We start from the raw sequence: 57,671 nt of genomic DNA, 5'->3' as shown, positions 1-57,671 counted from the left end.
TGAAGGCCACGCGCAAGTATTTCTTTGCCGTGATTGGCCTGATGCTGCTGCAGATCGCCATGGGCGTGATCACGGCGCACTACGCCGTCGAAGGCCAATCCTTCTTTGGCCTGCCGCTGGCCCAGGTGTTGCCTTACGTGGTGAGCCGCACGGTACACACCCAGGTGGGCATCTTCTGGATTGCCACCGCCTGGCTGGCTACCGGCCTCTACATCGCCCCCCTGCTGTCAGGGCGGGAACCCAAGCTGCAAAAACTCGGCGTGGACGTTCTGTTCTGGGCGCTGATTGCCATCGTGGTCGGCTCCACCGTGACCGGCTGGCTGGGCACGCTGCAGCACCGCGGCGTGGACTTCAGTTTCTGGGTCGGCAACCAGGGGCTGGAATTCACCAGCATGGGCCGTGTCTGGCAGATCCTGCTGTTCGTGGGTCTGCTGTTCTGGGTGTTTCTGCTCGGCCGCGCCCTCTGGCCGGCGCTGAAGAAACCGTCGGAAACCCGCGGCCTGATCGCCATGGTCTTCCTGTCGGCCACCTGCATCGGCGGCTTCTACGCGACATCGCTGACCTGGGGCCAGAACACCCACTACTCGATGGTCGAGTACTGGCGCTGGTGGCTGGTTCACCTGTGGGTGGAAGGATTCTTCGAGGTGTTCGCCACCGCCGTGGTTGCGCTGATCTTCACCAAGCTGGGACTGGTTCGCACCGAAAGCGCCAACCGCGCCATCATCGCGGAGACCATCGTGTTCCTTTTCGGCGGCATCCTGGGCACGCTGCATCACCTGTATTTCACCGGCACACCCACCTCGGTGATTGCGGTCGGTGCGGTGTTCTCCGCGCTGGAAGTCGTGCCCCTGACGCTGATCGGCCTGGAAGCCCTGCAGACCTACCGGCGCTCCAAAGCCCTGCCCTGGCTGGCCGCCTACAAGTGGCCGGTCATGTGTTTTGTCGCGGTCGGCTTCTGGAACACCGTCGGCGCCGGCCTGCTCGGCTTCGCCATCAACCCGCCGGCCTCGCTCTACTACGTGCAGGGCCTGAACATGACGGCCGCCCACGGCCACGCCGCCCTGTTCGGTGTCTACGGCATGCTCGGCATCGGCCTGATGCTGTTCTGCCTGCGCGGCCTGTATGCGCGCCATCTGCATGCCGACAACATCCTCAAGCCCGCCTTCTGGAGCCTGAACATCGGCCTGGCGATGATGGTCTTCCTGTCGCTGCTGCCAGCCGGCATTTACCAGGCCTGGGCCAGCGTGACCAAAGGCTTGTGGTACGCCCGCTCGCCGGAAATCATCCACTCACCCGTGATGGAAACCCTGGTCTGGATGCGGGTACCCGGCGACATCCTGTTCGGCATCGGTGCCGTCCTGCTGGCCTGGTATGCCGTGCGACTGTTGCGGCGCCCAGCGGTTCAACCCGCGAACGCCATCACAGCCAAGGCGGCGGCCGGTCTCTGACATCCCTCGAAAGGCCGGCCGCGCCGGCATTTCGTCCCCTTCCCCCTTCTATTGGAGCTTTCACCGTGAGCGAGATCCAGACCCCCCACAACGTGCACCCCTTCGACGCCCGCGGTGTCGCCAAACGTTTCCGCCACGCGGCCATCTTCGGCGCTCTGGAAAGCCTGCACCCCGGAGAAACCATGCGTTTCGTCAATGACCACGACCCCCTGCCCCTGCTGGGCCAACTGCAGCAGGCCTTCGGCGAAAAGCTGGGCATCGCCTACGTCCGGCGCGAGCCGGGGGAAATCGTGATCGACTTCCAGGTCCGCGGCTGAGGCCTTACATTCACCCTATGAAACTCACCGCCTTTACCGACTACAGCTTGCGTGTGCTCATTTACCTGGCCGCGCAACCCCAGAAGCGCGCCACGATTGCCGAAATCGCGACCTCCTTCGCCGTGTCGGAAAATCATCTGACCAAGGTGGTGCACCTGCTCGGTAAAAACGGCTGGCTGGCCAATGTGCGTGGCAAGGGAGGCGGGCTCGAACTGGCCATGCCGCCCGAACTGGTCGGCGTCGGCGCGGTGGTGCGCCAGACCGAGGGCGCGGCCGTGGTGGCCGAATGTTTTTCTGATGAGGCCAACCATTGCGCGATCACACGCATCTGCCGGCTGCGCGGTGTACTCGGTGAAGCGGTCGAGGCCTTCTACACCGTGCTGGACCGCTACACCCTGGCCGACCTGGTGCAGAACCGCCAGGCGCTGGCCAAGGTGCTGTTTATCGACAGGACCGCGCCCACGACGGCAGCAAAGCGCGCCGCATGAGCGCTGATGCCGGACCTGCCATGACCGAGCCCAATGCGCCCTTTCCCTACGAAGGCCCTGAGGCACTGCGCCAGCCCCTGGTGGCGGCACTGACGCGGGTGGTCGACCCGGAGGTCGCCATGAGCATCGTTGATGTCGGGCTGATCTATGGCGTCACCGTGACCGCCGAGAAACTGCATGTCCGGCTGACCATGACATCCGCCGCATGCCCGGTCGCCGATCTCATCATCGACGAGGTCGAGACCGAGCTGGACCGCGTGGCACCGCCGGAATTGCTGATTGAAGTTGAACTGGTGTGGGAACCGCCCTGGTCCGCCGACCGGATGAGCGAGCGCGCCAGGCGCTTCATGCAGTGGTGAAAACGTCGCATCGCCCCAGACAGGCACAACACCAGACGGCGCCACGGTGGGTCACCCTGGCGGTGCGGCCGCTGCTGTTGTCAATGGTCGCGTTGTCGCTGTTGGCAGGCATCGCAGGTGGGCTGCTGCGCGCGGGCGTGGCACTGCCATTGCTGCCTGATTCCGCCTGGCCTGGCCAGGCCGTGCTGACCCACGCTGCACTGATGATCTGCGGTTTTCTCGGTACCGTCATCGGTATCGAACGGGCGGTAGCAGTCAAGTTGCGTTCCGCTTTCCTCGCTCCGCTGGCTTCAGGTGCAGGTGGCGCGCTCCTGCTGCTGGGTCAACCCGGGCCGGGCGCGTGGCTGGGCGTGGCCGCTGCTGCCATCTTCACCGCGGTCAACATCGTGATCGTGCGGCGCCAGCGCGCCGCTCACACCTGGCTGCTGCTCGTCGCCGCGGGAGCGTGGCTGGCCGGCAACCTGCTGTTCGCCACGGGCCAGGACAGCGCTGCGACGCTGCCCTGGTGGTTTGCCTTTCTCGTGATGACCATCGCCGCCGAGCGCCTGGAAATGACACGGTTGATGCGCCGGCGACCCGCCGCGGAGTTGTCGCTGCAAGCCGTGCTGGCGGCGCTGCTCGCGGGCGCGGTCTGGTCGGCCCTGGCGCCGGTCGCAGGCGGGCTGCTGTATGGCTTAGCGCTGGCCCTGCTGGCGCTGTGGCTGGCAGTCTTCGACATTGCCCGCCACACCGTCCGGGCGCACGGACTCAGCCGTTACATGGCGGTTTGCCTGCTCGGCGGCTACGCGTGGCTGGCCGTGGCGGGCCTTGCGTGGGCCGCCACCGCCCTGGGCCTGCCCCTGCGCGACGCCGCACTGCACGCCCTCGGCCTGGGCTTCATCGTCAGCATGATGATGGGCCATGCACCGGTGATCCTGCCGGCCATCGCGCGCGTCAAGCTGCAATTCGGCGCCTTTTTCTACGTGCCGCTGGCCGTGTTGCATCTGTCCCTGTTGCTGCGCCTGGTCGCTGGAATGGCAGGTGACCCGCTGCGCAGCACCGGTGCCCTCCTCAATGCTGCCGCGATAGCGCTGTTTGTGGCCACCATCGCCGGCGCCGCGATCGCCTGGCGCATCCATCATGGCGGGCCCGATGCCCTGCCCACCCGAAAGACATCCTCATGACACCGTTCATCAAGATCGCGGAGCCTCCCCGCCCTTCGCCAGCCCCTGCTGGCTGGGCCCTCTGGGACCTCGGCTTTCGTCCGTTTTACCTGCTGGCCAGCACCTTCGCCGCCCTGTCCATTGGCCTGTGGGCGCTGCAATTTTCCGGCTGGCTGGGCCTGCCCTACCTGCAGGGGCCGATGTGGCACGCCCACGAGATGCTGTTCGGCTTCGCAATGGCCGTGGTCGTCGGTTTCCTGTTCACGGCCGGGCGCAACTGGTCGAACCGGCCGACACCCACCGGCTGGCCCCTGGCCGCGCTGGCGGCACTGTGGGTGGCGGGCCGGGTACTGGTGCTCACGCCTTTCGGCTGGGCGGCGCTACTGGCCAATGTCGCGTTCCCGCTTGCGGCAGCCATCGCACTGGCGATTCCCTTCATCGCCGCGCGCAATCGCCGCAACTACTTTTTTGTCGGCCTGCTGCTGCTGATGTCGGCAGCCGTGCTCGGCATTCACCTGGCACAACTCGGCGTGATGCAGCTTCCGAGCTGGGTCGGCATCCAGCTCGCCCTGGATGTCATGCTGTTCATCATGGCCGTGATGGGCGGCCGTGTGATCCCCATGTTCACCAACAACGGTGTCCCGGGCGCGAATGCCACGCGTCAGCCCCTGCTGGAGAAAGCCGCGTTGGGCAGCGTGCTGGTGCTGCTGCTGGCCGACGCCGTGCAACTGCAGGGTGCGTGGCTGGCCGCCGTGGCCGGCGCCGGCGCGCTTGCCCACCTGGCCCGCTGGAGCCTGTGGCGCCCCTGGAAAACAGGGCGTGCGCCACTGGTCTGGGTGCTGCAGGTCGCCTACTTCTGGATACCGGTGCATCTCGTGCTGCGCGCCCTGGCAGCGGCGGGATGGGTGGCCCCTTCGCTGGCCACACATGCGCTGACGGTGGGCGCCATCGGCGGCCTCATCATCGGCATGATGACGCGAACCGCACGCGGGCACACCGGCCGGCCACTCAGAGCCGACCGCAGCGATGTGGCCTGTTATGTCCTTGTTCTGCTCGCGGCGCTGGTCCGCGTGTTCGTGCCGCTCGCCGTCCCGGCGTGGATCATCGAAGCCACGCTGGGATCGGCAGCACTGTGGTCTGCCGGCTTTGCGCTCTATGTCGTGCGCTACTGGCCCGTGCTGACACGGCCGCGCATCGACGGGCAGGCAGGCTGACTGCGGGCGCTTTAGCCGCGAGGCGCAAAATAGGGCCATGAAACCACCCAAGCGACTGCAGTCATTGATCGAAGAAGGCCTGATCGACACCGTGGTGCGGCAGTTGATGAGCGGCAAGGAAGCCATGGTTTATGTCGTGCGCTGTGGAGACGAAACGCGCTGCGCGAAGATTTACAAGGAAGCCGACCAGCGCAGCTTCCGGCAGGCGGTGGACTACACCGAAAACCGCAAGGTCAAGAACACGCGCCAGGCGCGTGCCATGGCCAAGGGCACCCGTTTTGGCAGGCAGGCGGCCGAGGCGGCCTGGCAAAGCGCCGAAGTCGATGCGCTGTACCGCCTGGCCGCCGCCGGGGTTCGCGTGCCCACCCCGCACAACTTCTGCGACGGCGTGCTGCTGATGGAACTGGTGACCGACGAACAGGGTGACGCAGCTCCGCGGCTGAACGATGTGGAGTTCACGCCGGAACAGGCGCGCCTGCACCACGCCACGCTGCTCACGGAAGTGGTGCGCATGTTGTGCGCCGGCGTCGTGCACGGCGACCTCTCCGAGTTCAACGTGCTGCTGGCCGCGGACGGCCCGGTCATCATCGACCTGCCGCAGGCAGTGGATGCCGCCGGCAACAACCACGCCAGCCGCATGCTGCTGCGCGATGTCGCCAACCTGCGCGGCTTCTTCGGCCGGTTCGCGCCTGACTTGCTGACCACCGACTACGGCCACGAGATCTGGGACCTGTACCAACGCGGCGTGTTGCGGCCTGAGACAGTGCTTACCGGTCGTTTCGCGCACAAGCTCGGGCCGGTGGACATGGGCGCCGTGATGGGCGAGATCGACGATGCGCGGGCCGAAGAGGCGGCGCGCCGCCTGCGCATGCAGACCCTGTAGCGCCCAGGCCCAAGCGAGCTGGTGTCGGACAGACAGGCCCCCGCCTTTGGTGTACGGTGGTCCGCAAGGCTGCACCTCCCGTGCATGCGAAGGCTCCCATGACCCCTCCCCACTACACACCGCGAACCTTTGGCGACCGCTTTGCCTACGCCTTTGTCCGCTTCCTGCGCTTTTTTGCCGACCTGTTTTTTGCCAAGCGTTACGGCCACCGCGCGATCGTTCTGGAAACCGTTGCCTCGGTTCCGGGCATGGTGGGCGCCACGCTGACGCATCTGCGCTGCCTGCGCCGCATCGAGGATGACAAGGGCTGGATACGCACGCTGATGGACGAGGCCGAGAACGAGCGCATGCATCTGATGACCTTCATCAAAATCGCGCAGCCCAATGCATTCGAGCGCGCACTGGTCATTCTTGTGCAGGGTTTTTTCTACAACGCCTATTTCCTGCTCTACCTGATCGCCCCGGGTGTGGCGCACCGGGTGGTCGGTTACTTCGAGGAAGAGGCCTATACCAGCTACACCAACTACCTCGCGCTCATCGACTCGGGTGTTCACGCCAACGTGGCCGCCCCGCAGATCGCCAAGGACTACTGGAAGCTGCCCGCCGATGCCACCTTGCGCGATGTGGTGCTGGCCGTGCGGGAAGACGAGGCGGGCCACCGCGACGTGAACCACGGTTTTGCCAATGAACTGCATGGCGGCGGCGCGCAACACCACCCCGCCGGTTGAGAACGGCGCTCCGGGCGCCTGTCAGACCACCGGGTTTTCCAGGCTGCCGATGCCGTCGATCTCGACCCGCACCACGTCACCGGCCTGCAGGTACTTCGGCGGCTTGAAGCCAATGCCGACACCGACCGGTGTGCCGGTGGCGATCACGTCACCGGGATAGAGCGTGATGCCGGCCGAGAGCGTTTCAATCAGTTTGGGAATGTCAAAAATCAGGTCCACCGTCGAGGCGTTCTGGCGCTCCTCGCCATTGACATAGCAGCGCACCGTGGTTTTGGTGCCGTCCAGTTCGTCGGCACTCACCAGCCACGGCCCCATGGGACAGAAGGTGTCGAATGACTTGCCCATGTGCCATTGCTGGTGACGGCTTTGCCAGTCGCGCGCCGTGATGTCGTTGACGATGGTGTAGCCCCAGACATGGGCCATGGCGTCTTTCGCGGCAATGCCCTTGCCGCCGCGTCCGATGATGACGGCCAGTTCGGCTTCGTAATCGATCGCCGTGGAGACCGCCGGCATCTCGATGGCGGCGCCGGGACCCACCACAGACTCGGGCACCTTGGTGAAGATGATGGGGTCCGCAGGAATGTCGCCGCCCGATTTGGCGCTGCTGTCAAAGCCGCTGCCGGCAAACTCTTTCGCGTGCGCAAAGTAGTTTTTCCCGACGCAGAAAATGTTGCGGCGCGGCCTGGGCAACGGGGCGATGATCTGCACTTCACTGAGGGCCAGGGCCGGCAGCAGGGCCGGCAATGCGTCGCCGCGCACCTGCATCTCGATCAGCGGCAACGCCCCCAGGTCGCGTAACGCTTCGGGCAGATCGAAGGGCTGGACCTGCTGGAGATCGGCAGACACCAGGCCCACACCGGAGCGGCCATGGAGGCGGTAGGCAACAATTTTCATGGCGCTGTCTCTCTTTGTTTTTGCCCGGCAGGAAAGCGCCGGGGCGGTGGTGGAAGCAGGAGCCTGGAGACAGACTCCTAGGGATTGCGATAACCCCAAAATTTCAGGCGGATGTTAGCATGCAAACCATAAAAATGTGCGGGTTTTTCGGCCCGCCGCCGACCAACCTCAGGAGACAAACATGAAACGCAGATCCGTATTGCTGGGTGCCTTGCTCATTTCGGCCGCCACCTGGGTGGCCGCGCAAAACGCGTGGCCTGTGCGCCCCATCACGATGATCGTGCCCTTCCCTCCCGGCGGCCTCGCCGACCTCGTCGCACGCCCTGTGGCCGAAGCCATGTCGCGCGATCTGGGTCAACCGGTGGTGATTGAAAACAAGGCCGGCGCCGGCGGCGGCATCGGCATGGGCATGGCCGCCAAAGCCAAGCCCGATGGTTACACCGTGCTCCTGGCCCTGTCCTCGCTGACCGTCATTCCCGAGGCAGACACCCTGCGCGGACGCCCGCCGATGTTTGCGCTGAACGACCTGCGCCCGATCGCCCGCTTCACTGCAGATCCGACCGTGCTCGCGGTGCGCGCCGAATCACCCTGGAAAACCGTGAAGGATTTTGTCGAGGATGCCAGGAAGCGTCCGGGCGCGATCAACTACGGTTCATCGGGCAACTACGGCACCATGCATGTGCCCATGGAAATCCTCTCGCAGAACGCGGGCGTGAAAATGACGCACATCCCCTTCACCGGCGCAGGCCCCGCGGTGGTGGCCCTGCTCGGCGGGCAAATTGACGCGGTGTCCTCCGGGCCCGCCACCGTGCTGCAGCACGTCAAGGCCGGCAAGCTGCGGGTGCTCGCGCATTGGGGCAATGGCAAGCTCGCTGCCCTGCCGGAGGCGCCCAGCCTGAAAGACGCGGGTTACAACGCCGAATACGCGCAGTGGTCCGGCCTGTTCATTCCCAAAGACACCCCTGAACCGATAGCCCAGCGCCTGCGCGCCGCCGCCAACGCGGCCGCGCAGGACGGCAAGGTCAAGGAAGTCATCCTCAACGCCGGCAGCCCCGTTCTTTTCCAGGACGCTGCCGACTTCGAGAACTACGTGCAGGCCGACGCCAAACGCATGGCCGAGGTCGTCAAGCGCATCGGCAAGCTGGATTAGGGCCTGCTTCCAACGTCAGGTCTTCACCGGAGAACCTCATGGGCTTCAGAAAAACACTTCTTCTTGCGCTGGGCCTCGTCGCGACAGCCCTGACCACCAGCGCTGCCGCTCAGGCTTACCCCGGCAAGCCGGTGAAAATCATCGTGCCCTTCGCCGCGGGCGGCCCGGCCGACAACTACGCCCGCTTCATCGCGCAGCGCCTGCAGGATTCGCTGGGCCAGTCCTTTGTGGTCGACAACCGGCCCGGCGCCGGCTCCATCATTGGCACCGACATCGTGGCCAAGGCGGCGCCCGATGGCTACACGTTGCTGATGATGTCCAACACCCACACGGTCAACGAAACGCTGATTCCGGCCAAGCCCTTCCAGCTCATGCGCGACTTTGTGGCGGTGGCGCCGGTCAACTATTCGGACCTGGTGCTGGTCGCCAACCCGGCGCTGCCGGCCTCGTCCCTGAAGGACCTGGTCCAGCAGGCCAAGGCCAGGCCCGGCAAGTTCAATTACGCGTCCTCCGGTCCCGGCACGCCTTATCACATGGCCGGCGAACTGTTCAAGAGCATGGCCGGCGTCTACCTCGTCCATATTCCCTACCGCGGCAGTTCCGGCGCGCGCACCGACGTGATCGGTGGCCAGGTCGATGTGATGTTTGATGCCGTCACCACCATGGCCGAGCAGATCAAGGCCGGCAAGGTCAAGGCCATCGCCACCACCGGCCGAACCCGTTCCGACGTGCTGCCGGATGTGCCGACCATGAACGAGGCCGGTGTGCCCGGATATGAAGCCACGATCTGGCTGGGCCTGATGGCGCCGCGCGGCACGCCCAAAGCCGTTGTCGACCGGCTCAATGAGGCCGTCTCGAAGATCGCCAGCCAGCCGGAAGTCAGACAGCTCTGGGTCAAGCAGGGGGCCGTTCCGCTGGTGATGACGCCGGAAGTGTTCGACAACTACATACGCGACGACATCACCAAATGGTCGCGCGTGATCAAGACCGCCGGCATCAAGGTCGACTGAGACAGACAGACCGGAACATCCATGACCCCACTTCATCTGCTCAGCGGCGGCGCCGCCAAAGGCCTGGTCTCCGCGTTGCAGGCCCGCTTTCTCGCACAAACCGGCCTGGCCATCGAAGGCAGATTCAATGCCGTGGGCATGATGCGGGATCAGCTGCTCGCCGGGGCACCTTGCGATGTCGTCATCCTGACCGACGCACTGATCACGCAGCTGACCGACAGCGGCCATGTGGTGCCCGGCAGTGCCCGGCCGCTGGGCGTCGTGAAAACCGGCATCGCGATGAAGGACGGCGCCGTCCCACCCCTGCTGGAAAACGAGGCCCAGCTCAGGCAGGCCCTGCTGTCGGCAAGCGCTGTTTATTTTCCTGACCCGGTCAAGGCCACAGCCGGCATCCACTTCATGAACGTGCTCAAACAGCTGGGCATTGACGTCGAACTGGGCGCTCGCCTGCGCCCCTATCCCAATGGCGCAGCGGCCATGCAGGCCCTGTCGCAGGCTGGCGAGCCCGGCGCCATCGGCTGCACCCAGGTGACTGAAATCATCTTCGCCCCGGGCGTGCAACTGGTGGCCCCCCTGCCGAAAGCGTTCGAACTGGCGACGGTCTACACCGCCGCGGTCTGCAGCCAGGCCACGCAGCCGCAAGCGGCCGCCACACTGATCGCCCTGCTTACCAGTGAAGAAGTTGCCGGGCTTCGCAGCGCCGGTGGCTTCGAACCCGCAGCGCGCTGATCCGGCGCCGTCTGGATCTAGGCGGGTGCAGTCGCAGCGCCTTCCATGACCTGACAACACGCTGTTGGCTGACAAGATCCGGCTGCCGCCGGTCCTACCATGGACTGGCCCCATACCGGGCCTACGGAATTTTCACCATGCAAACAAGCTCCCTTCTTGCCCGCCGCCATCTGCTTTGCTGGCTGGCCGCTGGCGCCGCGTTTCCCGCGGCCGCCGTCCCCCAGTCCCAACGCAAAAAGGCCGCCGCCGCTGCAGTCAGCCAGACCGGCACGGCCATGATGGCGCGCGTGAACGCCGCCACAGATATGCCCGTCCTGGGCTCGGGCGCCCGCGGCGAAGCCGTGTTGCGTGCGCAGATCCTGCTTGATCGTGCCTGGTTTTCTCCCGGCGAGATCGACGGCGCCTTCGGCACCAACATGCGCCGCATGGTGGCCGCGTTTCAGACGGCCAACGGGCTCAAATCCACCGGCCGCATCGATGGCGAAACCTGGAAAACCCTGGCGGGTCCGTCACCGGCACCGCTGCTGGCCGAATACACCATCAGCAAGGAAGACGCGGCAGGCCCCTTCACCAAAACACCTGCAGACATGATGGAGCGCGCCCTGCTCAAGTCGCTGGACTATGAAACCGTGCAGGAGGCGCTGGGCGAAAAATTCCATTGCAGCGCGAAGTGGCTGCGTGACGTCAACCGCGGCAGCCGCTTTGAGGCCGGCGACAAGATTGTTGCACCGGCTTCCGGCAACGACAGTCCGACGAGCAAGGCGGCCTCCATACGCATCGACAAGTCGGAGCGCGTGCTCTACCTGCTCGACAAGGCGGATTTGCCGGTGGCGGCCTTCCCGGTCAGCATAGGCGGCACGTCGGACCCACTGCCCCTTGGCCGCATGGAAGTCAAGAATGCCGCCAAGGACCCGGTGTTCACCTACGATCCCGCGCTGCTCAAGAACGCGAAGAAAACCAATGCCAAAACAGACATTGCCGCCGGCCCGAACAACCCGGTGGGCGTGTACTGGCTGGGGCTCAGCAAGCCTCACTGGGGCATCCACGGCACGCCCGACCCTTCACGCGTCGGCACGGCAGAAACCAATGGCTGCATCCACCTGACCAACTGGGACGTGTTGCGCCTCGCCCAGGTGGTGAAGACCGGTTTTGCGGTGGACGTCCATGCCTGATCGGCCCGCCAGGCGCTGGGGCGTCTGGGCAGGCGCGGCAGCCTTTGCTGCGGGTGTGCTCTGGGTGTTGAGCACACCGACGCCGGAACCGGCGGCAACCACGCCACCGGTGGCGGTACCGGCACCACCCTCCTCAACTCTGCCAAGGGCAACGCCGGCACCCACGCCAGCAGCGCCAACGTTACAGGCACAGGCACAGGCGCCTGCGCCTGCGTCAAAGCTGGCTGCGTTGCAGTTGCCGGTGCAGGGCGTGCTGGCGCAGGACCTGCGCGATACCTTTGCCGACGGCCGGGACAACAACCAGCGCGGCCATGAAGCCATCGACATCCACGCGCCGCGCGGCACGCCCGTGTTGGCGGTGGACGACGGGCCGATTGCCAAGCTGTTTGTGAGCAAGCCCGGCGGGATCACGATTTACCAGTTCGATGCCACCGGGCAGCTGGCCTACTACTATGCGCACCTGGACGCCTACGCGGTAGGTTTGAAGGAAGGCCAGGCCATCCGCCGCGGCAGCGTGATCGGTTATGTCGGCTCCAGCGGCAATGCCAATCCCGATGCGCCCCACCTGCACTTCGCCATCTTCCAGCTGGGTCCGGAAAAACAGTGGTGGAAGGGCACCCCCCTCAATCCGTTCGCCGCCCTGGGTGGAAAACCGCCCTGAGGTCTTCAGGCGCCTTCAGCGCATCGGCGAGGTTCAGACACCTTGTGGAGACACTCCAATAAAAATGGCCCCGAGGGGCCATTTTTATTCCTGTCGCCGGGACCGATGACACTCACACCAGCAAGGCGTTCACCCGTTTGACGTAGGCGGAAGGATCATCCGGCATGCCGCCTTCGGCCAGCAAGGCCTGGTCGAACAGGATGTGGGCCAGGTCGTCGAAGTGCTCGCTGCCCTCGAGTTTTTTGACCAGCGGGTGCTGGGCATTGATTTCCAGAATCGGCTTGACCTCGGGCGCGGCCTGGCCGGCCTGCTTGAGCATGCGCGCCAGCTGCGTCGACATGTCGCCCTCCTGCACCACCAGGCAGGCCGGAGAGTCAACCAGGCGCGTGGTGGCGCGCACGTCGGAGGCCTTGTCCTTCAAGGTTTCCTTGAGTTTGTCGAGCATGGGCTTGAACTGGGCCTGCGCTTCCTCGGCGGCTTTTTTCTCGTCCTCGTCCTGCAGTTTGCCGAGATCCACCGCGCCCTTGGCGACCGACTGCAGGGGTGTGCCGTCGAACTCGTGCAGGTAGTTCAGAGCCCACTCGTCGACACGGTCGGTCATGAGCAGCACCTCGATGCCCTTCTTGCGGAAGATCTCGAGCTGCGGGCTGTTCTTGCCGGCGGCCTGGGTGTCGGCCGTGATGTAGTAAATCGCGTCCTGGCCTTCCTTCATGCGCGCCTTGTAGTCGGCAAACCCGACGGTGACGGTGTCGGTGGTCGAACTCGCAAAACGCAGCAGCTTGGCCAGGCGCTCGCGGTTGGCAAAGTCTTCGCCCAAGCCTTCCTTGAGCACCGCACCGAACTCGGCGTAAAAAGTGGCGAACTTTTCCGGCTCGTTGGCGGCCAGGTCCTCGATCATGGACAACACGCGTTTGGTGCAGCCCTCACGAATGGCCTTGACGGCGCGGCTTTCCTGCAGCAGCTCGCGCGAGACGTTGAGCGGCAGGTCAGCCGAATCGACCACACCCTTGACGAAACGCAGGTAGACCGGCAGCAGCGCCTGGGCGTCGTCCATGATGAAGACGCGCTTGACGTAGAGCTTGACGCCGGCGGCCTTGTCGCGGTTGAACAGGTCCATCGGCGCCTTGGCCGGGATGTAGAGCAGCTGCGTGTATTCGGTCGCGCCTTCGACGCGGTTGTGGGTGGTCGCCAGCGGCGCCTGGCTGTCGTAGCTGATCTGTTTGTAGAACTCGTCGTACTGCTCTTGCGTGATGTCCTTCTTGGCGCGCGTCCACAGGGCCGCGGCCTGGTTCACGGTTTCCCACTCGTCGCTGGTCACCATTTCGCCGGGCTGGCCGTTCTCGCCCTCTTTCCACGCCTCTTTCTTCATCAGGATGGGCAGGGAGATGTGGTCGGAGTACTTGCTGATGATGCTTTTGAGTTTCCAGGTGTTGAGGTACTCGCTGGCATCGTCCTTCAGATGCAGGATCACGCTGGTGCCGCGTTCCTTGCGCTCAATCGTCTCGACCTCGAAGTCACCGGTGCCGGCGCTGCTCCAGCGCACGCCTTCTGCGGTCGGCAGGCCGGCGCGACGGCTCTCGACGGTGATCTTGTCGGCAACGATGAAGCCCGAGTAGAAACCCACGCCGAACTGGCCGATCAGCTGCGCGTCGTTTTTCTGGTCGCCCGAGAGTTTGGCCATGAAGTCGCGTGTGCCGCTCTTGGCAATCGTGCCCAGGTGCTCAACCGCTTCGATCTGCGACAGGCCGATACCGTTGTCGGTGATGGTGATGGTTTTGGCCGCCTTGTCGAAGCTCACGCGCACATCGAGGTCGGGGGCGTCTTCGTAGAGTTCCGGATGGTTCAGGCCTTCAAAACGCAGCTTGTCGCAGGCATCCGAGGCGTTGGAAACCAGCTCACGAAGGAAAATGTCGGGGTTGGAATACAGCGAATGCGTGACCAGCTTCAGCAGCTGCGCGACTTCGGCCTGGAAGGAAAGGGTTTGCTTGCTCATGGATGGGTTCTTGAAAATCAGGGGGGATAAAACAAACGCCCCTGGAGTTAGGGGCGTCGTCGCATAATTTCAAGACCTGATTATCGCGGGTCCGGGATGCGCCCCGAGGCCCGCGACCGGAAGCCGGCTCAGCCTTCCAGGCCGGTCAGCTCGCCGCTGCGGATCTTGCCCAGACGCAGGGCCTGGGCGGCTTCACCGCGCACGATGGCGCTGGGGACGGCCGATTGCACGGTGGCCGCCACCCGCGAGCCGGCAGGTTCCTGGCTGTGGGTTTTGACCTTGGTGACAGCTTCGGCCAAAACTTCGGCCCGGCTGCGGCTGCTGTCGCTGTGCAGCGCGAACTGCGAGCTCAGGTCCGGCGTTTCCGCGCGCACACCGGTGGAAGCGATGGCGGCAAAAGTGGCAAGGGCAACAAAGGCGTAAGACTTGTTCATGATGCGTATCTTTCAGTGAAGGGTTGAGAACCGGGTTATCGGTTGTGTCGGCCTTTTCAGGGGCCTGCTGCAACCGTGGTTTCACTGTAGGTCGCGCCAATTAGGCGGTCATGAGCGAAGTCTTAGCTGACAATGAGCCCGCACCTCAGGCGGTTTCGACACGCGCCACCAGCCCGCTGCCGCCCTCGCGGTTGCGCAGGCTGATGCGCAGACCGCAACGCTGCGCCGCCGCCTGCGCGATGGACAGCCCCAGCCCGTTGCCCTGCACCTCGCTGCCCGGCACGCGGTAGAAGCGGTCAAACACGCGGCCCAGCAGATCGGGCGCAATGCCCGGCCCGCTGTCTTCCACCTCAATCACCAGGCGGCCCTGCGCGCTTTCGGCGCGCACATCCACCACGCTGCCCTGCGGGGCGTAACGCAAGGCGTTCTCGATCAGGTTGTCCACCACGCTGCGCAGGTCGCTCATGGGGCAAGGCAGCATGGCATCCTCCAGGCGCGAGGCGTCCAGGCCCAGATCGATGTTGCGCTGGTCGGCCAGCGTGATGAGCTGGTTGATGCTCTCGTGCAGCACCTCCCGCACGTTGACCGGCAGGGGCGCGGCTTCAGCGACCGTGCATTCCTGCCGGGACAGCTTGAGCAACTGGTCCACCAGACGCTGAGCCCGCTGCACGCCCGCCTCGAGTTGCGCAAAACGCTGCGCCGGTGCGCCGGTGCACAGGTCACCGCGCAGGTTTTCGAGTTGCAGGCCGATCGCCGCCAGCGGCGTGCGCAGCTCGTGCGCGGCGTCCTGCACAAAACGCCGCTGCGTGGCAAAGGCGCTGCGCAGACGCGTCAACAGGCTGTTGAAGGACACCACCAGCGGCGCAATTTCACGCGGCACGCGGTCGAGCGGCAGCTCGGCGATGTTGTGCTCGTCCTGCGCCGCGGCCTGGCGCGCAATGTCGCCAACGGCCCGCGACACCATGGCCACCACGCCCCAGAGGATGAGGAAGGACAGCGGCAGCAGGATGATCACCGGCGCGATGGCGGTGCCAGCCTGGCTGACGGCCAGGTGCCGGCGAAACTCGCCGCTTTGCAGCACCTGCACACTGCGCGAACCCTGGGCCGGACCCAGGCGCTTGGTGTAGACACGCCAGCGCTCCCCGCCTTCCCGCACGTCCTGGAAGCCCGGTGTCTCGCGCAGCGCCAGGCGAAGGTCGGGCCAGGAACTGAAGCGCTGGTGGCCCTGGGCATCAAACGCCTGGACCACGTAACTGCCGAGCTTGTGCACACGCTCGCGCGTGAGCGCAGGCAGCGCAACAACCTGCTCCTGCGCCCCCATGGACTCGGCCAGCAACTCCATCTGGTTGTCCATGAAGGCGCTGGCCATGCGCTGGTAGCTCCAGTAGGCGAAACCCGCCGAGGCCGCGCCCACCAGCAGAAAAACCGGCAGCAGCCACACCAGCAGCGCGCGGCGCAGTGAACACAGGCGGCCTGACGGAAACACGTGGAACATCATGCACTGTCTCCTGCGGCGGGTGCGGGTGCGGAAGCGCCGTTGGGCAGGGCGGCCGGGGCGGTGGCGGTGATGCGCCAGCCGAGGCCGCGCACATTGCGGATCACCTCCGCACCGAGCTTCTTGCGCATGCCGTGGATCAGCACGTCCACCGCATTGCTCATGACTTCCTCGCCCCAGCCGTAGATGCGGTTTTCGAGCTGCTCGCGCGAGAGGATGGCGCCCGGCCTTTCCAGCAGCGCATGCAGCAGCGCGTATTCGCGCGCGGACAGCGCCGAGGCTTCGCCGTTGACCAGCACCTCGCGCGTGGTCAGGTCCAGCTGCACCACGGCGTTGCCGATGATCGAATGCGCGCTGCCGTCACGGCGCCGGATGACCGCACGCATGCGCGCCAGCAGCTCGCGAAATTCATAGGGCTTGACGAGGTAGTCGTCAGCCCCCAGGTCCAGACCGGCGATGCGGTCGTCCAGGCCGTCGCGGGCCGTGAGCACCAGCACCGGCGTGGCATCCCCGCGCACACGGGCCTGGCGCAACACCTCGACACCGTCGCGCTTGGGCAGGCCCAGGTCCAGCAGCATGCAGGCGTAAGCACCATCGGCCAGCGCGCTTTGCGCCAGCAGGCCGTCGCGCACCCAGTCCACCGACCAGCCGTTGCTCTCCAGCGCCTGTTGCAGGCTGCGGCCAATCATGTCGTCGTCTTCCACCAACAGGACACGCATCATGCCTCCCCGTGCCGCGGCGACAGGCCTTCCCAGCGTGCCTGCTGCCTGGCAGCCTGTAGCAACAGGACACCGGCGCACAGCAAGGCGGCCATGCCTGCCAGGTTCAAATAGAAAGCCGTGGTCGCGCTGAAGCCGGGTGCGGCCAGCGCAATGCCGACAAAACCGGCCTGGCTGAGCAGGCCCGCCGCCACGACGGCCGGCCGGAGGGCCCGCACCAGCACGGCGCCCAGCAGCGCAGCGGCCAGCAAGCCGATCAGGAACTGGTGGTGCAGCAGCAACGGCAGCGCAGCGCCGTCCGCTGGCGGCAGGGCCAGCAACACACACACGGCGCTCACACCGGCGGCGAGCAGGATGACGCGGGCAGCACGTTCGGCGAAGGTGTCCATGGCGGGCAGGGTGTGGTGGAAACAAACTGTATCTTCGCCGGACTGAATTAGCCTTGAATTAGCGGCGGGTGCCGATGCCAAGTCGAATGGCGAGTTGCATGCTCACTCCAGCCAGCGCCTGAGCTGCTGGTAGACCGGCGGGCTGTGTATCAGGGCGATGTGGCCGGTCCCGGTCGCCACCCACTGCCGGTCCACCGGGAAAGCCAGGCAGCGCGCGACTTCGGCATGTTGGCCCAGCGCGCTGGCCAGGGGCACCAGGCCGTCGCCGAGGGCATCATCGAACTTGCGTCCGGCCGTTGCCGCCGCCGGGGCACCGCCCAGCGTGGCGGCCACCGCAAAACAGGCCACACCGGCCGGCAGCGGCAAAGGCTGCCGCGTGTCCGACCCACCGGCAAAACGGTCGGCGCCCTGCCAGTCGGCCGGCAGCACGTTGCCGTGGCGCAGGTCGGTGATGCCCGCACTGCGGATCTGGCCGATTTTGGCAAACGGCCGGGTCAGCGGGTTGCTGCCAAGCACAGTGTCCACCCAGCTCCCGACTTTTTCCAGCGGCGCGCCATGGTGCGGGGTGCCCAGAAACACCAGGTGCCGCAGCCGCCCTGGCCAGTGCATGCCCTGGGCCGCCGCGCTGTGGCAGGCACTGCGCGCCACCAGGCCGCCCATGCTGTGGGTCAGCAGACTCAAGGTTTCGACCTCCTGCGGCCAGGCCTGCAACAGCTGCTCGAGCAAGGCGGCGAACTGCCCGCCATTGACCGAGGTGTGCAGGCCGGTGTTGTAGTGCAGGTACACCGGGGTGTAGCCGAGCTCGTGCGCGAGCGCCTCCCCGTAGTCCCGGGCGTGGCCCGGCAGCGCATCGGCCGGGCTGTCAGCGCGCCATTGCAGGTCGTTCATGCACAGCCCGTGCACCAGCAGCAGGATCTTGCCTGTCGCGTGCGGCAGTCGCTGCGCCAGGGCGGCTTGTTCCATGGGCAGGGACTGGCCGTCATGGCGCAGGCTCATGCGGATGGCCAGCGGGTTGGCGGTGTCCAGCAGCTGGTCGCCGAGCACGCCATTGAGCGCCGCCAGCAGGGCTTCGCGCTGCGGTGACGAGGCTTGCGGCCCCGCCCGGGGCGCCACGCGCGACAACAGGGCATCGACGCCGCCGCCGGCCAGGCGGGTCACGCCCTTGACGCTGCCGTAAACCAGGCCGGTGATGCCTCTCTGGCGCACACCGGAGGCGCCCGCCGTGCGATCCACAAACTTCTGCCCGGCCGCGCCAAACGGTGCGGCAACCGCCTTGTAGACATTGCCCTGTACCCTCTCGACCAGCTCGGTGATGCCCAGCGTGCCCTGGGTGGCGAGTTGGGCAAGGCCCCGAATGTCAGACAGGTGCAGGTGGCGGCGCCAGTCCGCCAGGGGGGCCCGCGCGGGGCGGCGCGACGATGGGGTGGTCATGCGGCCATTGTCGCGGTCGCCGGTGGCGGCGTCCACCCGCATCGTTTTCGGGTGATTTACTGAATGAAAACGGGCTTTAGCCCAAGAGGGACGGTCACAAGCAGCTCCTGAAACAGGAGCAATCCAGAATTAAAACCGTTCGTGGGGCGCCAGGTAGCGCCACTGGCCGACCGGCAGGTGGCCGAGGTTGACCATGCCGATGCGCACACGCTTGAGGCCGGTGACAAACAGGCCAACCTGCTCGCACATGCGGCGGATCTGGCGCTTCTTGCCTTCTTTCAGCACGAAACGCAGCTGCTCCGGGTTCTGCCATTCGACGCGTGCCGGCTTCAGGGGCTCGCCGTCCAGGCTCAGGCCATGGCACAACAAGGCGAGTTTTTCCGGTGGGAACACGGCCTGCACATTGACGGCTTCGGCGCCGTAGCTGACGCGCACCAGGTACTCTTTTTCGATCTCCGAGTCCTCGCCGATCAGCTGCCGCGCGACGCGGCCGTCCTGCGTGAGCACCAGCAGGCCGATCGAGTCGATGTCGAGCCGACCCGCCGGCGCCAGGCCGCGCAGCTGCTCGTGGCCCCAGCGCATGCGGCTGTTGCACTCGCGCCAGCGGTTTTGCGGCTGCACCAGCACCACCGCCGGTTCGTGCCCGTCTTCGGCCTGGCCGCTGACGTAACCGACCGGCTTGTTGATCAGGATGGTGACCTGCTGGCGCTGGTACTGCTCGGCCTCGCGCGCCACCTCGATGCGCGCATTGGCCGCCACCGGCTGGCCCATGACCGCCGGCTGGCCGTCCACGCGGACCCAGCCGCGCGCAATCCAGTCGTCGGCCTCGCGGCGCGAACACATGCCGAGCTCGGCCATGCGTTTGTTCAGACGGACCGTCGGCGCCGGCGCGCCCGGGGCGACCACCGCCTTGGGAATGCGCACCGCCGCGCCGGGGACAGGGGGTTTGGGGGAAGTGGGTTCAGCCATGAAGCACCCATTTTAGGGCGGTATCGCCCGGGCCGGCGCCGCCGGCCAGTCAGCACGACTTGCAGCGAGGCACTTTTTTGCTATGTATTTGATAGCCAATTGCGCAAGCAGTACAAGGGCCAGAGCCGTATTTACTGGCCAATGCTGTTGCGCAGCGCTTCCAGATCCAGCACACGCAAACCGCCGTATTCAATGCGGATCGTGCCCTGCGCCTGCAGGTTGGACAGCGCCTCGTTCACACGCTGGCGCGACAGGCCCACGAGGTAGGCCATTTCCTGCTGGGTGATGCGCAGGATTTCGCCGACACCCGGGTACAGCACCGGGTTGAACAGCGCCGCCAGGCTGCGGGCCACACGCAGATCGGGGTTGGCCATGCGGTCGATCTCGCGCGCGGCAATGAACTGCCCCAGGCGTTCGTTGAGCTGGTTCATCACGAAGCGGTTGAAACCGATCGAGTGGTCCAGCAGCCAGTGGAAGGTATCGACCGGCAGGCCCGCCACCACGCTTTTGCGCAGCGCCTGGATGTTGTAGCGGTAAGGCTCACGCTTGAGCGCCGTGCCCTCGCCGAACCATCCGCCCGGCGGCACGCCGGTGAAGGTCATGGTCGCGCCTTGCGCGTTGTCACTGCTCATCTTGAGCAGGCCTTCGACCACACCGAACCAGTAAGTCACCGGCCGGCCGACACGGCAGACATAGTCGCCGGCTGCGGCGTCGCCCACCTGCAGCTGCGCCACCGCGCGGGCGCGTTCCTCCGGCAGCAACTGCCACAGCCAGGGAATGCCTTGCTGCTCTTCAGGAGTAGGCGTCCTGCGGCGCTGGTGGAGGGTCAGGTCAGTGGACACGGGTCACAAGGATCGGGTGAAGGAGCCTCCTCGGGAAACTCCGGGGAGGGCACACCCTTGAATTGTCGCTGGATAGACATTTCATTGTCAATCCGCCCCCTAGCATCTGGCCACTTCGATTTCAACCTCCAGCCAGGACCCCATGACCACCACTCACCCCTTCACTCCCCATCGCGGGCATGCGGCAACATGCGCCCCACAGGCCGGCCAGCTGACGCGCCGCAGCGTGCTGGGCGCGCTCGCGGCGCTGCCCGCGGCCTTTCATGCACCCCTGCGCGCCGACAACACCTCCCCCCTGAAAATTGCGCAGTCCACAGCACTCAGCGGCCCGCTGGGCGAACTGGGACAGGCCATGCACCAGGGCGCCAAGGCGTGTTTTGCGGCCATCAATGCCAAAGGCGGGGTGAATGGCCGCCCCATCGAACTCGCCGCGGTTGATGACGGTTACGACGTCAAGCGTGCGCTCGCCAATGTAAAGGGCTTCATTGAAGACCGCAGCAACTTCGCGCTCTTCAATTGCATGGGCACCCCCATGATCGAGGCCATGCTGCCGCAGGTGATGGAATCGGGCATCCCGTTTTTTGCACCCTTTTCCGGCGCCCTGTCCGCGCGGCCCAAAAATGCCCGCAACGTGTTCAACATCCGCGCCAGTTATGCGGACGAGGCAGAGCAGCTGGTGCAGCACCTCGCGACCATCGGCGTCAAGCGCATCGCGATCGTCTATCAGAACAACTCCTTCGGCAAGGAAGTGTTCGACGCCACCCAGCGCTCCATGACCCGGCACAAGCTCGATGCCACGGCCATCGTGACCGTGGAGAACAATTCCTCGGACGCCGGCGCAGCCGCGGCCAAGGTCGCGACCTCGAACCCGGAGGCGGTGCTGGTCGGCCTGGCGGGCAAACCCACCATCGACTTTGTCAAGGCGATGCGCACGCACCGCAAAGGGCTGCCGCTGTATGCCCTCTCCATCATGGGAGCGGCCGCCACCATCAAGGCCATGGGCGACGATGCGACCGGCATCGCGATTTCCCAGGTCGTGCCTCTGCCGAACGCCACCGTGGTGCCCATCGTCCGCGAATTCCAGCAGGCCTGGAAGGCGGCCGGCGTGACACTGGCGCCGTCACATCTGGCGCTGGAGGGTTACATCAACGCCCGGGTCTTCGCCGAGGCGCTCCGGCTTGCGGGACGCAACCCGACTCGCAGCGGCTTCATCGACAGCACCTGGAACCTCAAGCGTTACGACCTGGGCGGTTTCGAAGTGAGCTTCAGCGACTCGGCGACGAACGCGTCGCGCTTCGTTGAACTCACCATGGTTGCGCGCGATGGGCGCTTTATCCGATAGCAGGGCTGCACCCCGGGCACACCCCACTAGGACTTACCCGGAAATTGTCGTCGCAATGACACCGTAACGTCAAAGCCAGTCCTACTATTCATTCCACGCCAAGCGGCTTCTCCTGAGTGGGAAGCCGCACTGAACACTGGAGACAAGGTACCGAATGCAGACCACCTTCCCCCGATTGCTGCTGAAACACGCCGCAGAGCGCCCCACGGCGCCGGCCATGCGCGAGAAGGAATATGGCATCTGGCAGGCGCACAGCTGGGCCGACATGGCCGCGCTGGTCGAACACATCGCCTGCGGCCTGCATCAGGCCGGCCTGCAGCGCGGCGAACACATGGTCGTGGTGGGCGCGAACCGCCCGCGGCTGTACGCCACCATGCTGGCGGCGCAGTCGCTGGGTGCCATTGCCGTGCCTCTTTACCAGGACGCCGTCGGGGCCGAATGTGTGTTCCCCATCAACAATGCGGAAGTCCGCTTTGCGATGGTCGAAGACCAGGAGCAGGTCGACAAGCTCATGGACATTCGCGAACAGTGCCCGCAACTCGCCCACATCATTTACGACGACCCGCGCGGGCTGCGCAACTACAAGGAGCCGGGCTTGGTCGCCCTCGACGCGCTGATCGCATCGGGCCAGGCGCTGGCCGCCAGCCAGCCGGCATTTTTCAGGAGCCAGGTCGAGCAGGCGCATCCCGACGAGGTGGCCGCCATGTTCTTCACCTCGGGCACCACCGGCAACCCCAAGGGCGTGGTGCATACGCACAGCACCCTGCTCGACCGCGCCGAAGCCGGCGCCGAGTTCGACAAGCTGACCAGCCACGAGGAAGTGCTGGCCTACCTGCCACCGGCCTGGATCGGCCAGAACATCTTCAGCTATGCCCAGTGGCTGTGCTGCGGTTATGTGGTGAACTGCCCCGAAAACGCGAGCACCGTCACCATCGACCTCAAGGAAGTCGGCCCGACTTATTACTTTGCGCCGCCGCGGGTGTTTGAAGGCCTGCTGACCAGCGTGATGATCCGCATGGAAGACGCGGGCCTGCTCAAGCGCAAGATGTTTCACTTCTTCATGGATGTGGCCAAACGCGTGGGCCCGGCCCTGATGGATGGCCTGCCGGTGGGCGTTGGCGACCGCCTGCTCTACGCGCTGGGCCAGGTCATGGCCTACGGCCCGCTGCGCAACAACCTGGGCTTCAGCCGGGTCCGGGTCGCCTACACGGCCGGTGAAGCGATTGGTCCCGACCTGTTCACCTTCTACCGATCCATAGGCATCAATCTCAAGCAGCTTTACGGCTCGACCGAAACGGCCGTGTTTGTCTGCCTGCAGCCGGACAACCAGGCGCGCGCCGACACGGTGGGCGTGCCGATCAAGGGTGTGGAAATCAAGGTGGCCGACAACGGCGAAATCCTCGTCAAGTCCGCCGGTCTGCTCAAGGGTTATTACAAAAACCCGGCCGCGACGGCGGAGGTGCTCACGGCCGACGGCTGGTACCACACCAGCGATGCGGGCTTTCTCGACGCCAGCGGCCACCTCAAGATCATCGACCGCGTGAAAGACGTGGGCCGCATCAAGGGCGGCGCCAACGACGGCGCGATGTTTGCGCCCAAGTATGTCGAAAACAAGCTGAAATTCTTTCCGCACATCAAGGAAGTCGTGGCTTATGGCGACGGCCGCGACAAGGTCTGCGTCATGATCAACATCGATTTCGACGCGGTCGGCAACTGGGCCGAGCGGCGCAACCTGCCCTATGCAGGCTACACCGATCTGGCGCAAAAGCCCGAGGTCTACCAGCTGATCAAGGAATGTGTCGAGAAGGTCAATGCCGACCTGAGCGCCGATGCCCTGCTGGCGGGCTCGCAGATCAGCCGCTTCCTGGTGCTGCACAAGGAACTCGACGCCGACGACGGCGAGCTGACCCGGACCAACAAGGTGCGCCGCGGCTTCATCGCCGACAAGTACCAGCCCCTGGTCGATGCGCTGTACAGCGGAAAAACCGAACAGTTCATTGAAACCGTGGTCAAGTTTGAAGACGGTCGCAGCGGCAGCGTCAGCGCCACGCTCAAGATCAGTGATACCCAAACCTTTGCACCAGTGAAGGCTGCAGCATGAAAAAGATAGGCGACGTCATCCTCGACGTCAGCAACATTTCGCTAAGTTTCGGCGGCGTGAAAGCGCTGGCGGACATTTCCTTCAATGTGAAGGAGCACGAGATCCGCGCCATCATCGGCCCCAACGGCGCCGGCAAAAGCTCCATGCTCAACTGCATCAACGGTGTCTACACGCCGCAGCAGGGCTCGATCACCTTCCGCGGCCAGACCTTCAAACACATGAACAGCCACCAGGTGGCTGTCATGGGTGTGGCGCGCACCTTCCAGAACCTGGCGCTGTTCAAGGGCATGAGTGTGCTCGACAACATCATGGCCGGGCGCAACCTGAAGATCAAGAGCAACCTGCTGATGCAGGCGCTGCGCATCGGGCCGGCGGAACGGGAAGAGTTCAGGCACCGGGAAGCGGTGGAAAAAATCATCGACTTCCTGGAAATTCAGGCCTACCGCAAGACACCGGTTGGCCAGTTGCCCTACGGCCTGCAAAAACGCGTGGACCTGGGACGCGCCCTGGCCATGGAGCCGCAGGTGCTGCTGCTCGACGAACCCATGGCCGGCATGAATGTGGAAGAAAAACAGGACATGTGCCGTTTCGTGCTCGACGTCAACGACGAGTTCGGCACCACCGTGGTCCTGATCGAGCACGACATGGGCGTGGTGATGGACATCTCGGACCGCGTCGTGGTGCTCGACTACGGCAAGAAGATCGGCGATGGCACTCCCGACGAAGTCCGCAACAACCCGGACGTGATCAAGGCCTACCTCGGAACCAGCCACTAACTATGTACAACAAGCAACACACAGGCACCTTCTTTTCCAGCAGCCGCGACGGAACCGGCTTTGCCGGGCCGTATGCGGCGTCCCCTGGAAGGGGAGAGGCGGCTACGCGAAGCGAGCCCGCAACAGGGGTAAGGGGCATATTCTGATGGCTTTTTTCTTGGAAACACTTCTTGGCGGCCTGATGGCCGGCATGTTGTATTCACTGGTCGCGCTGGGGTTTGTGCTGATCTTCAAGGCCTCCGGCGTCTTCAATTTCGCACAAGGGGCCATGGTCTTGTTCGCCGCGCTGGCGATGGCCCGCTTCTCGCAATGGATTCCGCAATGGACCGGCATGGAGAGCCTCCTGCTGGCCAACATCGCCGCTTTCGCGATTGCCGCTGTGATCATGTTTATCGTGGCCTGGTTCATCGAACGCCTGGTGCTGCGGCACCTGGTCAACCAGGAGGGCGCCACCTTGCTGATGGCCACCCTGGGCATTGCCTACTTCATGGAAGGCCTGGGGCAGACGATTTTTGGCGGCAACATCTACAAGATCGACATCGGCATGCCGAAAGATCCGGTCTTCGTGCTCGACTCGGTGTTCCCGGGCGGCATCCTGATCAACAAGGAAGACCTGTATGCCGCGCTGATCGCTGCCGTGCTGGTGGCCGCGCTGAGCCTGTTTTTCCAGAAAACCGCCACCGGCCGGGCCCTGCGTGCCGTGGCCGACGACCACCAGGCGGCGCAGTCCATCGGCATCCCGCTGAACCGCATCTGGGTCATCGTCTGGTGCGTGGCCGGCGTGGTGGCGCTGGTGGCCGGCATGATCTGGGGCAGCAAGCTCGGCGTGCAGTTTTCCCTGGCCACCGTGGCCTTGCGCGCCCTGCCCGTGGTGATCCTGGGCGGCCTGACCTCGGTGCCCGGCGCCATCATTGGCGGCCTGATCATCGGCGTCGGAGAAAAACTCTCCGAGGTCTATCTCGGCCCGTTTGTGGGCGGTGGCATCGAGATCTGGTTTGCCTACGTGCTGGCCCTCGGCTTCCTGCTGTTCCGGCCGCAAGGCCTGTTCGGTGAAAAAATAATCGATCGCGTATGAAATACGCGATCAACACGCTTGCGGGTTCTTCGCCGGATACGGCGAAGGATTATTTTTCAGCGAAGACTCACTTTGCGCAGCAAAGTTAAGCGAAGCGCGTCGCAGCTAAAAGATCAACGAGATACCCAAATATGTTCTACAGAGAAAACGGCCAATTCAAAACCAGCTACCGGGCGGACCAGCAGATCTTCCCCATCTTGCAGGACCGGATTGCCATCGCGCTGCTGCTGGCGATTGCTTTCGTCGCCGTCCCCATGCTGGCCAGCGACTACCTGTTTCGCGCCATCCTGATTCCCTTCGTGATCATGTCGTTGGCTGCGCTCGGCGTGAACATCCTGGTCGGCTACTGCGGCCAGATTTCGCTGGGGTCCGGCGCCTTCATGGCGGTCGGCGCCTATGGCGCCTACAACTTCTTCGTGCGTATTCCCGGGATGCCCCTGATCCCGGCGCTGATCCTCGGCGGCCTGTGCGCGACCTTCTTCGGCATCCTGTTCGGCCTGCCCAGCCTGCGCGTCAAGGGCCTGTACCTGGCGGTGGCCACGCTGGCCGCGCAGTTTTTTGCCGACTGGATGTTTTTGCGCATCAAGTGGTTCACGCTGGACACCCCGTCGGGCTCCGTGTCGGTGTCCAACCTGCAGGTGTTCGGCTTTCCCATCGAGAGTTCTGTGAGCCGCTACCTGCTCTGCCTGAGTGTGTTGGCCATCATGGCCCTGCTGGCCAAGAACCTGGTGCGCAGCGCCATCGGCCGCGAATGGATGGCCATCCGCGACATGGATGTGGCGGCCGCAGTCATCGGCATCCGGCCCATGTACGCCAAGCTCAGCGCCTTCGCCGTCAGCTCCTTCATCATCGGCGTGGCCGGCGCGCTGTGGGCCTTTGTCTACCTCGGCGCCTGGGAGCCGGCGGCCTTCTCCGTCGACCAGTCCTTCCGGCTGCTGTTCATGGTCATCATCGGTGGCCTCGGCTCCATCATGGGCAGCTTCTTCGGCGCGGCCTTCATCGTGGTGCTGCCCATCGCGCTGAACCAGTTCCTGCCGGTGTTTGCCGGCCTGTTCGGCATCGAGATTTCCACCGCCGGCGTGTCACATGCGGAGCTGATGATTTTCGGCGGCCTGATCGTCTGGTTCCTGATTGTGGAGCCGCACGGCCTGGCCAAACTCTGGTCGGTCGGCAAGCAGAAGATGCGGCTCTGGCCGTTCCCGCACTGAGCCAGCATCAGGGTTAGGGATTACTGGGAAGCACCGATGTGTTTTGCACGGTTTGGTCGTTTACTGGGGTGTCGGTTTTTTGGGTGTATTTTTAATTTCTAGGAGACAACAATGAAAGTTCGCAACTTGATATTGGCAGCGGCAGTCCTTGCCACTGGCGCATCGTCCGTCGTGACGACCAGCGCATTCGCTCAGGCCAAGGAGCAGTTCATTCCGGTGCTGTCCTACCGCACCGGCCCCTATGGACCGAATGGCGCGCCCTGGGCCAACGGCTATGTGGACTACCTCAAGCTGACCAATGCGCGCGGCGGCATCAACGGCGTGAAAATTTCCTTCGAGGAATGCGAGACCGGCTACGACACCGCGCGCAGCGTGGAATGTTATGAACGGCTCAAGAGCAAGGGTGCCGCTCTGGTGCAGCCGCTGTCCACCGGCGCCACCTTTGCGTTGACCGAGAAGGCCCCGATCGACAAGATCCCCGTGGTCACCATCGGCTACGGCCGCAGCGAAAGCGCGGACGGCACGGTGTTCAAGTGGAATTTCCCCATCGCCGGCACTTACTGGGTGGCCGCTGACGCGATTCTGCAGGCCATTGCCAAGAAGGAAGGCGGCTTCGACAAGCTCAAGGGCAAGCGCATCGCGCTGGTCTACCACGACAGCCCTTACGGCAAGGAACCCATTCCCCTGATGCAGGAACGCGCGGCCATGCACGGCTTCAATTTGCAGCTGCTGCCGGTCACCGCACCGGGCGTGGAGCAAAAAGCCACCTGGCTGCAGATCCGCCAGGCTCGCCCCGACTACGTGGCACTGTGGGGCTGGGGCGTGATGAACTCCACCGCCATCAAGGAAGCCCAGGCCACCGGCTACCCGCGCGAGAAGATGTATGGCGTGTGGTGGGCAGGCGCGGAGCCTGACGTGAAAGACGTGGCCGACGGCGCCAAGGGCTACAACGCGGTGACCATGCAGCACGGCGCCGAACCCAACTCCAAGGTCGTCAAAGACATCCTGTCCATGGTGCATGCCAAGGGCCAGGGCACGGGTCCCAAGGACGAAGTCGGCCAGGTGCTTTACATGCGCGGCGCCATGAGCGCCATGCTGGGCCTCGAAGGCATTCGCTCCGCCCAGGACCGATTCGGCAAAGGCAAGGTCATGACAGGTGAGCAGGTCCGCTGGGGCCTGGAAAACCTGAACCTGACACAGGCCAAGCTCGACGGGCTGGGTTTCGCCGGCGTCATGCGCCCGATCAGCACCTCGTGCACGGACCACATGGGTTCATCATGGGCCCGCATCCACACCTGGGACGGCAAAGGCTGGAAGTTCACGTCGGACTGGCTGCAGGCGGATGAGCAGATCATCAAGCCGCTGGTCAAGGCCACCGCTGCCAAGTACGCCGCCGAGAAAAAACTCACGGCACGCACCCCGGCAGACTGCCAGTCCTGATCTTCAGCTAAACACCCCCTCCCGCCCGTCGGGAGGGGCGCGGCTCCAGCGAGCCGCCAAACGCCAGCGCTTCAAGCCCCTGTTGCAGCGCTGCCGTTTGGACAGCAACAAGCAGAAACATTCTTATGGAAAAACCTGACATCGCCAGCAACATCGTCCTGAACGTCAATGGCATTGAGGTCATTTACAACCACGTCATCCTGGTGCTCAAGGGCGTGTCCCTGCAAGTGCCGCAGGGCCGCATCGTGGCCATCCTGGGCGGCAATGGCGCCGGCAAGACCACGACCCTGCGGGCCATTTCCAACCTCCTGCAGGGCGAACGCGGCGCGGTCACCAAAGGCTCGATCGAGCTGCGCGGTGAACGCATCGAAAACCTGTCGCCGGCTGACCTGGTGCAGCGCGGCGTGGTGCAGGTCATGGAGGGCCGGCATTGCTTTGCCCACCTGACGATCGAGGAAAACCTGCTGACCGGCGCCTACACACTCAAAAGCAAGGCCGAAGTGGCGGCCAACCTCGAGAAGGTCTACAACTACTTCCCGCGCCTGAAAACACGGCGCACCTCGCAGGCGGCCTACACCTCGGGTGGCGAGCAGCAGATGTGCGCCATCGGCCGCGCGCTGATGGCCAGCCCCACCATGGTGCTGCTCGACGAACCCTCGATGGGCCTGGCGCCGCAGATCGTCGAAGAGGTCTTCAACATCGTGAAAGACCTCAACCAGAAGGAAAAAGTGACCTTCCTGCTGGCCGAGCAGAACACCAACATGGCGCTGAAGTACGCCGACTACGGCTACATCATGGAAAGCGGCCGCATCGTCATGGACGGCCAGGCCAGCGATCTGGCGAACAACGAAGACGTCAAGGAGTTTTACCTGGGCGTGGGCGGCGGTGAACGCAAGAGCTTCAAGGACGTCAAGAGCTACAAGCGCCGCAAGCGCTGGCTGGCGTGAAGGGGCCGACATGAACGAATTTTTCGACGCGCTGGAAACACGGGACCCGGCCGTCCGCGAGACCCAGCTGATGGCGGCGCTGCCGGCGCAGGTGGCGCACGCGCAAAAGGCGGCGCCGGCCTTTGGCGCCATTCTGGCGGGGCTGGACCCCGCAGCCGTCACCTCGCGCCAGGCGCTGGCACGGCTGCCGGTCACACGCAAGCATGAACTGCAGGCACGCCAGCAGGCGAGTCGCGCCACCGATGTGTTTGGCGGCTTTTCCACGCTGCTGCGCGGCCCGAAGATGCCGCACATTTTTTCATCCCCCGGCCCGATTTACGAGCCCGAAGGCACCGCCCGCGACTACTGGCGCGCCGCCCGCGCCCTGTTCGCCGCGGGTTTTCGCGCTGGCGACCTGGCCCACAATGCGTTCAGCTACCACATGACGCCGGGGGCCTTCATCATGGAGTCGGGTGCGCACGCCATCGGCTGCAGCGTTTTTCCGGCCGGGGTGGGACAGACGGAGCAGCAGCTCCAGGCGATCGCCGAACTCCGGCCCGAGGCCTACATGGGAACGCCCAGTTTCCTGCGCATCCTGGTCGAAAAAGCGCTGGAGACCGGCAGCGATATTTCCAGCCTGCGCAAGGGCCTGACGGGCGGCGAGGCGCTTCCGCCCAGCCTGCGCGACTGGTTTGCCGGGCACGGCCTGGCGGTTTACCAGAGCTACGCCACCGCCGACCTGGGGCTGATCGCCTACGAAACCTCCGCGCGCGAAGGCCTGGTGCTGGACGAAGGCGTGATTGTGGAAATTGTCCGCCCCGGCACCGGCGACCCGGTGCCGGAGGGCGAGGTGGGTGAACTGGTGGTCACCACCCTGAACCCGGACTACCCGCTGATCCGCTTTGGCACGGGCGACCTGTCGGCGATATTGCCCGGCACCTGTCCGACCGGGCGAACCAACACCCGGATCAAGGGCTGGATGGGCCGGGCCGACCAGACCACAAAAATCCGGGGCATGTTTGTACACCCCGGCCAGGTGGCCGACATCACCCGGCGTTTTCCCGAGGTACTGAAGGCGCGCCTGGTCGTCACCGGCGAGATGGCCAGCGACAGCATGACGCTCAAGGTGGAAGCCGCCTCCATGCCGCAGGGACTGGAAAACCGGATCAGCGAAGCGATCCGCGATGTGACCAAGCTGCGTGGTGATGTCGAACTGATGGCGCCGGGCAGCCTGCCCAACGACGGCAAGGTCATCGAGGACGCCCGAAGCTATAAATAGCCCCCACGCTTGTCGCTGCGCGTACTACGCTGCCCCCCGAGGGGGCTGCGTGCGGCGGCTCCGAGCCTGCAGGTGCAGGCTTGGACGGCACGCAGATGGGATGCGTCTCGCATCCCGGCGGCCTGCAAGGCCTGCGCCTGCGGCCCGGCAAAGCCGGTTCCGCGGCCCCGGCTTGATTTGAGAGCCACCGCACTCGCTCGCGTCCTATCCGTTCGTCCTGAGCCTGTCGAAGGATGCCCCCGCGGGCGCTGCGCCTGCGGTCCGACGGGGCCGGTTCCGCTGCCTCGAGGGGCCTGAGGACTTGCCCTTACGTAGTTCCCGCGATGGCGGTGGTGCCTGTGCCGCCTACACTGGGGCCATTCAAATCAACGGAGATACGTGATGAAACGCCTGCTAGTCCTCGCCGCTGCCGCGACGGCGCTGTTCGCCAACGCCCAGACCTACCCCGGCTCGAAACCGGTTGCCATCGTGGTTCCTTTTGCAGCGGGCGGCCCGACCGACCGCGTTGCACGCGACCTGGCCGAGGCCATGCGCAAAAACATGCCCGGCGCCAACTTTGTCGTGGAAAACGTCAACGGCGCCGGCGGCACGATTGCCGCCACCAAGGTCGCCAAGGCCAACCCGGACGGCTACACCCTGCTGCTGCACCACATCGGCATGGCTTCCGCCCCCGCGCTGTACCGCAAACTGCAATACAAGCCGCTGGAAGACTTCGAGTACCTGGGCATGATCAATGAAGTGCCGATGACGCTGATCGGCAAGCCCCAGCTGCCAGCCAACACCTACCGTGACTTCGAGAACTACATCAAGGCCAATGCCGGCAAGCTCAACATTGCCCACGCCGGCCTGGGTTCAGCCTCGCACCTGTGCGGCCTGATGTGGCAAGCAGCGATCAACGCCAAGGAAGCCATGACCACCATTCCGTTCGGCGGCACCGGCCCGGCGATGAATGCGCTGGTCGGCGGCCAGGTCGACCTGATGTGCGACCAGACCACCAACACCACCGGCCAGATCGAGGCCGGTCGCGTCAAGGCTTTTGCCGTGACCACGGCCAAGCCCCTGTCCTCGCACAAGCTGCTCAAGGACTACCCGTCCCTGCAGGACATGGGCCTGAAGGGGTTCAACCTGACCATCTGGCACGGCCTGTACGCACCCAAGGGCACGCCAGCGGCCATCCAGGCCCAGCTGAACACGGCGCTCAAGCTCGCGCTGAAAGACCCCGACTTCATCAAGAAGCAGGAAGGCCTGGGCGCGATCGTCGTGACTGACAAACGCGTGGAACCCGCGGCGCACAAGGCCTTTGTGGCCTCGGAAATCGCCAAACTCAAGCCGGTGATTGAAGCGGCCGGCAAGTTCGCCGACTGATTTGCGCAGCACCGCCTGAAGAAAAAGCCGCCGGGTGCAAGCCTGGCGGCTTTTTTGTTGCGGGCCGGGATTGCCCCGATTGAAGCGCCCGCCCCGCAGCGCCAAGATGGATTCACCGCTCTGACCAACTCCAACAGGAACCCCGCACCATGCCCACCTTCAAGAAAAATCGCCGTCTGGCCCTTTCCAGCATTGCGCTGGCAGCTACTTTTTTAATAGCAATTCCGGCAGCAGCGCAAACCACCTGGCCGACCAAGCCGGTGCGCATCGTCGTACCGTTTGCGCCGGGCGGCACCACCGACATCCTGGCCCGCGCCGTGGCGCCCGAGCTGACGAAGGCTTTCGGCCAGCCCTTCATCGTGGACAACCGGGCCGGTGCCGGCGGCAATGTCGGCGCCGACCTCGTGGCCAAATCCCCCGGGGATGGCTACACCCTGCTGATGGGCACAGTGGGCACCCACGGCATCAACAAGTCGCTGTACAGCAAGATGCCTTATGACCCGCAGAAGGACTTTGCGCCGATCACGCTGGTGGCCGGTGTGCCCAACGTGATGGTCATGAATGCCGAAAAGGCCGCCAAACTGGGCATCAACAACGTGGCTGATTTTGTCAAGTATGCCAAGGCCCATCCCGGCCAGTTCAGCATGGCGTCCAGCGGCAACGGCACCTCGATTCACCTGGCCGGCGAACTGTTCAAGTCGCAGACCGGAATTTTCATGACGCACATCCCCTACCGCGGCTCCGGCCCAGCCCTGCTGGACCTGATAGGCGGCAACGTGGACGTCATGTTCGACAACCTGCCGTCGGCCATGCCGCAGATCAAGGGTGGCAAGCTCAAGGCCTTTGCGGTCACCAGTGCCCAGCGCTCGACGGCCATGCCCGAGTTGCCCACGGTGGAGGAAGCCGGCAAGCTCAAGGGGTTTGAGGCCAGCAGCTGGTTCGGCCTGCTGGCACCGGCCGGCACGCCGCCCGACGTGGTCAGCCGCATCCAGCAGGAAGTGGCCAAGGCCCTGGCCACACCGGCCATCAAGGAGAAAATGCTGGCCCAGGGCGCCATTCCGAGCGGCAACACTCCGCAGGAATTCGCCAAGCTGATCGACGCCGAAATCACCAAGTGGGCCCTGGTCGTCAAGGCCTCGGGCGCGAAGGTCGATTAACGGGCTTGAGGGCTACCATTCAAGCAGGGGCCGCGGGTCCGGCTTTGCCGGCCCGCAGGCGCAGCGGCCCCCTCGGGGGGCAGGGAGCTACACGCAGTGAACGACCGTGGGGGCTCTACTAGACGCCCCAGACCACCTCGTGGCCGGCCTTGTGGTTGCGCTGCAGCATCTCGATGAAGGGCAAGGCGCGCTGGCGCAGCCCCAGGCCTTCGCCGGGCACCGGAGCCGGCGCTTCCTCGTCGTGGGTTTCCTCCAGGACAATCGCGGCTTCCAGCGCCGCGATGGCTGCCGGCATCTGCTCGGGCAAGATGATGCCTTTGGGGCCAGCCTCCTTGCCGATGATCTCCAGCACGCGTCGGCCATTGGCCTCCAGCATGATCAGGTCGCCGGAAGCTTTGGACTTGAACTTGTACAGCATGGCAGCTCCTTTTTTGCATGAATGAAGTCAATTATGAACGCGCCTTCGGCGCGCGGCTGTAGGCAGCTTGCCCGATCATGCGCGGGGCCGGTAACGCAGAATAGGCGCTTATGTTCAATATCCCCACCGTTCAAAAGCCTGCCGCCCAGGGACTGAGCCAGGACGGCTTGAGCCTGCTGTCGCCCGCCGAGCTGCCCGCCACCCTGTGCCTGCCGCCCGAGTGGGCTGGGCAATGGTCAGCCCTGGCCGCCTCCTGGAACAACCTGCCACCCGATGCGCACCTGAAGGATGGCGGCCACTACCGCCGCCGCCGGCACAGCTGCTTTGTCCAGGAACTGCCCGGCGGTCAGCTGCAGCAAACGCCGCACCGCGCCCACTGGCAGCCCACCGACTACAACGCCCTGCACGGCGGCTTTGAGCGCTGGTTCGAACCGGTCGAGCCGGCCGTCGCCACCGCACCGGCCTGGACGGCACTGCTGGGCACGCTGGGCCAGCTGTTTGCCCAGGTCCGACCGGTGGCACGCTGGTACATCGAGGCGCACCAGTTCCGCATCGACACGGCCGGCGGGGTGGGCCGCCCGACGCCGGAAGGCGCGCACCGCGACGGTGTGGACTTCGTGGTGGTGATGCTGGTGGCGCGCCGCGGCGTCAAGGGCGGCGAGAGCCGGGTGTTCGACGCCAACGGCCCGCACGGTTTGCGTTTTCTCATGCAGGAGCCGCTGACCACGCTGCTGCTGGACGACGCCCGGGTGATCCATGAAACCACGCCCATCCTGCCGCTCGACGATGCAGCGCGGGACGGCTACCGTGACACGCTGGTGCTGACGTATCGGGCGGGTGACTTTCAGTCCCCCTAGAAATAGAGCCCCCACGCTCGTCACTGCGTGTACTTCGCTGCCCCCCGAGGGGGCTGCTTGCCGCGGCTCCGAGCCTGCAGGTGCAGGCTTGGACGGCACGCAGATGGGATGCGTCTCGCATCCCGGCGGCCGGCAAGGCCTGCGCCTGCGGCCCGGCAAAACCGGTTCCACGGCCCCTGCTTGAAAAAGAGCGGCCTCGCCTGCGGCGGTCGCGGCAACTCGCACCCCATCGGGGGCAGCGTTAACCATGAGGCGCCCGGTCTGAAAACCGCTTGACGAAAATAGTTTAAACCTAAACAATTAAGACTCGATCAATCAACTTGAACGGTCTTTCCATGCGCATCCTTTGCCTGGGCGGCGGGCCCGCCGGTTTGTACTTTGCGGTGCTGATGAAGCTGCAGAACCCGGCCAACCAGATCACGGTGGTGGAACGCAACCGCCCGTTTGACACCTTCGGCTGGGGCGTGGTGCTGTCGGACCAGACACTGGGCAACCTGCAGGTGGCCGACCCCGTCAGCGCGCAGCTGATTGGCGACGCCTTCAACCACTGGGACGACATCGAGGTGTTTTTCAAGGGCCGCTCGGTGCGCTCGGGCGGCCACGGCTTTTGCGGCATCGGCCGCAAGCGCCTGCTCAACATCCTGCAGGACCGCTGTATCGAACTGGGCGTCGAGCTGGTGTTTGAAACCGACGTGCAGGACGACCAGGCCATCACCGAAAAGTACCAGGCCGACCTGGTGATCGCCAGCGACGGCCTGAACAGCCGCATCCGCAACCGCTACGCCGACACCTTCAAGCCCGACATCGACCTGCGCGCCTGCCGTTTCGTCTGGCTGGGCACCCACAAGACCTTTGACGCCTTCACCTTTGCCTTCGAGCAGACCGAACACGGCTGGTTCGCGGCCCACGCCTACAAGTTCGACGACAACACCTCCACCTTCATTGTCGAGACGCCCGAGGCGGTCTGGAAGGCCCACGGCCTGGACGCCATGAGCCAGGAAGAAGGCATCGCCTTCTGCGAACAGCTGTTCGCCAAGTACCTGGACGGCAACGCCCTGATGAACAACGCCACGCACGTGCGCGGCTCGGCGATCTGGATCCGCTTCCCGCGCGTGGTCTGCGAACGCTGGGTGCACCACGAAACCATCAACGGCAAACCGGTGCCCATCGTGTTGATGGGTGACGCCGCACACACCGCGCACTTTTCGATAGGCAGCGGCACCAAACTGGCGCTCGAAGACGCGATCGAGCTGAGCCGCTGCTTTGCACAACACCCGGCCGCGGACGACGCGCTGCAGGCGTATGAGGCCGTTCGCTCGGTCGAAGTCCTGAAGATCCAGAATGCGGCGCGCAACTCGACCGAGTGGTTTGAAAATGTGGACCGCTACAGCGGCCTGGACGCCGAACAGTTCTTTTACTCGCTGCTAACGCGTTCGCAGCGCATCAGCCACGAGAACCTGCGCGTGCGCGACGCCTCCTGGCTGCAGGGCTACGAGCAGTGGCTGGCCAGAAGCGGTGACAAGCCAGCGCCACCGCCCATGCTGCTGCCGCTGAAGGTCAGGGGACTGACGCTGAAGAACCGCATCGTGGTTTCACCGATGGCGACCTACAGCGCCGTCGATGGCCTGCCCCAGGACTTTCATCTGGTGCACCTGGGCGCGCGCGCACTCGGCGGCGCGGCCATGGTGTTTGCCGAAATGACCGCCCCCTGCCCCGAAGGCCGCATCACACCGGGCTGCCCGGGCCTGTGGAACGAAGAACAGATGCTGGCCTGGAAACGCATTGTCGATTTCGCGCACCGCTCGGGCGAAGGCGTGGCCATGGGCATGCAGTTGGGCCACAGCGGCCCCAAAGGTTCGACGCAGCTGGGTTGGGAAGCGCCCGACGAGCCGCTGCCCGCGGGTAACTGGCCACTGCTGGCGGCCAGCGCGGTCTCTTACGGACCAACCAACGCCGTGCCGGCCGCCATGACGCGGGACGACATGGACCGCATCAAGGCGCAGTTTGTGCAGTCCACCCGTTATGCGGCGCAGGCCGGTTTCGACTGGCTGGAGCTGCATTGCGCGCACGGCTACCTGCTGTCGAGCTTCATCACACCGCTGACCAATCTGCGTACCGACGAGTACGGCGGCAGTCTGGAAAACCGCTGCCGCTACCCGCTGGAAGTTTTTGCGGCCATGCGTGCGGTCTGGCCCGCGGACCGCCCCATGAGCGTGCGCATCTCGGCGCACGACTGGGCGCCGGGCGGCAACACCGCCGACGATGCGGTGGCGATTGCACGCCTGTTCAAGGCCGCCGGCTGCGACTTCATCGACGTCTCCTCGGGCCAGACCACCCGCGCCGCCAAGCCGGTGTATGGCCGCATGTACCAGACACCGTTTGCCGACCGCATCCGCAACGAGGTCGGCATCCAGACGATTGCCGTCGGCGCGATTTCGGAAGTGGACCACGTCAACAGCATCATTGCCGCCGGGCGCGCCGACCTGTGCGCAATTGCACGTCCGCACCTGGCCGACCCGGCCTGGACGCTGCACGAGGCGGCCAAGCTGCAAAGCCGGGCGGTGAGCTGGCCGAAACCCTACCTCAGCGGCCGGGACCAGATGTACCGCGAACTTTCCAAGCAAAAACAGGCCTGAGCCCTTATCCGACGGACGCCAGCAGCTATCAAATAAATAGTAAACGGGAGAGATGCCATGGACATGGAAGCACGAGGACACCGAGAACATCCGGAGGCGCTGCGCCTGTGGCTGCGCTTGCTCACCTGCACCCAGCTGATTGAAAAGCAGGTGCGCGGGCAATTGCGCGAACAGTTCGACACCACCCTGCCGCGCTTCGACTTGATGGCGCAGCTCGAGCGCAACCCCGACGGGCTGAAGATGAACGAGCTGTCGCGCCGCATGATGGTCACCGGCGGCAACGTCACCGGCATCACCGACCAGCTGGTGGCCGAGGGCCTGGTCGAACGCATGGACGTCGAAGGCGACCGCCGCGCCTACCGCGTGCGCCTGACCCCGCGCGGCCGCAAGACCTTTGACGAGATGGCGCGCCAGCATGAAGGCTGGATTGTCCAGGCCTTCGGCGGCCTGTCGCCGCGCGAAATCGACACCCTGCACAAGCTGCTGGGCAAAGTCAAACAGCACCAGACCGATCTGAACCAGGAAATGGAAAACGCATGAAACACTACATTGGCCCCAGCAACCCCATGCACGCGCAGTTCAACGCGCTGGCCGGTTACCAGGCACGCCACTTTGCCTATGCTTTTGATGCCGGTGTGGCGACGCTGAGCCTGAACCGGCCGGAGCGCAAGAACCCGCTGACCTTCGACTCCTACGCCGAGCTGCGCGACCTGTTCCGCGCACTCAACAGCGCCACCGACGTCAAGGTCATCGTGCTGACCGGCGCCGGCGGCAACTTCTGCTCGGGCGGCGATGTGCATGAAATCATCGGCCCGCTGACCAAAATGGCCATGCCCGAGCTGCTGGAGTTCACGCGCATGACCGGCGACCTGGTCAAGGCCATGCGCCTGTGCCCGCAGCCCATCGTCGCCGCGATCGACGGCATCTGCGCCGGTGCCGGCGCGATGATGGCCCTGGCCGCCGACATGCGCCTGGGCACGGCGCAAGCCAAAACCGCTTTCCTGTTCACCCGCGTGGGCCTGGCCGGCGCCGACATGGGCGCCTGCGCGCTGCTGCCGCGGTTGATCGGCCAGGGCCGTGCGTCCGAGCTGCTGTTTACCGGCCGCGCGATGACGGCGCAAGAAGGCCTGCAGTGGGGCTTTTTCAACGCGCTGCACGAACCGGCCGAGCTGCTGGGCAAGGCGCAGGCCCTCGCGGCCGATCTGGCTGCCGGCCCGACCTTTGCCCACGGCATGACCAAAACCATGCTGCACCAGGAATGGGCCATGACGCTGGACCAGGCGATCGAAGCCGAGGCCCAGGCGCAGGCCATCTGCATGCAGACCAAGGATTTCACGCGCGCCTACGAAGCTTTTGCCAGCAAACAGAAACCGGTGTTTCAGGGAGACTGATGTGAAAGCCGATACCCGACATCTGGCTCTGCCATTTTTTGACGATGCGCACCGCGCACTGGGTGAGCAACTCGCGGCCTGGGCGCCGGCCCAGCAGGTGGACGAAAGCGACGACAGAAGCGCCTGCAGGCAGTGGGTGCGCCTGCTCGGCGACGCCGGCTGGCTGCGTTACTGCGTGCCCGCCAGCGCCGGCGGGGCCATGGACAAGCTCGACTCGCGCGCGCTGGTGATCCTGCGCGAAACTTTGGCCTTCCACTCTCCGCTGGCCGACTTTGCATTTGCCATGCAGGGCCTCGGCAGCGGCGCCATCACGCTGGCCGGCACACCGGCCCAGCAGGCGGCCTACCTGCCCGCCGTCGCCCGTGGCGACAAGATCGCGGCCTTTGCACTGAGTGAACCCGACGCAGGGTCGGACGCGGGCGCCATGACGACCAGCGCCGATACGTCCGACGGTGGCTGGGCTCTCAACGGCAGCAAGACCTGGATCAGCAACGGCGACATCGCCGACTTCTACGTGACCTTCGCCAAGACCGACCGCGAAGCCGGCACACGCGGCATCACCGCCTTCATCGTGGACGCCGGCAACCCCGGCCTGGACAGCAGCGAACACATCGCGGTGATGGCCCCGCACCCGCTGGCGACGCTGAAATTCGCACATTGCAAAGTATCCGGCGAGGCCCAACTGGGCGCGCTCAACGGCGGCTTCAAGCTGGCCATGCAGACGCTGGACATCTTCCGCGCCTCGGTCGCCGCGGCTGCCCTGGGCATGGCGCGCCGCGCATTGTTCGAAGCGGTGCGTTTCTCGCGCGAACGCAAGATGTTCGGCCAGACCCTGGCCGACTTCCAACTCACGCAGGCCAAAATCGGCGAGATGGCGGCGCTGGTCGATGGCGCCGCCCTACTGACCTACCGCGCCGCCTGGCTGCGCGACGACAGCGAAGCCAGCGGTGCCGGCAAACGCATCACCGCTGAGGCCGCCATGGCCAAGATGACGGCGACGGAAAACGCCCAGCGCGTGATCGACATGGCGCTGCAGATGCACGGCGGCCTGGGCGTGAAGGTCGGCACCAAGGTCGAAAGCCTGTACCGCGACATCCGCTCGCTGCGCATCTACGAAGGTGCAACCGAAGTCCAGCAACTGATCATTGGCAAGGCGGTACTGCAATCATGAACACCCCCGCCCACCCCTCCGTCCAGACCGACCGCTTTGTGCACGACCGCCTGCCGCCGCCGGACCAGTGGCCGCAGATGCGTTACGACCTGCCCGAACTGCAGATTCCCGCGCAGGCCAACCTGGTGGAGGTGCTGTTCGAACGTGCGGACCAGCGCGGCCTGTCGGACCGGCCTTTCCTGCGCTCCGACAAGATCATCCTCTGTTATGCCGACGCCCATGAACGCGTCAAGCGCATCGCCCAGGTGCTGACCGAGGACTTGCAGCTGGTGCCTGGCAACCGCGTGCTGCTGCGCGGCGGCAATACCATCGGCATGGCGCTGGCCTGGCTGGGCGTCGTCAAGGCCGGCATGGTGGCCGTGGCCACCATGCCGCTGCTGCGCGCCAAGGAACTCGGGGAAATCATCGCCAAGTCCCAGGCCACGGTGGCGCTGTGTGATGCCAGCCTGCTGGCCGAGCTGCAGGCCGCCCGCGACCTGAACCCGACACTCGCGACCATCGTGCCGTTCAACCTGAACGAAGCCGGTGCGATGGCCGTGCGTGCCGCGGGCAAGGACGGCAACTTCGCGCCCTGCCGAACCTCGGCCGACGACATCGCGATGATGGCCTTCACCTCCGGCACCACCGGCACCCCGAAAGCAGCCGTGCACACCCACCGCGACGTGCTCGCCGCCTGCGAGGCCTGGCCGCGCCATGTGCTTCAGGCCACGCCGGACGACATCGTGATGGGCTCGCCGCCGCTGGCCTTCACTTTCGGCCTGGGCGGCATGCTGGTGTTCCCGATGTGGGCGGGCGCCTCGGTGTATTACCCCGGCATCCCCTACACCCCGGAGGCCATGGTCAAGCTGATCAACGAGGTGGGCGCCACCATCTGCTACACCGCACCCACCTTCTACCGCCAGATGGCGCCCTTTGCGAAGCAGCATGGTGTGCCGACGCTGCGCATCTGCGTCAGCGCGGGCGAGGGCCTGCCCGACGCCACGCGCCAGCTCTGGAAGGACGCGACCGGCATCGAGATGACCGATGGCATAGGTGCCACCGAAATGTTTCACATCTTCATCTCCGCCGCGCCGGCAGACGTGCGGCGCGGCGCCATCGGCAAGGTGGTGCCCGGTTACACCGCGAAGGTGGTCGATGAAGAGGGCCGGGAAGTCCCGCGCGGCACCATCGGCAAGCTGGCGGTCATCGGGCCCACCGGCTGCCGCTACCTGGACGATGCGCGCCAGACGAACTATGTGAAAAACGGCTGGAACTACCCGGGCGACGCCTTTCTGCAGGACGCCGACGGCTACTTCTTCTTCCAGTCCCGGGCCGACGACATGATCATCACCTCGGGCTACAACGTGGGCGGCCCCGAAGTGGAAGACGCCCTGCTCAAACACCCGGCGGTGGCCGAATGCGGCGTGATCGGCGAGCCCGACGAGGAGCGCGGCATGATCGTCAAGGCCTTTGTGGTGCTCAAGCCCGGCCATGAAGCCGGCGAAGCCATGACCCGGCTGCTGCAGGAGCATGTGAAAGCCACGCTGGCGCCGTTCAAGTACCCGCGCCGGATTGAATTCGTGAGCAGCCTGCCGCGCACGGAGACCGGCAAACTCCAGCGCTTCAAGCTCCGCCAGCCATGAAACACGCCTGAAAGACGCATGAAATTCACCACCCACAAGCTGATCCGCTTTCACCACTGCGACCCGGCCGGCATTGTTTTCTACCCCCAGTACTACTACCTGCTGCATGAGGCGCAGGAAGACTTTCTGGCCCACATCGGTTTTCCCGAGCATGAGATGATTGCCGGCGGCCTGGGCGTGCCCATCGTGGACATGAAGACCGAGTTTCTCGGCATGTGCCGCTATGGCGACGAGGTCAACATCGAGCTCAGCCTGACCCGGCTGGGCCACACCAGCATCGGCATGCACTATGAAATTCATAGCGCATCGCGCAATCAGGAAGCGAGCCAGACCCTTAAATTGCGCGCAAACTCGGTGGTCGTCTGCGCCGAAATCCCCAACGGCAAGGCTTTGCGCATTCCTGACGGATGGCGCGATGCGATGCTGCCCTATCTGCAAACCCCACTGGAAGACAAGTCATGATGAAACTATTGCAGCCGGACGGCTGGGCGGCACCCAGAGGGTATGCCAATGGCGTGATGGCCAGAGGCGCACTGATTTTTGTCGGCGGGCAGATCGGCTGGAATGCCCAACAGCAGTTTGAAAGCGATGACTTCATCGCCCAGACCCGCCAGGCCCTGCAGAACATCCTGGCCGTGCTGCAGGCCGGCGGTGCGGGGCCGGAGCACATGGTGCGCATGACCTGGTACGTCGTGGACCGCGTGGAATATATCGCGCGGCTCAAGGAGCTGGGCGCGGTGTACCGCGAGGTGATGGGCAAGAACTTTCCGGCCATGACCTGCGTGGAAGTCTCCGCCTTGGTGGAAGAGCGCGCTCGCATCGAAATAGAAGTTACGGCTGTCCTGCCGGATTGAGCTTCTCGCCCTGCCTCCGGATGCAGGCCAGGGCGCGGGCTGGGCGACGGGGTTGCGGCGCTTTTCTGACTTAAGATGAGTCAGAATTGGCAATGTTGACACCGACGCATCTGGACATCCACGTGAACCCCCTCCCACCCGTACCCACACTCACCAGGCTTGCACTTCATGGCTGATCAGACACCCGGTTTCAAGCAGATCACGCCCGAGCCCGAATTCGGCCTGGCCGAGGCCCAGCGAAGAATGCAGCAGCAGCTGATGGAAATGACCGGGGTGGCCCAGTCCGTCTTCCACCTGGAAAGCCAGCAGCTCAGCTGGAACCCGCGTGCCTATCAGCTGTTCGGCATGCCTGTGGGCACCCCCATGACGCTGGAAGCGGCCATGGGCCTGGTGTATCCGGACGACCTGGACCTGCTGGTCCGGGCGCGCGACCAGCTGCGCAAGACCCCGGGGGCCATCGAACTGGACTACCGTGTCATCCGCCCCGATGGCGGCCTGGTGGACGTGCACGCCCTGCTTTATCTCGAGTCCGATGCGCAGGGCCGGCCGCTGGCCTATATCGAAATGAGCCTGGACGTCACCGAGCGCAAACGGGTGGAAAACGCCCTGCTGCAGTCTGCGCGCCTCTGCCGGGCGCTGGACCAGGTTTCCACCGATGGTTACTGGGAGCAGACCGCCGTTGCGCAAGGCGCCAGCCCGGCCGATACCCTGTCGGCACCCCTGCAGAGTCCCAAAGCCGCCAGCCAGGGCCTGCAGCGAAAAATGCGGGTGCTGTATGTCGAGGACAACATGTACAACCTCATGCTGTTTGACGACGTCATGCGAACGCGCGACGACGTCGAAGTCCGCATGGCACAAAACGGTGCCCAGGGCTTTGAGGTGGCCGGCAGCTGGTTGCCCGATGTGCTGGTGCTCGATGGCCGGCTGCCGGACACCCATGGCATTGACCTGCTCAAACGCATACGCGAGATCCCGGGCCTGCGCGCAACGCCGGCCTTCATGTGTTCGGCCGACAACCAGCCGGAGCACAAGGTGCTTGCCGAGCAGGCGGGATTTGCCGGTTACTGGACCAAACCGGTGGACTTTGACAAGGTGTTCGACGAGCTCGACCGGGTCGCCGCCGAAACCGAGTTGGGTTAGGGCCTTTGTAGCGCGTGCAAAAACCGGGGAAACAGACCCCGGTCGGCTCCGGGAATTACTGGATGCCCTGTACCGGCGTCACGGAGCTCTCTCGCACGATCAGCCAGCGGTCGCCCACCCGCTCCCATTGCAGGGTTTTGGTCACCACGTCACGGTAGTTGGCCGAGCGGTAGGTCTGCCGGAAAGTTGCGGTGGCATGGGTGGCATCGGGCATGGCGACCGAGAGTTCGCTCACTTCCACGGAAATATCAACGGCACGTCCCAGAACCGCCTTGCGCTTTTCCTTCCAGGCGTCCCGGTCACCGTCATTGGACGGCACAAAGCCGGGCGCGTAAAAACCAAGGTAAGCCTCCACATCCCGCTTTGACCAGGCCGCACGCCAGGCTTCCAGGGCATTGCTGATTTCGCTGCTGCTGCGAGCCTCCGGCGCCGAGGCCGCCGCGGGCGCCGCAACAGGCGCCGGCTTGGGCGCTACCGCGGGTGCCGTCTGCAGGACGGGCCTGGTGGCGGCCGGCGCAGGCGCCAGGGCCTGTTGCGCGGCACGCTCGCGTGCATTGACCAGGGCCGTCTGCTGTTCCAGCGTCCGCCGGAGTTCGCTGTTCCCCGAACCCGCGGGCGGTGCCGGCGGTGCCGCCGGTGGGGGTGGCGTGGCCGGCGCAGGGACCGGCGCCAGACGGCCACCCGCTGGGGGCAAAGGCGTCCCCTTCGGCGCAAAAACCTCCTGCACCGCGCGCTCGCGCGCATTGAACAGTGCGGTCTCCTTCAGCTGGTCGGCGGCCCGCTGGATCAAGGCGTCCTTGTCCACCACGTACACGCTGACAGGCTCGGCCGGGCAATGCTGCGAAGCGTCTTCACCGTCGTTCCACTGATCCAGCCCGGGGAAGCCGCCGGTCTCGATTCTGGAAAGCTCAAGGGCACCCAACAGCGTGCCCAGACCCGCCTGCGTTCTGGCGTACGCGATGTTGAGGTCCTGCTCGGCGTTGGCCACGGCACGTTTGGCCTGGAACAGTTCGTTCTCCGTGTCCAGCAAATCCAGCAGCGTGCGCTGGCCGATGTCGAACTGCTGGCGGTAGGCATTGCGCGCTTTCTCGACAGACACCTTGTTCTGGTCAAGATAGCCCAGCTGCTCCTTGAGCTTGCGCGAATCGTTGTAGGCGATCAGCAGCGTCTGCCGGATGTCGCGGCAGGTCTTGTCGCGCAAGTCCTTGGCCACATTGAGCTGCTCGGCAAACTGACGCTCCCGCGCCCGGTCGCTGAAGCCGTTGAACAGGTTCCAGCTCATGACCACTTCCGCCACGGTGGCGTCGGTATTGCCCGTGACACCGTTCAGGTTGGCGCCCTGCTCGCGGCGCAAACGCAGATCAAAACGCGGCTGATACGCACCGCTGCGGGAGGCCAGAGCGGCATTGGACGCGCGCACGTTTTCAATTGACGCGCGCAAGGCGCCATTGCGCTGCTGCGCACTGCGTATGGCACCGGACGCATCCTCGGGAATGTCCCGCAGCAACGGCGCAGGCACCGGCATGTCGCGGGTGGGCATCAGGCCCACAATGCGCTGGAAACGCGCCGTGGTGTCGTGCAGGTTGGAGGTTTCGGTCAGCAGGTTGGCCTCAGCCATGGCCAGACGTGCGGCGATCTGCTCCAGATCGACGGCCCGCGCCACCTTCGCCTTGACGCGTCGCTCTGTCTGGTCAAAAACCGAGCGGTGCTGGACAAAGTTGTCCTCGGCCAGGCGCAACAGCTCCCGGTAACGCAAGACATCGTAATAGGACTTTACCGCCTCGAGTGCCACGCTTTCCGAGGTGTCAAAAAACTCGAACAGACGCACCAGCCGCGCATGGTCAAGCCGCTTGACGTCGTTGCGCGTGGCAAAGCCATCGTAAAGCAGCTGGGTGATGGTCAGGGACGCCGAATTGCGGTCGAAACGGCTGCCAATCGTGGCCGTCGCATTGCGCCGCTCCGCGCCGCTGCCGGCTGCAAGATCGACCTTGGGCAACAAGGCGCCGGCGCCGGCATCCCGCTCTCCGTCGGCGGCCTTGATGGTGTGCCAGCGCGCGAGAACTTCGGGGTTGTTCAGCACCGCACTCTGTGCGGCCTCTTTGAGCGTCAGCGGCTTGCCCGCGGCTTGGGCAAACGCCGGAGCCGGAAACACCAGCGCCAGGGCGCTGAACGCCACACAGGCGAGCATCAACGCGGCTGAAGTTTTTTTCAGGCGGAAGGGAACCGCAACGCGCGGGCCAAGCGAAAAAGTGCCGGCAACAAAGAGGCCTGGCATGGGCTCTTGCAAATTCATGCGATGCACAGCTTCGCCGTTACACTGACAGAGTAAGGCGCACAGACAACAGTCGCCAGGGTCAACATGGCAAAGCGTTTGGGTTGCTTTTCTGGCATCTTCTTACTCTTTGCTACAAAGGACGCGCACTGTGCAGACGGCGGAATGATTCAGCGATGAACCTGAGTGATGGGAAATCATACGAAATCAGGTTAACAAATCACCGTTAGTTACTGTTTTATATAGATATTTTCATGTTAACGCAGGATTTTCTGAAGAGCAATTAATATCCGGACGAATTTGGCCACTGCGGCGAAAACGAAACACTTGAAGCATCTTCCCAAAGCCGCCCTGATGGTCGTGCTGCTTGTTATTGCGGTACTGAAGGTGGCCGCGCTTGATTTTGACCGCATGCAGAGCGTCCTGACCCAGCGTTTTGGACCGCCCGCCCTCGTAGCGTTCCGCGACTGGCAAAAGCTCCTGCAGAGCAGCACAGACCAGACGGCACCTGCCCAGCTCAGGCGGGTCAATGACTTCTACAACCGCCGGATCAGGTTCGGCGAAGACCAGCCCATCTGGGGGCAAAGCGACTATTGGGCCACCCCGATGGAAACCCTGGGCAAGGGCGCGGGTGACTGTGAAGACTTTGCCATTGCCAAGTATTTCACCCTGCTCCTGCTCAACGTTCCTGACGACAAATTGCGCCTGATCTATGTGCAGGCCCGGCTGGGCGGCGTCAACAGCAGCATCACCCAGGCCCACATGGTGCTGGCCTATTACCCGTCCCCCGAGGCCGAACCCCTGATTCTGGACAACCTGATTGACGACTTGCTGCCTGCATCGCGCCGCCCGGACCTGCAACCGGTGTTCAGCTTCAACAGCCAGGGGCTCTGGCAAGGCGCCTCCGGCGCGCGGGGCGCCGGCGGCCCCGCCAATCTGACCCGATGGCAGGAACTGCTCAGGCGTGCGCGCGCCGAAGGTTTTGATTGAATCCATTTAGAAACCGCTATAAAGAACCGTTCCGAGGGGAATCTTCCATGTCGATGTACCGCCAAATGTGGCTCGCAATCATTCTCAGCACGCTGCTGGCGCTGCTGGGGGGCCTGCTGGCGTCCACGCTGAACGCGCGCAGCTACCTGACCGAGCAGCTCAGCGCCAAAAACACGGACAACGCTACCGCGCTGGCACTGGCGCTGAGCCAGCAGCGTGCCGATGCGGTCATGGTGGAGCTGACAGTTTCGGCCCTGTTCGACAGCGGCCACTATGCCCTGATACGCGTTGTGGACCCGCTTGGGAAAACCATTGTCGAGCGGATCGCACCGGCCACGGCTCGCACCGTCCCGGCCTGGTTTGTCCGGGCACTTCCGCTGAACGCCGTCCCCGGACAGGCGCAGATCAGCAGCGGCTGGACCCAGCTCGGCACCCTGACCCTTGTCAGCGACAGCCATTTCGCCTACCTGGCGCTCTGGAAAAGCGTCGTGCAACTGGTGGTTGCCCTGGGGCTGTCGGGACTGCTGGGCGGTTTCCTCGGGGCCATGATCCTGCGGCGGCTTCACGAGCCGCTGCAGCGGGTCATCAGGCAGGCCAGCGACATCAGCGAGCGCCGCTTTGTGTTGATTGATGTGCCGGATGTGCCGGAACTCAAACAGCTTGCCCTGGCCATGAACAGCATGGTGACCCGCCTCAAGACCATGTTTGCCGAGGAAGCGCAGCGCCTGGAGGTTCTCCGTATCAGCGCCAATTACGACCCGCTCACGGGCCTGGCCAACCGGACCTTCTTTCTGACCCAGCTGCTGGACTCGCTCGACACCGAAGATGCCGCGGGCGGCACGCTGCTGCTGGTGCGTCTGGCCAATTTTTCCCGGCATCAACAGCGCCTGGGGACGCCGGCTGTCAATGAACTCCTGAGAACCTTCGCCGTGGTGCTGGAGAAACACGCCGCGCAGGCCCACGCCGTGGCAGCACGCATCGGTGAATCCGATTTTGCGCTGCTGGTACCAGGCCCGAGCGGTGCGCATGAACTGGCCGGCAAGCTGCTGGCAGACCTGGTGCAGGCCAGTGCCCCTCTGACCGGCAGCGGGCCTGCTGCCTGCATCGGCATGGGCAGGTTGCAGCACGGCCAGGACATGGCGGGTTTGATGGCCCAGGTCTCGGGCGCACTGGTGGCGGCCGAGGCGACAGGCGACAACGCCATCCGGGAGGCTGGCGGCGAAACCACCGACGATGACCAGCAGACGGCAGACCTGATCAGGCGCGCCTTCGCCAACGGCCAGGTCCGCCAGCTCTCGTTCCCGGTTCTTGATCAAAAGGGTCAGCTCGTCCACCGGGACTGCACCACGGAACTGATGCTCGATGGCAAACAAGCCTGGCAGCCCACCCGGCACTTCCGCCAGGTCGGCGAGGCTTTTCAACTGATGCCGCTGATGGATCTGTCGGCGATTCGGCTGGCGCTTGGAAAACTGGGCAGCGAGCCGGGCCTGGCCGGCCTGGCGGTCAGTCTGTCGGCACTTTCTGTCAGCGACAAGGCCTTCCGCTCGCAATTGCTGGACTTGCTCAAGGCAAACCAGGAAGCGGCCCGCCGCCTGTGGCTGGAGGTACCGGAAGCTGCGGCCGTCCAGCACCTCGACAGTTTTCGCGAATTTGTCGCCAGCATCAGAAAAGCCGGCAGCCGGGTGGGACTGGGCCAGTTCGGCCGGCATTTCAGCCAGGTCGACGCGTTGCACGATCTCGGGCTCGATTTCCTGAAGGTCGACTCCAGCTTCGTCCGCGGCCTGCAGTACAGCACGGACAACCAGCTCTTCCTCAAAAGCCTGGCAAGCGTGGCTCACAAAATGGGCATGCAGGTTTATGCCGACGGCGTGATCGACCGCGCGGAAATGGCGGCGCTGCAGGGAGCGGGCTTCGACGGGGCGTCGGGGCCGGCGGTCAAAGAACCCACCTGACGACCACCAAACCACCGCCCTGAAAAGAAGCCGCCGGATCAGAAAGATCCGGCGGCTTCTTTTTGCCAGCGACAGGGCGCGTCAGTCCGTGTTGAGTTTTCCTCGGGTCAGCAAGTCCTGAATCACCTGCTGGTCGGTGGTGTACACGCCAATCATGTCCACACCGGACAGCACAATACGCTGATCGACGGCGCCGAGCACGGCAGCAGAAGGCGCGCCCACGGCGTGCGGGTCGCTGGAGAAACCGCCTGTGCTGCTGATGTGAACAATCGTGTCGGCACCCGATTTTTCGAAGTGCAGGAAGTTCGCCAGGTTGTCCTGCCCGAGCAGGGTGCCTGCGGTTTCGCCGACCAGAAGATCGCGCAGATCGAGTACGTCTCCGCCTGCCGAGCGGGAAGCCGAATTGAAATCGGTAATCGTATCGATCGCCGGTGAACCGGCCGTTCCGCCATCGTTGAGGTGCCAGGCGAAGATGTCCGCCCCCAGGCCGCCGGTCAGGATGTCGTTACCCTGCCCGCCGATGATCAGGTCGCGCCCATCGCCGCCGTTGAGGGTGTCGTTGCCGGCGCCACCATCAAGGCGGTCATCGGTACTGCCCCCCGTCAGGGTATCCGCGCCGCCGTTGCCAAACATGAAGTTGGACTCGCCTGAGGCGCCGGTCACCACTTCCGCCGAGAGGTCGCCTTCGTGGGCGTTGCTCACGGTGACCAGGCTCAAGAACTGGTCCACAGTGTGCACACCTCTGGTTGCACTCACATCTATGAGTGCCGACTGGCTGGTCGTCACGCCTGTGACCACCAATGAATTGCTCAGGCTCCAGCCAGAAATATCGATCATCTGACTCGGCCCCCCAGTGACCGTCACCGAATGGCCGCCGCTGCCATCGCTGAGCGTCCAGCCGGTTTGCAGTCCGGACACGGTTACCGTGTCAGCGGCGCGCGCCGTCACATCGAACGCAAAGGTATTACCGTCATTCGCAATGGCTATGTCATGGTGGTTGGTTTCTGCGCGCAACACAGAACGAACCTCCTCATCGGTCAACACCTTGTCGTAGATGCGCAAATCATCGATGCCCGCATTCAGGTACTTGTCGTTGGTGACGATCCGCGTGAAGTCTGCGTTGACACCATTCGTGTAACCAATGCCAAACACATTGGTGATGGTCCCCTGCAACCCTGCGGCGATCACCGTATTTTCGAGCACGCCGTCGACCCACACCTGGGTCTGGCCCGTGACGGCATCCCGGGTGAACGCCACGAAATGCCAAGTGTCGTCGGAAATAATGGTTGTACTTTTCGCGCCAGCCGTGTCGCCTACATTCAGGCCGATACGGCCATTGTTGTCCAGCCACCCCCACTGCGCATCGTTTTGGGCACTGTTTTGCTCTGACCCAATCACGCTGGGCCGGTTCCAGCCAACATCCCCGTTCGTGAACTGCGCGGCATCGGTAGTGGCGTTTTGCGTGGTCTTGATCCAGAAGGTCACGGACGCCGAGTTCCGCAATGGATCGAGTTCCGCCGGGTCCACTGAAAGCGTTGCACCCTTGCCGTCAAACTGCAAGGCGGTGGCCGCTGTTCCGGAATGTCCCGTGATCCAGGTTGGCAATGCGCTTCCGTTGTCGGTATTGACGTCTGCCAGGGTTCCGAGGATGCCCTGGAACTTGTTGGCCACCGGCACGCCGAAACCTTCGTCAAACGTCCACTGACCCACGCCCTTCACCACCAGAATCGGCGCACTGTCGAAATCGAGAATGGTCGCCGTGCCGGTAGCCGTCGAGTTGGAAATGGCGCCCGTGCCCAGGGTCGCGGTCAGCGTGAAGGACTCCGAGCCTTCAATGCTGCCGTCCAGATTTGTGGCCGTACGCACCAGCACGCTGGTCTTGCCGGCTGCAATGACGAGGCTGCCACTGTAGTTTTCCCAAGTCGCTCCGCCATTGTTCGAGTACTGCAAGGACGCGCTGTAGTCCGCGCCCGAAGTCGTCAAGTTCGCAGTCGCCAAGGTGACGGTCACATCGCTGCCGGCCTGCGCCGCAAGACGAACATCAAACACGGCGTAGTCACCCTCGACGATGGTGGTATCGCTGACCACCGCCAGCTGCGGAGGCGTACCGACCGAGATTCCGCCGGTAAACACATTGAAGGTCAGCGTCTGCGAACTGCTTGCCGTCGAGCTGTTGGACCCCTCGACCGCCTGCGCAGTAACTCCCAGGTCAAGACGTCCCGAGTAATCCTCGGGCAACACCAGGTAGGCGGCCGCCAGCGCTGCCACAGGAACGAGTGTCGAACCGTTCACCGGGTTGTAGAAAACACCCCCGGAAACAATACGTGAGCCACCCGGCATATTGCTGATCATCACGGACAAGGCCTCCGACCCGTCGCCGTCGACCAGGCTGGTGCTGATCTTGCCGGCCAGCGAAATCTGGGTGGTGGTGCCCACCACCGAGTTGGCGTTATTGGAGTTGTACTGCATCGCGCCCTGCGCTTCGACCAGGCGGATATCGTCGAAATAGCCGCCAAAACCGGTTCCCGAATCGGCTGCGAGAGAACGAATCGAAATGGTATGAGTACCGGTAGTAGCCGTAAAGCCTACCCTGATCGTTTCCCATACCAGGGCGGAATTAACCGCCGTCGCCGTGTACGTGCCCACTACGACGCCATCGACCAGCACCTCGAAGTCTGTACTGGTGGTGGGCGCAACATCAGCAGCAAAGTTAAACGACAGCTGATAGACCCGGGTCGCATCGGCCGTGAAGCTGCGGCTTATGCCCAGGGTCTGGATATTGGGATTTTGAGTCGTCCCGTCGTTAGCATTGTCGAGATGCAGGAACACGCGTTGATTCTGTACGTCACCACCGGTAGCGCTTCCAAGCATGCCGCTGGCAGTGAAGGCTGCACCGCCCGATGAGCGCAAGGAATCACCGTCAGCATTGAAGTAAAACTGGTTGCTCTGCCTACTATTGTTCGTGTCATTGTCCTGGTCCCCGGTCCAGGAGGTCAGCAATGTCCAGCCTTCAATGGCCGCCGCTCCCTTCGCATGCGTTGTGTTGTTGGCGTCATTGGCCGTCGCGGTCAACGTCCCGACCGACTCCCATGTGGTATTGAAGAGCTCATTGATAGAGTTTGTAACTGCAAGATTGGGCGCATCGGCCACAGCAGCCACCTGGATAGTGGCCGTCGCCGCAGCACTGGTATTGCCGGAACCGTCAATCGCCACATAGCTCAGGCTGGTGCTGCCGCTCCAGTGGGTATCCGGCTTGAAATACAGGGTCAGGCTGTTGCCTGTTGCGGCATAGGATGTGTTGATGGCGACCGCCTGTGTGGTCATGGCCGAATCGAGCCACAGTGTCCCGTTGGCCGGCAAGGCGCCGACCCGGAAGCTGGCGATGGCCCCATCATCAGTGCCTGTCAGCACCACGGCGATCGGGCTGGCCGTCGCCTGCTGGTCTTCCAGCCCGTTCACCGTGAGCGAAGTGGCCGTCGGGACGCCGTCGGTGACACTGATCGCAGTCGTTGCAACGTTGCTGCTGAGTGCCCCATCCGTCACCACCACGGTGACATTGCGTACACCATTGCTTGTCGAGGTGGTGCTGAACTGCACCGCCTGCAAGGCCGTCTGGTAACTGGCCAGGCTGGCGCTGCCGCTCAGCGTCACCACATTACCCGCGATCGAGGCAGTGATGCCACCTGGCATGGTTCCAAACGAGAGGGTGTCGCCCGCCAGGGCACCGGTCAAGGTGATAGTCGCCCCTGTGATCACAGCGTTATCTACATCGGTGATACTGACATCGCCGTCGACAATCGCCTTCGCCGCAGCATTCGTGACGATGCTGATTGCATAGCCCGTACCTGTGCCGCTGGCATCGAGGTCGAGAACCGGCGCGTCGTTGACCGGCGTGACGTTGATAACCGCCGTCGCAACGTTGCTGTTGACGGAGCCATCATTGGTCACCACCGTGATGGAACGTGGCGTCGTATCCGGATTCTCGCTCGTATTGGCATAGGTCACGGCCAGCAGGGCCTGCTGGTAATTGGCCAGCGAGGATGAGCCCGACAGTGTCAGGATGCTGTTGTTGGCGCCCGAGAAAGTAGCCGTGATACCGGCCGGGATCGAACCCACTGCCAGCACATCGCCCGCCTTCCAATTGGTCAGCGTGATCGTCATGCTGCTCAGGTTGCTGCTATCCGCATCGGCCAGTACCACCGTAGCTGTACTGATCTGTACGGCAGCACCGTTCTCGGTGAAGCTGGTCGTGTAGCCCGACCCGCCCGCCACGCCGTCCAGATCCAGGACGGGCGCGTCATTGACGGCAGCCACAGTCACCGTTGTGCTGGCAACCGTGCTCAGATTGTTGGCAGCCGAGCCATCGTCGACCACAAAGTTGATCGTGCGCGGGGTCGTCGATGGATTGTCGCTGCTGTTCACGTAGGTCACAGAGCGCAGCGCCGCCTGGTACTGCGCCACGGTCGCCGTCCCGCTGAGCGTCAGAACACCGGTGGTGGCGTTATAGCTTCCCGTGATGCCGCTCTGGTTGACGAAGGCGAGGACATCCTGACCGCTCACAAAACCTGCACCTATCGTCACCGTCGCACCGGAAATCGTCGGGCTGTCCACGTCCGACAAGCTCAGGCTGCTGTTGATGGCGCTCTCCGCCTGGTTCTCCGTATAAGCCAGTGTGCCGCCCGCTGTCACCGTCGGCGCGTCATTGACGGGCGTTACCGTCACCGTCGCTGTCGCCGTCGAGGTGCTGTAGTTGCCGCCATTGTCTTTCGAACGGAATGTGAAACTCGCGTCACCGTTCCAGTTGGCGGTCGGCTGGAAGTAAAGAGCCAGGGTTTGTCCGGCGGCAGCATAGTCGGTGCCGGTTGCCACCGCCAGCGTCATGGCAGCGTTGCGCCAGAGCGTACCGTTGGTCGGCAGCGAACTCAGGTTGTAAGAGGCTATCGTGCCATTGGGGTCGTTGCCTGTGAGCGTGATCAATATCGGGCTGGCCGGGTCTTCATCCCCTGTGGCACTGACATTGTTGGCAATCGGCAGGCCGAGCGCGGCGTTGGTCACGGTGATGGTGCTGGTCGCAGTGTTGCTGTTCAAGGCGCCATCAGTAACCACCACGTTGATCTCACGCGCACCCAGCGTTGCGGAGTTTGTCCTGAACGTGATGGCTTCAATGGCCGTTATGTAGTTTGCCAAGGTCCGTGATCCGCTCAGCGTCAACACGCCGGTGGTCGCGTTCCAGTTTTGCGTGATCCCGGTTTGGGCAGCCATAGCCAGGACATCTCCGGCAGCGAAGCCGGTGCCAATGGAGATGGTCGCCCCGGTGATATTGGCACTGTCCACATCGGTGATGCTAGTGTCCGTGTCGGCAATCAATCGTGTGACGTTGTTGTTACCAATGGCCGCGGTGAAGCCCGTGCCTGCGCCACTCGCATCGAGGTCCAGCACAGGCGCATCGTTCACTGCTGTGATATTGATCGTCAAGGTGTTGGCTGTAGGGTCAAGATTGACGCCGCCATTGGCTGTACCACCGTCGTCTTCCACCTTGAAGGTGAAACTTCGCGCCGCGGTGGAGTCTGCCGCCGGTGTGTAAACCAGCGCACCACTGGCCAATTCGGCAGCAGTCACATATTGCAACGCCGTGACCGCGACGCCACTCAGGGTGAGGGTGCCGGCTGCAGGCAAAGTGGTGATCTGCACGCGGCTCAGTGCATTGCCATCCACATCGGTGAACCCAAAATCTGCTGCCGCCAGGGTGCGCGGCACGTCTTCGCTGATGGTGATGGCGCTGTTGGTTCCGGCAGGTGCATCGTTGACTGCCGTGAAAGACACGGTGGTGCTTGCCGCCGGGCTGGTGTCTGTGCCGTCAGTAGCCACCACAGTGATGACGCGGTCGCTGACATCCGGGTTGTCGGAGGTGTTGCGGAACCCGATCAGGCGGATGGCCGACTGATAGTTGGCCAGGGTGGTCGAACCTGAGAGGGTCAACACACCGGTTGCAGCGTTGTAGGCGCTCGCCACAATGCCGCCCGGCAGCGTACCCAGCGTCGCCAACAGATCACCCGACTGGAAGTTGGTCAACGTGATCGTGACGCTCGTGATATTGGCAGCGCTGACCTTCGTGATCTGGACATCAGTGTCGGCGATCGGGGTGCCCGCCGCATTTTCGGTGTACGAGGTGCTGTAGCTGTTTCCGCTCAGACCGGAGCTGTTGTTGGCATCAAGATCGATCAACAGCCGGGGATCGTTGTCGATGATGGTGGCGTTTCCGGTGGCGCTGGCATTGGTGGTCAGACCCCCTGTGACAGTCGCTACCAGGCTGAAAGTTTCATCGGCCTCACTGATGCTGTCGTTAATGATCGGGGTTCGAACAAGAATCGAAGTCGCGCCAGCAGCAATCGTCGCCGTCGTTGTCGCTGCGCTCCATGTGGCGCCGCCATCCGTTGACACCTGCAGCGCTGCGCCGAAGTCGATTCCGCCGCCCGTCGCCGTGCCGTCAGCCAGCGCCAGGTTCATGGTCGTCGCCTGCTGGGTCGCGTTACTCAGACTGATGGTGAACACTTCGAAGCCGGCGCCCTCGGACACCGGGCTTGCAGTCACACTGAGCGCAGGTGTAGGCGTCAGGCTGATGCTGACAGTGTCCACATCATTCAAGCTGCCGTCGCTGGTGCTGACAGTCAACGTGTCGGGGCCGCTGTAATTGGTCGTTGGTGCGAACAACAGGCCATTCAGCGCCGCATTGATATTGGCTGCCGTCCCCGTGACAGACACAGTACCGGTGCCGTTGCCGGTTACCGTGACGCCGGCCGTTCCTGTCGTCAGCGTGCCGTGCGCCACTGTCAGTGTGGTTGTAAGCGTCGGACTATCGACATCGGCCACAACAATCGCGTTGCCGTTAGCACTTGAGAAGACCCGGGTGACATTTGCATCGATGGTTTGCGCAACCGGCACCGTGTTGATCGGTGCGTCGTTGGCGCCCTGAATCGTGACCACCAGGTTGGCGGTGCTTGTGGCCCCGGCTGTGTCCCTCATCGTGTAAGTGAAGGTGTCCGTCAGGGTACCCCCCACCCCAAGCGCATTAACCGTGGCGTTAGCGTTGTTCACGACGTAGGTGTACGTGCCGTCGGGATTGAGCGTGACGCTGCCGTAGGCGCCAGCCAGGGCGTTGCCCAGCGTGCCGCCCGTGATCGCCGACACCGTCTTGGTGTCGCCGGTATCCACGTCCGTGTCGTTCGTGAGCACGTTGCCCGTGGCATTGCTTCCCACGGCCGTGCCGGCTTCGACTGCCGTTCCCGTATCGACGACAGCCACCGGCGCATCATTGACGGACGCCACCGTCACGGTGCTGGTAGCCACGTTGCTCAGGTTGTTCAAAGCCTGACCGTCGTTGACCTGGAAGCTGATCGCCCGGCTCGTCGTCGTGGGGTTGTCGCTGCTGTTGACGTATGTCACCGACCGCAATGCCGCCTGGTAGTTGGCCACGCTGCTGCTGCCGCTCAGGGTCAGTACGCCGGTCGTGGCGTTGTACGTGCCAGTAATGCCGTTCTGGTTGCTAAACCCCAGCGCGTCCTGGGTGGCGTTAAAGCCGGTCCCTATCGTTATCGTGGCGCCCGTCAGACTGGCCGTATCCACATCGCTCAGCGTCAACGTGCTGTTGACCGCCGTCGCCGCCTGATTCTCGGTGTAGCTGAACCCGCTGGATGCGACCAGTACCGGGTTGTCGTTGGCGCCGGTCAGGTTGACCGTCAACGTCTGGCTGGCTGGCGCCACCCCGTCGGTCACCGTCACCGTGAAGTTGGTGCTGGTGCTGGCCGTCAGGCCTTCGATCGCCGCATCGTTGGGCGTGAAGGTGTAGGCGCCGGTCGTGGTGTTGACCACCAGCGTGCCGTAGGTGCTCACCAGCGTCGAGTTGCCGCCAGCGACCGTGCCGCCGGTGATGCCGTAGGTCAGGGTCTGGCCGCTGTCGCGATCCGCCGCCACCAGGGTGCCGCTGGCCACCGTGAAGGTGTTGTCAACAGCCGTGTCGGTAAAGCTGATCGCCGTCGGCGCTGTCAGTGTCACCGTGTCGTTGGCGCCGGTCAGGTTGACCGTCAACGTCTGCATCGATATCGCGCCTGCCGCATCGGTCACCGTCGCCGTGAACACGTCGGTCGGGTTCGAGCCCGCTGGCAAGGCGTCGACCGCTGCAGCGTTCACCACATACGTGTACACGCCTGTCGTTGCGTTTAGCGTCAGCGTACCGTAGCTGCCCACCTGCACGGTGCCGCCTCCTATGCTCCAGGTCTTCGTGTCGCCGGTGTCCACATCGGTCGCCGTGAAGCTGCCCGTCAGGCTGGTGAAACTGTCGGCTGTAGCCGTGTCTGTCACCGTTCCGGTAATGACGCCGGAAGCCACCGGTGCGTCGTTTGCGCCCTGAATCGTGACAACCAAGTTAGCCGTGCTCGTGGCCCCCGCCGCGTCCCTCATCGTGTAGGTGAAGGTGTCCGTCAGGGTGCCGCCCACCCCAAGCGCGTTAACCGTCGCGTTGGCGTTGTTCACGACATAGGTGTACGTGCCGTCGGCGTTGAGCGTGACGCTGCCGTAGGTGCCCACCAGGGCGCTGCCCACCGTGCCGCCGGTGATCGCCGACACCGTCTTGGTGTCGCCCGTATCCACGTCGGTGTCGTTCGTCAGGACGTTACCCGTCGCATTGCTGCCCGCCGCCGTGCCCGCTTCGACTGCCGTGCCTGTGTCGGCCACAGCAACTGGCGCATTGTCGTAACTGTGCAAGGCCGTGCCGGTCGCCGGATTGCCGGCCGCGTCGCTGGCGGCCACGCTGGCGGCCACCGTGCTGTTGGCGGCCAGCACGCTGCCGGCCACGTTGATGCTGTACACCCCGCCGGTCGTGACCAGCCCGGTGTATGTCGTCGCGCCCACCGTCAGGGTCACCGTGTCGCCGACCTTGGCGTCGCCGCCGACCGTGCCGCTGACCGCCACCGCAGCGCCGCTCTCGGCGGCGTCGACGATGTTGTCTGCCGTGATGGCGTTGACGGTGATCGTCGCCGCTGCCGTCGTGTCCACCGTGTAGCCCTGGCTGGCCGTGCCGGTCGCCGGGTTGCCGGCCGCGTCGCTGGTGGCCACGCTGGCGGCCACCGTGCTGTTGGCGGCCAGCACGCTGCCGGCCACGTTGATGCTGTACACCCCGCCGGTCGTGACCAGCCCGGTGTATGTCGTCGCGCCCACCGTCAGGGTCACCGTGTCG

The 57,671-nt window shown here is 64.4% G+C and carries 46 protein-coding genes (1 of these 46 running past the window's edge); 34 read left to right on the top strand and 12 right to left on the bottom strand.

Annotation, left to right across the window (positions count from 1 at the left end):
- From AAG813_RS11865 to AAG813_RS11830, 8 genes are all read left to right on the top strand, one after another.
- On the top strand, positions 1 to 1,448 hold the 3' portion of the coding sequence (locus tag AAG813_RS11865; RefSeq protein WP_341915205.1) for a nitric-oxide reductase large subunit. The gene continues 829 nt to the left of window position 1, outside the view; only the last 1,448 of its 2,277 coding nucleotides appear in the window; its start codon lies beyond the left edge, outside the window; it ends in the stop codon at positions 1,446 to 1,448.
- Between the two features lie 65 nt (positions 1,449 to 1,513).
- Entirely contained in the window at positions 1,514 to 1,765 is a 252-nt protein-coding gene (locus tag AAG813_RS11860; protein ID WP_341915202.1) for a DUF2249 domain-containing protein, read from the top strand.
- A 17-nt stretch (positions 1,766 to 1,782) separates the two neighbouring features.
- Complete coding sequence (locus tag AAG813_RS11855; protein WP_341915199.1) at positions 1,783 to 2,253, top strand: Rrf2 family transcriptional regulator; 471 nt, start codon at positions 1,783 to 1,785, stop codon at positions 2,251 to 2,253.
- Entirely contained in the window at positions 2,250 to 2,612 is a 363-nt protein-coding gene (locus AAG813_RS11850; protein ID WP_341915196.1) for a metal-sulfur cluster assembly factor, read from the top strand. Before AAG813_RS11855 ends, AAG813_RS11850 begins: the two co-directional genes overlap by 4 nt.
- Positions 2,613 to 2,695: 83 nt before the next feature.
- Positions 2,696 to 3,775 carry a hypothetical protein gene (locus tag AAG813_RS11845; RefSeq protein WP_341915193.1) on the top strand — a complete coding sequence of 360 codons (1,080 nt, stop codon included), beginning with the start codon at positions 2,696 to 2,698 and terminating at the stop codon, positions 3,773 to 3,775.
- On the top strand, positions 3,772 to 4,968 hold the full coding sequence (locus tag AAG813_RS11840) for an NnrS family protein (protein WP_341915190.1): 1,197 nt from the start codon (positions 3,772 to 3,774) through the stop codon (positions 4,966 to 4,968). Before AAG813_RS11845 ends, AAG813_RS11840 begins: the two co-directional genes overlap by 4 nt.
- 37 nt (positions 4,969 to 5,005) lie before the next feature.
- Positions 5,006 to 5,851: a PA4780 family RIO1-like protein kinase gene (locus AAG813_RS11835; RefSeq protein WP_341915186.1), complete on the top strand. Its 846-nt coding sequence runs from the start codon at positions 5,006 to 5,008 to the stop codon at positions 5,849 to 5,851.
- Positions 5,852 to 5,949: 98 nt separating this feature from the next.
- On the top strand, positions 5,950 to 6,579 hold the full coding sequence (locus tag AAG813_RS11830; protein ID WP_341915183.1) for an alternative oxidase: 630 nt from the start codon (positions 5,950 to 5,952) through the stop codon (positions 6,577 to 6,579).
- A gap of 21 nt (positions 6,580 to 6,600) precedes the next feature.
- Here AAG813_RS11830 and AAG813_RS11825 read toward each other — a convergent pair whose 3' ends face one another.
- A complete protein-coding gene (locus AAG813_RS11825; RefSeq protein WP_341915181.1) occupies positions 6,601 to 7,473 on the bottom strand; it encodes a fumarylacetoacetate hydrolase family protein in 873 nt (290 codons plus the stop codon).
- Between the two features lie 181 nt (positions 7,474 to 7,654).
- Between AAG813_RS11825 and AAG813_RS11820 the strand changes: the two genes are divergently transcribed.
- The 5 genes from AAG813_RS11820 to AAG813_RS11800 all read left to right on the top strand — a co-directional run bounded on the left by AAG813_RS11820 (position 7,655) and on the right by AAG813_RS11800 (position 12,195).
- Positions 7,655 to 8,623 carry a tripartite tricarboxylate transporter substrate binding protein gene (locus AAG813_RS11820; RefSeq protein WP_341915177.1) on the top strand — a complete coding sequence of 323 codons (969 nt, stop codon included), beginning with the start codon at positions 7,655 to 7,657 and terminating at the stop codon, positions 8,621 to 8,623.
- Positions 8,624 to 8,661: 38 nt separating this feature from the next.
- Complete coding sequence (locus AAG813_RS11815; RefSeq protein WP_341915175.1) at positions 8,662 to 9,633, top strand: tripartite tricarboxylate transporter substrate binding protein; 972 nt, start codon at positions 8,662 to 8,664, stop codon at positions 9,631 to 9,633.
- A gap of 21 nt (positions 9,634 to 9,654) precedes the next feature.
- Entirely contained in the window at positions 9,655 to 10,362 is a 708-nt protein-coding gene (locus tag AAG813_RS11810) for a substrate-binding domain-containing protein (RefSeq protein ID WP_341915171.1), read from the top strand.
- A gap of 137 nt (positions 10,363 to 10,499) precedes the next feature.
- Positions 10,500 to 11,534 carry a L,D-transpeptidase family protein gene (locus AAG813_RS11805; protein ID WP_341915168.1) on the top strand — a complete coding sequence of 345 codons (1,035 nt, stop codon included), beginning with the start codon at positions 10,500 to 10,502 and terminating at the stop codon, positions 11,532 to 11,534.
- Positions 11,527 to 12,195 (top strand): M23 family metallopeptidase, encoded by a 669-nt coding sequence (locus AAG813_RS11800; RefSeq protein ID WP_341915165.1) that lies wholly within the window; start codon positions 11,527 to 11,529, stop codon positions 12,193 to 12,195. The genes AAG813_RS11805 and AAG813_RS11800 overlap by 8 nt, the downstream gene beginning before the upstream one ends.
- 112 nt (positions 12,196 to 12,307) lie before the next feature.
- On the opposite strand, the gene htpG is transcribed toward AAG813_RS11800, so the two are convergent.
- The 8 genes from htpG to AAG813_RS11760 all read right to left on the bottom strand — a co-directional run bounded on the left by htpG (position 12,308) and on the right by AAG813_RS11760 (position 20,467).
- Complete coding sequence (htpG, locus tag AAG813_RS11795) at positions 12,308 to 14,188, bottom strand: molecular chaperone HtpG (protein ID WP_341915161.1); 1,881 nt, start codon at positions 14,186 to 14,188, stop codon at positions 12,308 to 12,310.
- 128 nt (positions 14,189 to 14,316) lie between these two features.
- Positions 14,317 to 14,622, bottom strand: a complete 306-nt coding sequence (locus tag AAG813_RS11790; protein ID WP_341915158.1) for a DUF4148 domain-containing protein — start codon at positions 14,620 to 14,622, stop codon at positions 14,317 to 14,319.
- A gap of 145 nt (positions 14,623 to 14,767) precedes the next feature.
- The gene (locus AAG813_RS11785; protein WP_341915155.1) at positions 14,768 to 16,120 is read right to left on the bottom strand and encodes an ATP-binding protein; all 1,353 of its coding nucleotides are present in this window, start codon (positions 16,118 to 16,120) and stop codon (positions 14,768 to 14,770) included.
- Positions 16,117 to 16,836, bottom strand: coding sequence for a response regulator transcription factor (locus tag AAG813_RS11780; protein WP_341915151.1), 720 nt, complete (start codon positions 16,834 to 16,836; stop codon positions 16,117 to 16,119). Before AAG813_RS11780 ends, AAG813_RS11785 begins: the two co-directional genes overlap by 4 nt.
- Positions 16,836 to 17,225 (bottom strand): hypothetical protein, encoded by a 390-nt coding sequence (locus AAG813_RS11775; protein WP_341915148.1) that lies wholly within the window; start codon positions 17,223 to 17,225, stop codon positions 16,836 to 16,838. Before AAG813_RS11775 ends, AAG813_RS11780 begins: the two co-directional genes overlap by 1 nt.
- A gap of 102 nt (positions 17,226 to 17,327) precedes the next feature.
- The gene (locus tag AAG813_RS11770) at positions 17,328 to 18,656 is read right to left on the bottom strand and encodes an alpha/beta hydrolase (protein WP_341915146.1); all 1,329 of its coding nucleotides are present in this window, start codon (positions 18,654 to 18,656) and stop codon (positions 17,328 to 17,330) included.
- A 129-nt stretch (positions 18,657 to 18,785) separates the two neighbouring features.
- A complete protein-coding gene (locus AAG813_RS11765) occupies positions 18,786 to 19,625 on the bottom strand; it encodes a pseudouridine synthase (protein ID WP_341915144.1) in 840 nt (279 codons plus the stop codon).
- Positions 19,626 to 19,756: 131 nt separating this feature from the next.
- A complete protein-coding gene (locus AAG813_RS11760) occupies positions 19,757 to 20,467 on the bottom strand; it encodes a Crp/Fnr family transcriptional regulator (RefSeq protein WP_341915143.1) in 711 nt (236 codons plus the stop codon).
- Between the two features lie 142 nt (positions 20,468 to 20,609).
- Between AAG813_RS11760 and AAG813_RS11755 the strand changes: the two genes are divergently transcribed.
- The 10 genes from AAG813_RS11755 (at position 20,610) to AAG813_RS11710 (ending at position 33,136) form a co-directional block, all read left to right on the top strand.
- A complete protein-coding gene (locus tag AAG813_RS11755; RefSeq protein WP_341915140.1) occupies positions 20,610 to 21,809 on the top strand; it encodes an ABC transporter substrate-binding protein in 1,200 nt (399 codons plus the stop codon).
- 154 nt (positions 21,810 to 21,963) lie between these two features.
- Complete coding sequence (locus AAG813_RS11750) at positions 21,964 to 23,910, top strand: AMP-binding protein (RefSeq protein ID WP_341915138.1); 1,947 nt, start codon at positions 21,964 to 21,966, stop codon at positions 23,908 to 23,910.
- A complete protein-coding gene (locus AAG813_RS11745) occupies positions 23,907 to 24,686 on the top strand; it encodes an ABC transporter ATP-binding protein (protein WP_341915136.1) in 780 nt (259 codons plus the stop codon). Before AAG813_RS11750 ends, AAG813_RS11745 begins: the two co-directional genes overlap by 4 nt.
- 145 nt (positions 24,687 to 24,831) lie before the next feature.
- A complete protein-coding gene (locus AAG813_RS11740; protein ID WP_341915134.1) occupies positions 24,832 to 25,761 on the top strand; it encodes a branched-chain amino acid ABC transporter permease in 930 nt (309 codons plus the stop codon).
- Positions 25,762 to 25,892: 131 nt separating this feature from the next.
- Positions 25,893 to 26,969 (top strand): branched-chain amino acid ABC transporter permease, encoded by a 1,077-nt coding sequence (locus tag AAG813_RS11735; RefSeq protein WP_341915132.1) that lies wholly within the window; start codon positions 25,893 to 25,895, stop codon positions 26,967 to 26,969.
- 111 nt (positions 26,970 to 27,080) lie between these two features.
- Positions 27,081 to 28,409 (top strand): ABC transporter substrate-binding protein, encoded by a 1,329-nt coding sequence (locus AAG813_RS11730; protein ID WP_341915130.1) that lies wholly within the window; start codon positions 27,081 to 27,083, stop codon positions 28,407 to 28,409.
- Positions 28,410 to 28,534: 125 nt separating this feature from the next.
- Positions 28,535 to 29,356 (top strand): ABC transporter ATP-binding protein, encoded by an 822-nt coding sequence (locus AAG813_RS11725; protein ID WP_341915128.1) that lies wholly within the window; start codon positions 28,535 to 28,537, stop codon positions 29,354 to 29,356.
- 10 nt (positions 29,357 to 29,366) lie between these two features.
- Positions 29,367 to 30,614, top strand: a complete 1,248-nt coding sequence (locus AAG813_RS11720; RefSeq protein ID WP_341915125.1) for an AMP-binding protein — start codon at positions 29,367 to 29,369, stop codon at positions 30,612 to 30,614.
- Positions 30,615 to 30,995: 381 nt separating this feature from the next.
- Entirely contained in the window at positions 30,996 to 31,979 is a 984-nt protein-coding gene (locus AAG813_RS11715; RefSeq protein ID WP_341915123.1) for a tripartite tricarboxylate transporter substrate-binding protein, read from the top strand.
- Positions 31,980 to 32,128: 149 nt separating this feature from the next.
- The gene (locus AAG813_RS11710; RefSeq protein ID WP_341915121.1) at positions 32,129 to 33,136 is read left to right on the top strand and encodes a tripartite tricarboxylate transporter substrate binding protein; all 1,008 of its coding nucleotides are present in this window, start codon (positions 32,129 to 32,131) and stop codon (positions 33,134 to 33,136) included.
- Positions 33,137 to 33,254: 118 nt separating this feature from the next.
- On the opposite strand, the gene AAG813_RS11705 is transcribed toward AAG813_RS11710, so the two are convergent.
- Positions 33,255 to 33,554: a DUF1840 domain-containing protein gene (locus AAG813_RS11705; protein WP_096696685.1), complete on the bottom strand. Its 300-nt coding sequence runs from the start codon at positions 33,552 to 33,554 to the stop codon at positions 33,255 to 33,257.
- A 110-nt stretch (positions 33,555 to 33,664) separates the two neighbouring features.
- On the opposite strand from AAG813_RS11705, the gene AAG813_RS11700 reads away from it, so the two are divergent.
- From AAG813_RS11700 to AAG813_RS11660, 9 genes are all read left to right on the top strand, one after another.
- Positions 33,665 to 34,411 carry a 2OG-Fe dioxygenase family protein gene (locus tag AAG813_RS11700; protein ID WP_341915118.1) on the top strand — a complete coding sequence of 249 codons (747 nt, stop codon included), beginning with the start codon at positions 33,665 to 33,667 and terminating at the stop codon, positions 34,409 to 34,411.
- A 335-nt stretch (positions 34,412 to 34,746) separates the two neighbouring features.
- Complete coding sequence (locus AAG813_RS11695; RefSeq protein ID WP_341915116.1) at positions 34,747 to 37,047, top strand: bifunctional salicylyl-CoA 5-hydroxylase/oxidoreductase; 2,301 nt, start codon at positions 34,747 to 34,749, stop codon at positions 37,045 to 37,047.
- 57 nt (positions 37,048 to 37,104) lie between these two features.
- Positions 37,105 to 37,587 (top strand): MarR family transcriptional regulator, encoded by a 483-nt coding sequence (locus tag AAG813_RS11690; protein ID WP_341915114.1) that lies wholly within the window; start codon positions 37,105 to 37,107, stop codon positions 37,585 to 37,587.
- Entirely contained in the window at positions 37,584 to 38,438 is an 855-nt protein-coding gene (locus tag AAG813_RS11685; protein ID WP_341915112.1) for an enoyl-CoA hydratase family protein, read from the top strand. Before AAG813_RS11690 ends, AAG813_RS11685 begins: the two co-directional genes overlap by 4 nt.
- Position 38,439: 1 nt before the next feature.
- The gene (locus tag AAG813_RS11680; RefSeq protein WP_341915110.1) at positions 38,440 to 39,609 is read left to right on the top strand and encodes an acyl-CoA dehydrogenase family protein; all 1,170 of its coding nucleotides are present in this window, start codon (positions 38,440 to 38,442) and stop codon (positions 39,607 to 39,609) included.
- On the top strand, positions 39,606 to 41,231 hold the full coding sequence (locus AAG813_RS11675; protein WP_341915108.1) for an AMP-binding protein: 1,626 nt from the start codon (positions 39,606 to 39,608) through the stop codon (positions 41,229 to 41,231). The genes AAG813_RS11680 and AAG813_RS11675 overlap by 4 nt, the downstream gene beginning before the upstream one ends.
- Before the next feature lie 18 nt (positions 41,232 to 41,249).
- Entirely contained in the window at positions 41,250 to 41,693 is a 444-nt protein-coding gene (locus AAG813_RS11670) for a thioesterase family protein (protein WP_341915106.1), read from the top strand.
- Positions 41,690 to 42,085, top strand: coding sequence for a RidA family protein (locus AAG813_RS11665; RefSeq protein ID WP_341915104.1), 396 nt, complete (start codon positions 41,690 to 41,692; stop codon positions 42,083 to 42,085). Before AAG813_RS11670 ends, AAG813_RS11665 begins: the two co-directional genes overlap by 4 nt.
- A 168-nt stretch (positions 42,086 to 42,253) precedes the next feature.
- Positions 42,254 to 43,225, top strand: coding sequence for a response regulator (locus AAG813_RS11660; protein WP_341915101.1), 972 nt, complete (start codon positions 42,254 to 42,256; stop codon positions 43,223 to 43,225).
- Between the two features lie 55 nt (positions 43,226 to 43,280).
- Here AAG813_RS11660 and AAG813_RS11655 read toward each other — a convergent pair whose 3' ends face one another.
- Entirely contained in the window at positions 43,281 to 45,500 is a 2,220-nt protein-coding gene (locus AAG813_RS11655; protein WP_341915099.1) for a TolC family outer membrane protein, read from the bottom strand.
- Positions 45,501 to 45,824: 324 nt separating this feature from the next.
- Here AAG813_RS11655 and AAG813_RS11650 point away from each other — a divergent pair, with 324 nt between their 5' ends.
- Positions 45,825 to 46,487 (top strand): transglutaminase-like cysteine peptidase, encoded by a 663-nt coding sequence (locus tag AAG813_RS11650; RefSeq protein WP_341915096.1) that lies wholly within the window; start codon positions 45,825 to 45,827, stop codon positions 46,485 to 46,487.
- A gap of 65 nt (positions 46,488 to 46,552) precedes the next feature.
- On the top strand, positions 46,553 to 48,439 hold the full coding sequence (locus AAG813_RS11645; RefSeq protein ID WP_341915095.1) for a LapD/MoxY N-terminal periplasmic domain-containing protein: 1,887 nt from the start codon (positions 46,553 to 46,555) through the stop codon (positions 48,437 to 48,439).
- Between the two features lie 81 nt (positions 48,440 to 48,520).
- Here the strand turns inward: AAG813_RS11645 and AAG813_RS11640 are convergent, their stop codons facing one another.
- The gene (locus AAG813_RS11640) at positions 48,521 to 57,550 is read right to left on the bottom strand and encodes a tandem-95 repeat protein (RefSeq protein ID WP_341915092.1); all 9,030 of its coding nucleotides are present in this window, start codon (positions 57,548 to 57,550) and stop codon (positions 48,521 to 48,523) included.
- Positions 57,551 to 57,671 lie beyond the last annotated feature (121 nt).

Source organism: Polaromonas sp. YR568 (assembly GCF_943371715.1).
GTDB lineage: Bacteria > Pseudomonadota > Gammaproteobacteria > Burkholderiales > Burkholderiaceae_C > Polaromonas.
This window is presented reverse-complemented; position numbering and strand designations above follow the sequence as displayed.

What these genes read in the sequence shown, in the direction of transcription:
- AAG813_RS11855 (WP_341915199.1), top strand. Translation starts at nt 1,783, where the DNA reads ATGAAACTCACCGCCTTTACCGACTACAGCTTGCGTGTGCTCATTTAC.
- AAG813_RS11850 (WP_341915196.1), top strand. Translation starts at nt 2,250, where the DNA reads ATGAGCGCTGATGCCGGACCTGCCATGACCGAGCCCAATGCGCCCTTT.
- AAG813_RS11845 (WP_341915193.1), top strand. Translation starts at nt 2,696, where the DNA reads ATGGTCGCGTTGTCGCTGTTGGCAGGCATCGCAGGTGGGCTGCTGCGC.
- AAG813_RS11840 (WP_341915190.1), top strand. Translation starts at nt 3,772, where the DNA reads ATGACACCGTTCATCAAGATCGCGGAGCCTCCCCGCCCTTCGCCAGCC.
- AAG813_RS11835 (WP_341915186.1), top strand. Translation starts at nt 5,006, where the DNA reads ATGAAACCACCCAAGCGACTGCAGTCATTGATCGAAGAAGGCCTGATC.
- AAG813_RS11830 (WP_341915183.1), top strand. Translation starts at nt 5,950, where the DNA reads ATGACCCCTCCCCACTACACACCGCGAACCTTTGGCGACCGCTTTGCC.
- AAG813_RS11825 (WP_341915181.1), bottom strand. Translation starts at nt 7,473, where the DNA reads ATGAAAATTGTTGCCTACCGCCTCCATGGCCGCTCCGGTGTGGGCCTG.
- AAG813_RS11820 (WP_341915177.1), top strand. Translation starts at nt 7,655, where the DNA reads ATGAAACGCAGATCCGTATTGCTGGGTGCCTTGCTCATTTCGGCCGCC.
- AAG813_RS11815 (WP_341915175.1), top strand. Translation starts at nt 8,662, where the DNA reads ATGGGCTTCAGAAAAACACTTCTTCTTGCGCTGGGCCTCGTCGCGACA.
- AAG813_RS11810 (WP_341915171.1), top strand. Translation starts at nt 9,655, where the DNA reads ATGACCCCACTTCATCTGCTCAGCGGCGGCGCCGCCAAAGGCCTGGTC.
- AAG813_RS11805 (WP_341915168.1), top strand. Translation starts at nt 10,500, where the DNA reads ATGCAAACAAGCTCCCTTCTTGCCCGCCGCCATCTGCTTTGCTGGCTG.
- AAG813_RS11800 (WP_341915165.1), top strand. Translation starts at nt 11,527, where the DNA reads ATGCCTGATCGGCCCGCCAGGCGCTGGGGCGTCTGGGCAGGCGCGGCA.
- htpG (WP_341915161.1), bottom strand. Translation starts at nt 14,188, where the DNA reads ATGAGCAAGCAAACCCTTTCCTTCCAGGCCGAAGTCGCGCAGCTGCTG.
- AAG813_RS11790 (WP_341915158.1), bottom strand. Translation starts at nt 14,622, where the DNA reads ATGAACAAGTCTTACGCCTTTGTTGCCCTTGCCACTTTTGCCGCCATC.
- AAG813_RS11785 (WP_341915155.1), bottom strand. Translation starts at nt 16,120, where the DNA reads ATGATGTTCCACGTGTTTCCGTCAGGCCGCCTGTGTTCACTGCGCCGC.
- AAG813_RS11780 (WP_341915151.1), bottom strand. Translation starts at nt 16,836, where the DNA reads ATGCGTGTCCTGTTGGTGGAAGACGACGACATGATTGGCCGCAGCCTG.
- AAG813_RS11775 (WP_341915148.1), bottom strand. Translation starts at nt 17,225, where the DNA reads ATGGACACCTTCGCCGAACGTGCTGCCCGCGTCATCCTGCTCGCCGCC.
- AAG813_RS11770 (WP_341915146.1), bottom strand. Translation starts at nt 18,656, where the DNA reads ATGACCACCCCATCGTCGCGCCGCCCCGCGCGGGCCCCCCTGGCGGAC.
- AAG813_RS11765 (WP_341915144.1), bottom strand. Translation starts at nt 19,625, where the DNA reads ATGGCTGAACCCACTTCCCCCAAACCCCCTGTCCCCGGCGCGGCGGTG.
- AAG813_RS11755 (WP_341915140.1), top strand. Translation starts at nt 20,610, where the DNA reads ATGACCACCACTCACCCCTTCACTCCCCATCGCGGGCATGCGGCAACA.
- AAG813_RS11750 (WP_341915138.1), top strand. Translation starts at nt 21,964, where the DNA reads ATGCAGACCACCTTCCCCCGATTGCTGCTGAAACACGCCGCAGAGCGC.
- AAG813_RS11745 (WP_341915136.1), top strand. Translation starts at nt 23,907, where the DNA reads ATGAAAAAGATAGGCGACGTCATCCTCGACGTCAGCAACATTTCGCTA.
- AAG813_RS11740 (WP_341915134.1), top strand. Translation starts at nt 24,832, where the DNA reads ATGGCTTTTTTCTTGGAAACACTTCTTGGCGGCCTGATGGCCGGCATG.
- AAG813_RS11735 (WP_341915132.1), top strand. Translation starts at nt 25,893, where the DNA reads ATGTTCTACAGAGAAAACGGCCAATTCAAAACCAGCTACCGGGCGGAC.
- AAG813_RS11730 (WP_341915130.1), top strand. Translation starts at nt 27,081, where the DNA reads ATGAAAGTTCGCAACTTGATATTGGCAGCGGCAGTCCTTGCCACTGGC.
- AAG813_RS11725 (WP_341915128.1), top strand. Translation starts at nt 28,535, where the DNA reads ATGGAAAAACCTGACATCGCCAGCAACATCGTCCTGAACGTCAATGGC.
- AAG813_RS11720 (WP_341915125.1), top strand. Translation starts at nt 29,367, where the DNA reads ATGAACGAATTTTTCGACGCGCTGGAAACACGGGACCCGGCCGTCCGC.
- AAG813_RS11715 (WP_341915123.1), top strand. Translation starts at nt 30,996, where the DNA reads ATGAAACGCCTGCTAGTCCTCGCCGCTGCCGCGACGGCGCTGTTCGCC.
- AAG813_RS11710 (WP_341915121.1), top strand. Translation starts at nt 32,129, where the DNA reads ATGCCCACCTTCAAGAAAAATCGCCGTCTGGCCCTTTCCAGCATTGCG.
- AAG813_RS11705 (WP_096696685.1), bottom strand. Translation starts at nt 33,554, where the DNA reads ATGCTGTACAAGTTCAAGTCCAAAGCTTCCGGCGACCTGATCATGCTG.
- AAG813_RS11700 (WP_341915118.1), top strand. Translation starts at nt 33,665, where the DNA reads ATGTTCAATATCCCCACCGTTCAAAAGCCTGCCGCCCAGGGACTGAGC.
- AAG813_RS11695 (WP_341915116.1), top strand. Translation starts at nt 34,747, where the DNA reads ATGCGCATCCTTTGCCTGGGCGGCGGGCCCGCCGGTTTGTACTTTGCG.
- AAG813_RS11690 (WP_341915114.1), top strand. Translation starts at nt 37,105, where the DNA reads ATGGACATGGAAGCACGAGGACACCGAGAACATCCGGAGGCGCTGCGC.
- AAG813_RS11685 (WP_341915112.1), top strand. Translation starts at nt 37,584, where the DNA reads ATGAAACACTACATTGGCCCCAGCAACCCCATGCACGCGCAGTTCAAC.
- AAG813_RS11675 (WP_341915108.1), top strand. Translation starts at nt 39,606, where the DNA reads ATGAACACCCCCGCCCACCCCTCCGTCCAGACCGACCGCTTTGTGCAC.
- AAG813_RS11670 (WP_341915106.1), top strand. Translation starts at nt 41,250, where the DNA reads ATGAAATTCACCACCCACAAGCTGATCCGCTTTCACCACTGCGACCCG.
- AAG813_RS11665 (WP_341915104.1), top strand. Translation starts at nt 41,690, where the DNA reads ATGATGAAACTATTGCAGCCGGACGGCTGGGCGGCACCCAGAGGGTAT.
- AAG813_RS11660 (WP_341915101.1), top strand. Translation starts at nt 42,254, where the DNA reads ATGGCTGATCAGACACCCGGTTTCAAGCAGATCACGCCCGAGCCCGAA.
- AAG813_RS11655 (WP_341915099.1), bottom strand. Translation starts at nt 45,500, where the DNA reads ATGCCAGGCCTCTTTGTTGCCGGCACTTTTTCGCTTGGCCCGCGCGTT.
- AAG813_RS11645 (WP_341915095.1), top strand. Translation starts at nt 46,553, where the DNA reads ATGTGGCTCGCAATCATTCTCAGCACGCTGCTGGCGCTGCTGGGGGGC.